43 protein-coding genes and 1 pseudogene (1 of these 44 running past the window's edge) are annotated in these 57,671 nt (G+C 36.7%); 17 read left to right on the top strand and 27 right to left on the bottom strand.

The genetic code is table 11. From position 1 onward, the window contains the following. The 3 genes from KQI76_RS04975 to KQI76_RS04965 all read left to right on the top strand — a co-directional run. Nucleotides 1-285: the 3' portion of an ABC transporter permease gene (locus KQI76_RS04975; protein WP_216399214.1), read on the top strand. Its footprint begins 1,209 nt before the window's first position; the window shows 285 of its 1,494 coding nt (coding positions 1,210-1,494); its start codon lies off the left edge, out of view; it ends in the stop codon at nucleotides 283-285. Nucleotides 286-306: 21 nt separating this feature from the next. Further along, nucleotides 307-2,097, top strand: coding sequence for an ABC transporter substrate-binding protein (locus KQI76_RS04970; RefSeq protein WP_216399213.1), 1,791 nt, complete (start codon nucleotides 307-309; stop codon nucleotides 2,095-2,097). Nucleotides 2,098-2,513: 416 nt separating this feature from the next. Further along, nucleotides 2,514-3,440, top strand: coding sequence for an alpha/beta hydrolase (locus KQI76_RS04965; RefSeq protein WP_216399212.1), 927 nt, complete (start codon nucleotides 2,514-2,516; stop codon nucleotides 3,438-3,440). A 47-nt stretch (nucleotides 3,441-3,487) separates the two neighbouring features. Here the strand turns inward: KQI76_RS04965 and KQI76_RS11730 are convergent. The 3 genes and pseudogenes from KQI76_RS11730 to KQI76_RS04955 all read right to left on the bottom strand — a co-directional run. After that, nucleotides 3,488-3,787 (bottom strand): annotated as a pseudogene (locus tag KQI76_RS11730) (IS5/IS1182 family transposase); the annotation flags it as partial. Nucleotides 3,788-4,188: 401 nt separating this feature from the next. Next, nucleotides 4,189-5,883 carry a methyl-accepting chemotaxis protein gene (locus KQI76_RS04960; protein WP_216399211.1) on the bottom strand — a complete coding sequence of 565 codons (1,695 nt, stop codon included), beginning with the start codon at nucleotides 5,881-5,883 and terminating at the stop codon, nucleotides 4,189-4,191. A gap of 391 nt (nucleotides 5,884-6,274) precedes the next feature. Further along, entirely contained in the window at nucleotides 6,275-7,180 is a 906-nt protein-coding gene (locus KQI76_RS04955; RefSeq protein WP_216399210.1) for a DUF2628 domain-containing protein, read from the bottom strand. Nucleotides 7,181-7,666: 486 nt separating this feature from the next. Here KQI76_RS04955 and KQI76_RS04950 point away from each other — a divergent pair, with 486 nt between their 5' ends. From KQI76_RS04950 to KQI76_RS04940, 3 genes are all read left to right on the top strand, one after another. Next, nucleotides 7,667-8,137, top strand: coding sequence for a competence protein ComK (locus tag KQI76_RS04950; RefSeq protein WP_216399209.1), 471 nt, complete (start codon nucleotides 7,667-7,669; stop codon nucleotides 8,135-8,137). Nucleotides 8,138-8,546: 409 nt separating this feature from the next. Beyond that, nucleotides 8,547-10,277: an ABC transporter ATP-binding protein gene (locus KQI76_RS04945; RefSeq protein ID WP_216399208.1), complete on the top strand. Its 1,731-nt coding sequence runs from the start codon at nucleotides 8,547-8,549 to the stop codon at nucleotides 10,275-10,277. Then, a complete protein-coding gene (locus KQI76_RS04940) occupies nucleotides 10,264-12,051 on the top strand; it encodes an ABC transporter ATP-binding protein (RefSeq protein ID WP_371817652.1) in 1,788 nt (595 codons plus the stop codon). Before KQI76_RS04945 ends, KQI76_RS04940 begins: the two co-directional genes overlap by 14 nt. Before the next feature lie 145 nt (nucleotides 12,052-12,196). Here the strand turns inward: KQI76_RS04940 and KQI76_RS04935 are convergent, their stop codons facing one another. Continuing rightward, nucleotides 12,197-13,117: a DUF1672 family protein gene (locus KQI76_RS04935; protein WP_216399206.1), complete on the bottom strand. Its 921-nt coding sequence runs from the start codon at nucleotides 13,115-13,117 to the stop codon at nucleotides 12,197-12,199. Between the two features lie 419 nt (nucleotides 13,118-13,536). On the opposite strand from KQI76_RS04935, the gene KQI76_RS04930 reads away from it, so the two are divergent. Then, complete coding sequence (locus KQI76_RS04930) at nucleotides 13,537-15,570, top strand: cellulase family glycosylhydrolase (RefSeq protein ID WP_216399205.1); 2,034 nt, start codon at nucleotides 13,537-13,539, stop codon at nucleotides 15,568-15,570. Nucleotides 15,571-15,683: 113 nt separating this feature from the next. On the opposite strand, the gene KQI76_RS04925 is transcribed toward KQI76_RS04930, so the two are convergent. Continuing rightward, entirely contained in the window at nucleotides 15,684-15,836 is a 153-nt protein-coding gene (locus KQI76_RS04925; protein ID WP_216399204.1) for a YjcZ family sporulation protein, read from the bottom strand. Between the two features lie 443 nt (nucleotides 15,837-16,279). Between KQI76_RS04925 and KQI76_RS04920 the strand changes: the two genes are divergently transcribed. Together KQI76_RS04920 and KQI76_RS04915 are read left to right on the top strand one after the other, a co-directional pair. Further along, entirely contained in the window at nucleotides 16,280-16,870 is a 591-nt protein-coding gene (locus KQI76_RS04920) for a nuclease-related domain-containing protein (protein WP_216399203.1), read from the top strand. A 140-nt stretch (nucleotides 16,871-17,010) separates the two neighbouring features. Then, complete coding sequence (locus tag KQI76_RS04915; RefSeq protein ID WP_216399202.1) at nucleotides 17,011-17,250, top strand: hypothetical protein; 240 nt, start codon at nucleotides 17,011-17,013, stop codon at nucleotides 17,248-17,250. Between the two features lie 36 nt (nucleotides 17,251-17,286). Here KQI76_RS04915 and KQI76_RS04910 read toward each other — a convergent pair whose 3' ends face one another. From KQI76_RS04910 to KQI76_RS04885, 6 genes are all read right to left on the bottom strand, one after another. Then, nucleotides 17,287-19,317 (bottom strand): DUF5050 domain-containing protein, encoded by a 2,031-nt coding sequence (locus KQI76_RS04910; protein WP_371817651.1) that lies wholly within the window; start codon nucleotides 19,315-19,317, stop codon nucleotides 17,287-17,289. After that, nucleotides 19,298-20,536 carry an ABC transporter permease gene (locus KQI76_RS04905; RefSeq protein ID WP_216399201.1) on the bottom strand — a complete coding sequence of 413 codons (1,239 nt, stop codon included), beginning with the start codon at nucleotides 20,534-20,536 and terminating at the stop codon, nucleotides 19,298-19,300. The genes KQI76_RS04910 and KQI76_RS04905 overlap by 20 nt, the downstream gene beginning before the upstream one ends. Beyond that, nucleotides 20,530-21,399 (bottom strand): ATP-binding cassette domain-containing protein, encoded by an 870-nt coding sequence (locus tag KQI76_RS04900; RefSeq protein ID WP_216399200.1) that lies wholly within the window; start codon nucleotides 21,397-21,399, stop codon nucleotides 20,530-20,532. The genes KQI76_RS04905 and KQI76_RS04900 overlap by 7 nt, the downstream gene beginning before the upstream one ends. Nucleotides 21,400-21,431: 32 nt before the next feature. After that, nucleotides 21,432-22,622: a WD40 repeat domain-containing protein gene (locus tag KQI76_RS04895; RefSeq protein WP_216399199.1), complete on the bottom strand. Its 1,191-nt coding sequence runs from the start codon at nucleotides 22,620-22,622 to the stop codon at nucleotides 21,432-21,434. Between the two features lie 14 nt (nucleotides 22,623-22,636). Beyond that, a complete protein-coding gene (locus KQI76_RS04890; RefSeq protein WP_216399198.1) occupies nucleotides 22,637-23,695 on the bottom strand; it encodes a beta-glucanase/beta-glucan synthetase in 1,059 nt (352 codons plus the stop codon). Nucleotides 23,696-24,515: 820 nt separating this feature from the next. Further along, nucleotides 24,516-24,905 (bottom strand): hypothetical protein, encoded by a 390-nt coding sequence (locus tag KQI76_RS04885; protein ID WP_216399197.1) that lies wholly within the window; start codon nucleotides 24,903-24,905, stop codon nucleotides 24,516-24,518. Nucleotides 24,906-25,184: 279 nt separating this feature from the next. Here KQI76_RS04885 and KQI76_RS04880 point away from each other — a divergent pair, with 279 nt between their 5' ends. From KQI76_RS04880 to KQI76_RS11725, 4 genes are all read left to right on the top strand, one after another. Continuing rightward, on the top strand, nucleotides 25,185-25,559 hold the full coding sequence (locus tag KQI76_RS04880; RefSeq protein ID WP_216399196.1) for a BlaI/MecI/CopY family transcriptional regulator: 375 nt from the start codon (nucleotides 25,185-25,187) through the stop codon (nucleotides 25,557-25,559). A gap of 8 nt (nucleotides 25,560-25,567) precedes the next feature. Beyond that, a complete protein-coding gene (locus tag KQI76_RS04875; protein ID WP_216399195.1) occupies nucleotides 25,568-26,761 on the top strand; it encodes a M56 family metallopeptidase in 1,194 nt (397 codons plus the stop codon). Between the two features lie 163 nt (nucleotides 26,762-26,924). Then, the gene (locus KQI76_RS04870; protein ID WP_371817650.1) at nucleotides 26,925-27,464 is read left to right on the top strand and encodes a cupin domain-containing protein; all 540 of its coding nucleotides are present in this window, start codon (nucleotides 26,925-26,927) and stop codon (nucleotides 27,462-27,464) included. 9 nt (nucleotides 27,465-27,473) lie between these two features. After that, nucleotides 27,474-27,650, top strand: a complete 177-nt coding sequence (locus KQI76_RS11725; protein WP_305853366.1) for a helix-turn-helix domain-containing protein — start codon at nucleotides 27,474-27,476, stop codon at nucleotides 27,648-27,650. An 18-nt stretch (nucleotides 27,651-27,668) separates the two neighbouring features. On the opposite strand, the gene KQI76_RS04865 is transcribed toward KQI76_RS11725, so the two are convergent. From KQI76_RS04865 to KQI76_RS04810, 12 genes are all read right to left on the bottom strand, one after another. Beyond that, entirely contained in the window at nucleotides 27,669-28,454 is a 786-nt protein-coding gene (locus tag KQI76_RS04865) for a PD-(D/E)XK nuclease family transposase (protein WP_216399194.1), read from the bottom strand. 492 nt (nucleotides 28,455-28,946) lie between these two features. Continuing rightward, nucleotides 28,947-29,870 (bottom strand): AEC family transporter, encoded by a 924-nt coding sequence (locus tag KQI76_RS04860; protein WP_216399193.1) that lies wholly within the window; start codon nucleotides 29,868-29,870, stop codon nucleotides 28,947-28,949. A gap of 1,540 nt (nucleotides 29,871-31,410) precedes the next feature. After that, nucleotides 31,411-33,090: an ABC1 kinase family protein gene (locus KQI76_RS04855; RefSeq protein WP_216399192.1), complete on the bottom strand. Its 1,680-nt coding sequence runs from the start codon at nucleotides 33,088-33,090 to the stop codon at nucleotides 31,411-31,413. Between the two features lie 28 nt (nucleotides 33,091-33,118). Next, on the bottom strand, nucleotides 33,119-33,388 hold the full coding sequence (locus tag KQI76_RS04850; protein WP_216399191.1) for a phasin-related domain-containing protein: 270 nt from the start codon (nucleotides 33,386-33,388) through the stop codon (nucleotides 33,119-33,121). Between the two features lie 253 nt (nucleotides 33,389-33,641). After that, nucleotides 33,642-34,322, bottom strand: a complete 681-nt coding sequence (locus tag KQI76_RS04845) for a uracil-DNA glycosylase (protein ID WP_216399190.1) — start codon at nucleotides 34,320-34,322, stop codon at nucleotides 33,642-33,644. Between the two features lie 120 nt (nucleotides 34,323-34,442). Next, complete coding sequence (locus KQI76_RS04840) at nucleotides 34,443-35,930, bottom strand: amidase (RefSeq protein WP_216399189.1); 1,488 nt, start codon at nucleotides 35,928-35,930, stop codon at nucleotides 34,443-34,445. A gap of 753 nt (nucleotides 35,931-36,683) precedes the next feature. Continuing rightward, nucleotides 36,684-38,171, bottom strand: a complete 1,488-nt coding sequence (locus KQI76_RS04835; RefSeq protein ID WP_216399188.1) for a UxaA family hydrolase — start codon at nucleotides 38,169-38,171, stop codon at nucleotides 36,684-36,686. Next, nucleotides 38,164-39,621, bottom strand: coding sequence for a tagaturonate reductase (locus tag KQI76_RS04830; RefSeq protein WP_216399187.1), 1,458 nt, complete (start codon nucleotides 39,619-39,621; stop codon nucleotides 38,164-38,166). Before KQI76_RS04830 ends, KQI76_RS04835 begins: the two co-directional genes overlap by 8 nt. 169 nt (nucleotides 39,622-39,790) lie before the next feature. Beyond that, nucleotides 39,791-40,321 carry an ECF transporter S component gene (locus tag KQI76_RS04825; RefSeq protein ID WP_216399186.1) on the bottom strand — a complete coding sequence of 177 codons (531 nt, stop codon included), beginning with the start codon at nucleotides 40,319-40,321 and terminating at the stop codon, nucleotides 39,791-39,793. A gap of 22 nt (nucleotides 40,322-40,343) precedes the next feature. Beyond that, on the bottom strand, nucleotides 40,344-40,958 hold the full coding sequence (locus KQI76_RS04820; protein WP_216399185.1) for a uridine kinase family protein: 615 nt from the start codon (nucleotides 40,956-40,958) through the stop codon (nucleotides 40,344-40,346). Between the two features lie 569 nt (nucleotides 40,959-41,527). Then, the gene (locus KQI76_RS04815; protein ID WP_216399184.1) at nucleotides 41,528-42,256 is read right to left on the bottom strand and encodes a nucleotidyltransferase family protein; all 729 of its coding nucleotides are present in this window, start codon (nucleotides 42,254-42,256) and stop codon (nucleotides 41,528-41,530) included. A 275-nt stretch (nucleotides 42,257-42,531) separates the two neighbouring features. After that, on the bottom strand, nucleotides 42,532-43,698 hold the full coding sequence (locus KQI76_RS04810; RefSeq protein ID WP_216399183.1) for a nucleotide sugar dehydrogenase: 1,167 nt from the start codon (nucleotides 43,696-43,698) through the stop codon (nucleotides 42,532-42,534). 326 nt (nucleotides 43,699-44,024) lie between these two features. Between KQI76_RS04810 and KQI76_RS04805 the strand changes: the two genes are divergently transcribed. From KQI76_RS04805 to KQI76_RS04790, 4 genes are all read left to right on the top strand, one after another. Next, nucleotides 44,025-45,014 carry an ATP-grasp domain-containing protein gene (locus tag KQI76_RS04805; protein ID WP_216399182.1) on the top strand — a complete coding sequence of 330 codons (990 nt, stop codon included), beginning with the start codon at nucleotides 44,025-44,027 and terminating at the stop codon, nucleotides 45,012-45,014. A gap of 366 nt (nucleotides 45,015-45,380) precedes the next feature. Then, a complete protein-coding gene (licT, locus tag KQI76_RS04800) occupies nucleotides 45,381-46,238 on the top strand; it encodes a BglG family transcription antiterminator LicT (protein WP_216399181.1) in 858 nt (285 codons plus the stop codon). Continuing rightward, nucleotides 46,231-48,123 (top strand): beta-glucoside-specific PTS transporter subunit IIABC, encoded by a 1,893-nt coding sequence (locus tag KQI76_RS04795; protein WP_216399180.1) that lies wholly within the window; start codon nucleotides 46,231-46,233, stop codon nucleotides 48,121-48,123. Before licT ends, KQI76_RS04795 begins: the two co-directional genes overlap by 8 nt. A 4-nt stretch (nucleotides 48,124-48,127) precedes the next feature. Continuing rightward, nucleotides 48,128-49,543 carry a glycoside hydrolase family 1 protein gene (locus KQI76_RS04790; RefSeq protein ID WP_216399179.1) on the top strand — a complete coding sequence of 472 codons (1,416 nt, stop codon included), beginning with the start codon at nucleotides 48,128-48,130 and terminating at the stop codon, nucleotides 49,541-49,543. Between the two features lie 183 nt (nucleotides 49,544-49,726). Here KQI76_RS04790 and KQI76_RS04785 read toward each other — a convergent pair whose 3' ends face one another. The 4 genes from KQI76_RS04785 to KQI76_RS04770 all read right to left on the bottom strand — a co-directional run bounded on the left by KQI76_RS04785 (nucleotide 49,727) and on the right by KQI76_RS04770 (nucleotide 57,274). Further along, the gene (locus tag KQI76_RS04785) at nucleotides 49,727-51,349 is read right to left on the bottom strand and encodes a glycoside hydrolase family 13 protein (protein ID WP_216399178.1); all 1,623 of its coding nucleotides are present in this window, start codon (nucleotides 51,347-51,349) and stop codon (nucleotides 49,727-49,729) included. 1,181 nt (nucleotides 51,350-52,530) lie between these two features. Then, nucleotides 52,531-53,355 (bottom strand): phosphoenolpyruvate hydrolase family protein, encoded by an 825-nt coding sequence (locus tag KQI76_RS04780; protein ID WP_216399177.1) that lies wholly within the window; start codon nucleotides 53,353-53,355, stop codon nucleotides 52,531-52,533. Continuing rightward, nucleotides 53,356-54,594, bottom strand: a complete 1,239-nt coding sequence (locus KQI76_RS04775; protein WP_216399176.1) for a Tm-1-like ATP-binding domain-containing protein — start codon at nucleotides 54,592-54,594, stop codon at nucleotides 53,356-53,358. It abuts the gene before it with no gap. A gap of 1,222 nt (nucleotides 54,595-55,816) precedes the next feature. Beyond that, on the bottom strand, nucleotides 55,817-57,274 hold the full coding sequence (locus KQI76_RS04770; RefSeq protein ID WP_216399175.1) for an APC family permease: 1,458 nt from the start codon (nucleotides 57,272-57,274) through the stop codon (nucleotides 55,817-55,819). Nucleotides 57,275-57,671: the final 397 nt, after the last annotated feature.

The raw sequence follows: 57,671 nt of genomic DNA, 5'->3' as shown, positions 1-57,671 counted from the left end.
ATTCTAATCAAACATGCAATTCCAAATGCCTTTGCACCTATGATTGTCCGAGCAACCTTGACAATCGGCAGTGCCGTCATCGCTACTGGTAGTCTTAGTTTTCTTGGATTGGGTGTCGAACCACATGTACCTGAGTGGGGAAATGTGTTAAGAATTGGAAGTAGTTATTTAGAAACAGAACCTTACCTAGCCATTTTTCCAGGGCTAGCCATTATCTTACTTGTCCTCGCCTTTAACTTTTTTGGTGATGGACTGCGAGATGCATTAGATCCAAAAGTAAATTAAACCATATGAGGGGGAAATTAAATGAGGAAATTAAGTTTTATTTTTTTAGCTGCAATTAGTTTATTTATTACAGGATGCGTCAGTACGGAATCAGATGTCCAGGGAGAGCCTTCAAACGATTCTGAGCAAACCGAAAAACCAACAATAGAAATACTTGGCATAAGCACAGGTGAAGATGATTTAAACATTCTTCGTGATCAATTAACAAGTAATGGATTTAATGTTGAATTAAATATTCAACCTGATTACGGTAGTTTTACAACACAAAAAGAAGCCGGAAATTATGATCTAGCTTTAAATAGCTGGACAACAGTAACTGGGAATCCAGATTATGCCGTTCGTTCACTCTTTACTTCCGATGGAGATAACAGTTTATTTGCTGATGAACAGGCAGATCAACTCATTGACTTAGCCAGTACACAATTACCTGAAGATTATCAACAAACCTATACTGACTTAGAACAGCATATTGTTTTTGATCAGGCTTATATTGTACCTTTATATATTTCATACAAGGCACAAGGTGTTAATCACGAAATTATTAATGAAGAAACAGTTCGCTTGCCAAAATCTCGAGCTGCAGTATGGGAAGCCGTTGACTTTAATGATCAAGATCTAAGAGAAAGTGAGCCTTTACTTGTTCATCAAAGCAATAATTCATTAACTTCTCTTGATCCGATTAAAGGAAACGATGGCTCAATTAACACACTTAATACTAATATGTATGTTCGGTTAGTCAATCTAACAGATGATGATCAAGTCGTCTCTGATGGATCCTTATCTTTAAATCATGTTATTGCAGAAGGAAGTCAAGATTACTATTTCATTTTACGTGATGATATTAATTTTGCCGCAGTTGAAGATGGAACAGCTGTTGACACTGGTGAACGAGTCGGAGCTGAAGATGTTAAATTTTCACTTGAACGTGCGAAAGATCCGAATTCAGTTCCCGATCATAGAACATACAGCTTACATGAAAGTATGGACACAATCGAAATCGTTGAAGATCTTAGCGAGTTAGATGTAGAAGCATCTGATGGTGGTACGGTTAGGGAAGCATTAGAAGCTGATTTAGCTGTCGCTATTTCCAACTTAACAAGCGATAAGACAGAAGTTGATAATGCAGCTGGGATTTATCAAGTGGTTAAAGTGACAACACATGAGCCCTTCCCACAAGTATTAAACTATCTTGCCCACCAATCTGCCGGTATTGTCTCAAAACAGCAAGTAGAGAGCATCAATACATTTGATGTCGAGGAATATGATGTTAATAAAGATATCGCTTATGGCGATCAACAAACCGTCACTAAAGATAGTGGGATCGAAAACACAATCTATGCCAGTGGACCTTATATACTAATAGAGAAAGATGACTATGAAGCACAGTTTATAAAAAATCCTGCCTATCTACCAAATACAGAATATGAACCTAAAATTAATGAAGTAATCGTTAAATTTATCCAAGACTCTGAAACTGCACTTTCAGCATTAAGAAATGATGAAATTCATATTTTAAATGGTGTTGCAGAAAATCGATACGATACCGTCGTTGATGATGACCGTTTAACCTTACAACAAAATGAAAGCAATGCTGTGACCTACTTAAACTTCAATATGAATGATCGGGAGGTATCTACCAATACAGCCCTTCGCCAAGCTATATTGTATTCAATTAATCAAGATGCATTTATTTCATTTTATCAAGGTAATAAAATGCCAGCGGTATCAACGGTTAGCCCGCTTGTAAAGACAGACTTAAAACTTGAAGCAAATCCAGATGAAGTCCAACGGTTACTCAGTGAAATAGAGTAAATCTAACCCTCATTGGGAAGTCATCCCCAATGGGGGCTAAATAAAGATATTAAATTTGTTATTGACCGTTACGCCCTACTGATCATCCACTCCGATCTTTTAAATAATCATTGTTGAGATCTATATTTACTTAATCGGCAAAAAGTAACCTTTAATTTGCTTCAACACATTGAATCAAACCCTAGGAAAATGAATTTTTTGATTTTCTTAGGGTTCTTTTTTATACACTGGAATACTTCTCAAAACATCCTTCAAGTTAATCAATCCACTAACTGTTTAATCCTATTCACCTAGAAGTGCTTATAGTTTATCTCATTTCTTATTTTAAATAGCTTCTCCAGTAATAAATTTGCTCGCGATAATGAGTTAAATCAGCTAAACTAATAATAAACGAAATTATAACGGAGTTGATCGAATTGATAGAAGAATTATGGTTAACACAATCAGATGGACAAGAGGTATATATTAAAAAATGGCTAGATCAGAAACAGCCACCAATAGCAGTTGTTCAAATTGCACATGGAATGGCAGAACATAGCGGACGCTATCATGAATTTGCTAATTTCCTTGTCTCACACGGCTTTGTTGTATATGCTAACGACCACCGTGGACATGGGAAAACGGGTGAAAAGATGGGAGTAATGGGCTACTATGCTGACGAAGATGGATTTGAACGTACTGTTGAAGATTTAAAAATGATTAATGACCAAATTCATCAGGCCTATCCAGAATTACCTGTCTTTATGCTAGGACATAGCATGGGCTCCTTTCTAGTTCGACGATTTATTCAGCGCTATTCAAAGGCAATTGATGGGGTTATCATCTCAGGGACAGGTGCTGGGAAAGGATTAGCTGGAAAAATTGGACGATTCATTGCTCGTTCAGAGATTAAGAGACATGGGGCCAAATCAGAAAGCCCGTTAATGGATAAATTAAGTTTTGGCCAGTTTAATAAAAAATTCAAAAATTCAGGTAGCTGGATTTCAAGCGACCCTAAAACCGTTCAGGCCTATCAAGAGGATCCTTACTGTGGCTTTATTTCAACAGCTGGATTTTACCATGATTTACTTGGAGGCATTGAATTAATTCATAAACAATCTGAGATCGCACGGATTGATCCGTCATTACCGATGCTTATTATCAGTGGTGAATCTGATCCAGTTGGTGACTTTGGCAAAGGGGTTAAACGTGTCGTTAAAGACTACCAAACAGCTGGCATTCAATCAATTAAACTGATCCTCTATCCAGAGGGCCGCCATGAAATGTTATTTGAAGTTAACAGGGATCAAGTGATGGAGGATATCCTAGCATGGTTAACTAAAACACTTTCACATATCAAGTGAACCTTTCCCAACTGATTACTGGTTGAAGTTTCACTTGATAAGGGAAATCAAAGGGCTGGGACAACTAGTCCCACTGAGTAAAAAATGGTTCTATTTACGGTTTGTTCGAAAATAGAACCATTTTCATTTTTGTAGTGGTTTGAATGCTTTGGAGTCTTAGAGTTATTAGCCGTGAATTTCCTTAAGTTCACAGCCAATAACGCAAATCCTAGTTCATTGTGTACTTTGGATTTACCTTTTAAAGATAAACAAGTGAAACCAAAATTAGCCTTAAAAAACCAAAAGAACGGCTCAACATCCATTTTACCTTGACCGTAAGTTCCGCCAGTCTTTTCTTCTAAAAGCTTTCTCTCATATCTTCTTTTTGTGTTTCTTCTTATGATCCATTATCAGGAGCGCCCAGCCAGTGATTGGAACAGCGGGTGGCGACTCCAGCGGGGAAAGTGCGAGTCCGAAAATCCTTATTGCGACACGGTAGTGGAGCAATAAGGAATGTTAGACTAAAACCGCCACGTCCTGTGGCAACGTCTAACTGACCCACATCCTGTACGCCCGAGGCCGTACCCGTGGAAAGCGTCCACCCAGAGTGTAAATCACGGAGTGACTCCACAAAAAATTTAAGAGGTGATGATTCTATTTAAATGATGATCATAAGAAAAAGGAACCCAGTATCAACTGAATTCCTTTTTCATTTTAGCTGAGTTTTGTCCCAGCCTCTAGATATGATGATAGATAATGCATTCATATCCTATAATTTAAACTGCCCAATTAATTGATTCAATTCACGAACTAGTTTCGTTAAGTCAGTAGAACTTGTTGAAATCTCTTCCATTGAGCTCGTTACTTCTTCAGCTGATGCAGATGTTTCCTCAACACCAGCAGCTGATTCTTCCGAAATTGAAGCAATCTCTTCAACTGATCCAGACAAGCTTTGACTAGTAGAAAGCATGTTTGTTAATTGATCCGTTATTTGCTGAATATCTGTTGTCATTTTACCAATTGCATTCTCAATATTGTGGAAGGTTTTACCTGTTTCCTCAATATGATTTGTTCCTTGTTGAACTTGTTGATAGCTATCTTCTAAAACGAGTTTTACAGATTCAGATTCAGATTGAATGCCAGAGGTAATCTTGGTAATATCCTGTACAGAGCTCGCAACCCCTTCAGCAAGTTTTCTAACTTCATCAGCAACTACAGCAAATCCTTTTCCTTGTTCACCTGCACGTGCCGCTTCAATTGAAGCATTCAAAGCAAGTAAGTTTGTTTGATCAGCTATATCCTGAATCACAGCAACAATATTTGATATTTCTTTAGATTGATCATTTAACCGAATGACCTTCTCAACTGATTCATGGACAATTGCATCAATTGTATGCATTTGACCAACAGAATCTTGCATTAAGCTTGCACCATTTATTGATAGATTACGTACTTCTTTAGATTCATCAGCAACAGATTTACCCAGCTCTTGGGCAACGGAAACGGTTGAAACAAATTCACTCATTCCAGTAGACAGATCCATCGCATGAGTTGCTTGTGTTTCAGATCCAGATGCTAATTCCTGCATTGTAACAGAAATTTGCTCAACACCTTCAGTTACTTCATTTGTTGTTTGTGACAATGAATCACTATGTCCATCGACCAAGTTAGAAACCTTTTGAATTTCTAATAACAATGCCCGCATATTGATCGCCATTTGATTGGCTACTTGGAAAAGTTGTCCTAATTCATCACGTCGATCAGTCTCCACCACCTCTGCTGTAAGGTCACCAGAGGCAATCGTCGACATCTGTTCAGTCAATCGTTTAACTGGTTTAGTGATCATACGTGTTGTAATAAAGGCAGCGACTATCCCTACAATAATAATTAATGTTGCAATATAGAAAGTTGCATCTAAAGTACTTTGACCCGCTTCGGTAATCTCCTCGCTTAATTGATTGATTTGTTCTCCTCGCATATCAGACAAGTCAGCAAATTCATTAATTAAAGCCATCCCGATTGGCATAATTTGATCCTCAAATAAGCTTAGGGCCTCATCTTCATTACCACTTGTATATAAATCAAAGAACTGATCTGTTAGCTGTCCCCAACGCACCTTCTGATCAATCGCCTCTTTCAATTGCTCAGAATTACTTTTTTCTAAGGCCAATTCTTCTAAAGCTATACTATCCTCAGTTTCGTCAATAAATGACTTTTGATATGTGGAATTACCCGTTAACGCAAAAGCTTGTAAATAAGTAGTGCGCTCAAGCATATTAATAGATAATTCCTCATTAATCATTAGCGTTTCCAAGCCTTCATTAATTAACTTATTTGTATTATTGTTAATTCGAGCAATGGAATTTACATTTTTCACACTCATACCAATGACCAAAATCATAATAATCCCGAAACCTAAAATTAATCGTGTACCTATTTTTTTGAAGTTAACCAGTTTACTCATTACTACACCCCTCATTTTACCCTATGACTTTTGTTCTACTCACTGATCATATCGGAAGTAGAAAGATTATTCAACAAAAGCTGACAAATATTTTTTATAAGTTTTCATTTTGGTTATTTTGACCTATGATTATAGTAACTATAGGTAAGAGGTTGTTTTGTTAATGACTAATTTATGATAGTAAAAAATACTCAGATCTTAGATAGCATAAATTGAAGTAAACACCAGTCAACCTCTATCTCTTTACGCCGATCAAACGCTTTTTTATATAGATAATTATTTCCATAAATAGAATCAATCAAGGAAGAGGTCATACCATAATAGATATGACCTCTTCCTTGATTTTCTTAACCCAAAATTTTTAAGATAGGTTTAAACAATATGCGGCTATTTAGTAAACCTCCCCCGTAACTTCAAAGTTACCCTCCCTCAATAAAACATCATCTCGATAAATCCTTACCAGATAAGTGCCAGAAATCAATTGATAGTCAATATCAGGATCATATAAATAGCTATAATAACCAGTCCATTCCGGATCAACCAGTTCCACAAACTCGGTATAAATCACTTCATTATCATCCTCAATGTAAAAGAGACGAACATCTACAGTCGTTGAGTCAATCGGTTCACCAAAATCAACCTCATAATAAATCACTTCTTCTGTAGAAAAAGTCTCCTTGATATCGGTAATACCTGATGGACCCTCATTAGTTCCAAAAACAATAGAACCACTTGAAAATAAAGTTGTTAGAATAGAGTAAATGGCCAGATAACCTACTAATATCCCCAAGACCGAAAAGATTCCTTTTTTACTCGCTCCCCCTAAATACTTGATCGTCTGCTCATCTGCTTGGGAATCTTCAAACATCACTATTTTTTCCCTTAAATGACGATAGTATAAGGAGTTTCCATATATACCTAAGCAAACGCTGATCCCCATCATTAAACCTTCATTAATCAAATCAGCCACATCATACAGTCCAGTAAAGATTGCAAAAATATCAATAGCTAAATAAATACCGAATATAATAAAAACCGGTTTATACATCTTGCGGTAGCCTAACCAAAAGATTCCGAATAAAAAGGCAGGCCAATTCCAACTCGTTGATTTCGCTGGATTATCTACACTCCCCCACTTATATTTATAAAAATCATAATTTTTCCCAACGAATTTTGACCAGATTTCTTCTTCGTCTTTCTCTGTTTCTTCGTTAGTCTCATGTATCAGCTGATGACCACATGAACTACAAAACCTTTCATTATTGACACTCTCTTCCCCACAATTTGGGCAAAACATTACGATCCCCACCCTCTCTCATATTTTAAAAAACATCCTTCATTTAAATGATTTATTTGAGTTTTCTTCCTTATTTAATCCTATATAAAGTGAAACTTCATTCAGTGAATAACTGATTCAAAACGAGGATAGATTGCCAATCTTCTGAATCTAACAAAGACATAGATCATTTAAGGGATATTATTCTTCTTGAACATTATTTTACATTAAATTACAAAATAGGATATCAAATATTCTTTACAATCATTATAACGAATTCCGTATTGGATAAAAAGGTTAAAGATACCCATTTAGGATAAGAGTAAGATTTAGTAATGGATCAGACAAAATTAATCAATGTTTCCATATATTTTAAAAAATTCTATCTAATTCTTTTGTTGTATGCTATAATACTTATTAAAGTGTCATATTTTACAATAAGGAGGGCGGAGGTCAGCATCGCAGATCTTAACTAGGTGGATATTGATAAATATCTAATACATTAAGATGGAGGCGGTTCAAATAGATCCTAGATCAGCTTATTATCGGATAAACGATCAAACATTGTATATTCGCTCTGCGAAAACTACTTATGCAGTATCTGAAATCGAGGAACTCGATGGAACACACTATACAATGCAGAAGGGCTATAAAATTATCGAGCATGCCTGTTTACGGAATGGCTCATCATATCAGGGGAGAGCACAAGCAATGAAAGAACTTTTTAATCTGAAGCAAAATCCCCCGATTCCTATTGACCCAAACCGTGATCTATATGTTTTTCCTACCCAGGCACCAAAAAACGAAGATTGCATTTGGGTCATAACAAAAAATATTAAAGAAATTGAGGAACGTGATCGCTCTTCAATTATCTATTATAAGAATGGCAAAGTATTACGTGTTCATCTTTCAAAATTTAGAATGGAAAAACTGTGTGCACATTTGTATAAATATCATCTATATTTTCGACAACCGTAACTTAAAATACTTTTAAGGATAAAGTGAGACTTCAATCATTGGGAGGGTTGGCCTACAAGTCCTAAGTCATGAAGATATTACCACAGAACCTTGTGGATTCAGGCTGACTTCCCACTATCTCCACTGACTGGGACTGGGACTGGGACTGCGGTTACTCGTCCCACCGAAGTGATTTGCGGTTACTCGTCCCAGCGAAAACATTTGATAGTCCCACAAGGGGATGATCTATAGCCCTTGAACTAATCGTGCCCATCCTGTCACTTGATCTCCCACTTACAATGCTTACCCTCCTTCAAATCCTCCAAGTGAGAGTCTTACAGACAGTTGCACTCGTTTAAAAACCCCCTTCAGTTCATTACACTTTAATTAAAAATTTAGTATAATGATAATGAAAGGGGTTTCTCAATTTATGAAAAAAGCTTTTTCCTATCTATCATCTTATAAACTACCTATGATCATTGCATTCACACTTATGCTCGTTGAATTAAGTGTTGAACTCAGCTCTCCCTTAATTATTGCACGAATTATTGATGATGGGATTCGGGTACATAATCTTCAGGAAATTTCCCATTGGGGTATTATATTAATTATTCTCGCAGCTATTAGTTTTGCTGCTGGGATCATGAATTCATTCTTAAGTGCTCACGTTAGCCAGAGCTTTGGTTATGATTTACGGCAGGCAACTTTCTCAAAGATACAAGCATTTTCCTTTAAAAATTTGAATCGTTTCCCAACATCTTCCCTGATTACCCGATTAACAAATGATGTCACACAACTCCAATCCATCGTGCACATGTCACTCCGGATTGGTAGCCGTGCCCCACTCCTTATTATTGGAAGTACTGTCCTAGCAATGTTGGTTGATTGGAAGTTATCTCTGATCTTACTTCTAACCATGCCGATACTAATCTTATTTATCGTATGGATAACTAGAAAAGGGGTCATTTTATTTCACCGTATCCAGCATCGGTTAGATCGAGTGAATAATGTCATGCGTGAGAATTTAACAGCTATGCGCTTAATTAAAGCTTTTCTGCGTAGCGATCATGAAGAAGATAACTTTGCTCAAGCAAGTATGTCATTAAGGGATTTAACGATTTATACCCTCCGGCTCATGCAAATTAGTGGACCTGTTATCATGGTTGTCATGAATTTAAGTATTTTAGTAATCCTTTGGCTGGGTCAAATTCAGATTGCTAATCAAGCAAGTAGTGTCGGTGAAGTCGTCGCAGTGATTAACTATGCAACCCGAACGATGCACTCAATTTCGATGATGTCCTTTATTTTGCTTGCTTTCTCACGTGCACAAGCATCCAAAGATCGGATTAATGATGTACTAACGGAGGAAATCGATCTGATTGAAGGTGATCAAACAATAGATCATATAAAACCGACTCAACATCAGTTGGTATTTGATCATGTTTCCTTTTCTTATCCAAATAAAGAAGCGTTGATTCTAAATAAAATTAATCTCCAAGTGAACCAAGGAGAAACAATAGCCGTTATCGGTGCGACTGGCTCTGGAAAAACAACCCTGTTTCAATTAATCCCAAGATTATATGATCCAACGGCGGGGGAAATTTTATTCAATGGGCAACCCTTACAGGCCTTAAAACTTAAAAACCTCCGTGAAAAAATTGGTTATGTCCCACAAGAAGCACGTCTTTTTTCTGGAACAGTAATGGAAAATATTCGTTGGGGAAAGCCTAAGGCAACTGATGAAGAGATTATCGAAGCGGCAAAAGCTGCCCAAATCCATGACACCATTATGAAGCAAGCAGAACAATATCAAACAATGATCGGACAACGTGGTGTTAACTTTTCAGGTGGACAAAAACAACGCCTCTCCATTGCTCGGGCACTGATTCGAAAACCAGAAATCTTGCTTTTGGACGATAGTACCAGTGCACTGGATTTGCAAACAGAGGCTAAAATCTTGGCAGCGATCAAGAGCTTGTCTTGTACAACCTTTATCATTACCCAAAAAATAACAAGCCTGCTTGAGGCTGACCAAATTATATTATTAGAAGATGGAGAAGTCTCGGCCCGTGGTGATCATCATACACTGCTAAAAACAAGTTCACTTTATCAACAGATTTATCAATCACAGTATGGCGAGGAGGTAAATGAAAATGCCTAGAGGACCTCGAATCCACCAAGCAGAACGAGCTGAACCCCAAGAACCTTTGCTAGCAATCAAGCGCATCTGGACCTATCTTTCCAGATCTAAATGGACAATTATCCTGACACTCTTCTTTGTCTCTATAGATGTCATTCTTAGACTTGTTGCACCCTTTTTACTCGGCTATGCTATCGATCATTTTTTAATTGAAACAGATCCAATTGGATTAATTCGATTAATTATTTTACTAGCCCTTGTTTATTTGGTAAATGCATTTGCATCTTGGTTTCAGTATTTTCTAATGGTTGGTATTACACAAAAAACAATCTACCGAATGCGTGAGGATCTTTTTGCAAAGCTTCATCGCCTCCCCATTCGTTTCTTTGATCAGGCACAGCACGGGGATCTGATGAGTCGCTTAACAAATGATTTGGAAACAGTCAGTCAAACGCTGAATGACTCTGTTATCCAACTATTCTCAAGTGTGCTTTCACTCATTGGCACATTAGTTTTCATGATTTATCTCAGTCCGATTTTAACGCTTGTCACCCTAACGATTGTACCTTTTTTATATTTTGGTATGAAGTGGATTACAAAAAGGACAAGAGCTTACTTTCGTAAACAACAGCAGCATTTAGGTGATTTAAATGGTTATATTGAAGAGATTATCGCAGGACAAAGTGTCGTTAAAATTTTTTCCAAAGAGGAGAGAGTGATAAGTGACTTCGAAGAAAAGAATGCCGACCTCAAAACATCGGGTTATTACGCACAAGCCTACTCTGGCTTTATTCCGAAATTGATGAATGGCTTAAACAACATTAGCTTTGCCCTAATTGCTTTTGTTGGTGGGGTTTTAGCATTAAATGATGTCGTAACAGTTGGAGTGATTGTCACCTTCACTCAGTATTCCCGTCAGTTCACCCGACCGCTCAACAATCTAGCCAACCAGTTTAATCATTTATTAGCAGCCATTGCTGGGGCAGAGCGCGTCTTCGAAATACTGGATATCCCCGATGAGAAAGAGATAGTCGATGGTGATCACTGGCAAAAGATAGATGGCGAAATTCATTTTGATCATGTTTCATTCGCTTATGATGAAGATGAAGATACAATTATTGACTTGTCCCTTTATGCAAACCCTGGTGAAACCATCGCAATAGTTGGGCCAACAGGTGCTGGAAAAACAACGATTATCAACTTGCTTTGTCGATTCTATGATCCTGACGAAGGGGTGATAACAATTGATGACTGTGATATTACGAATACAACACGCGAAACTTTGCGAAAACAAATTAGTTTCGTTCTTCAAGACCCCTTCCTCTTTAATGGAACGATTAAAGAGAACATTCGTTATGGTGATCTGAATGCGACCGATCAAGATATTGTGAATGCCGCTAAACTAGCAAACGCAGATCAATTTATTTCAAAACTACCAAATGGTTATGACACCATATTGTCACAAGAAGGAGGGGGAATTAGTCAAGGGCAAAAACAGTTGATTTCAATCGCCAGGGCTTTACTTGCAGATCCTAATATTTTAATTTTAGATGAAGCAACAAGTAGCATTGACACCGTAACAGAACTAAAAATACAAGATGCTCTAAGTACATTAATGAAAGGGCGCACAAGTGTTGTTATTGCCCATCGCCTCAACACAATTCAACAAGCAGACCGTATCTTTGTCATGAAAGATGGCCAAGTGGTTGAAAATGGTACACACCAATCTTTATTAGAAAAGAAAGGTTTTTATTATGAGCTATATAATGGACACTTTGAAGATAATGTTGGATAAAGTAACAGGTTGTTTAACCCTAAGGATTTAAGGTTAAACAACCATCCAGCTTTTCATTGCAAGATTTAATCTTCTGAACCAGATCTTGATCCGAGGTTACCCGTAACTGTACTTCCAACGTATTCATTACCATCTGATCACCTGTTTATTCTTTAATAATATAATCTGGATATGAATGACTTATAGAGTTTTCTTTATTTCCATCAGCTACACGTTTATTAATCCGATTGTCATGAAGATGAATGCCATAACTCCCATTCGGTATATCATCTGCTTCTTCGATCGCTTCAACAACAGCCTCCAACACCTCTTGACTTGGCTCAACATTTTCATCTGCCATGAATAAATGTAGGCCAAATCCAATTGCATCAGGATCAAATTCTAATACTTCAAACATCTCCCTCCAATCAGAGTGAGTCATGTCCGGCTCTTCTAAATAGGTTTTCCAAATTTCCTCTAATTGATATCTGCTGCCCGTAACAAAGTAATAAACCCTCTCGTAGCCAGCCGCACTTGTATTTTCAATCGCCTCAATCGTTTTACTCGTAAATCCATATGCTTCAGCCAAACCAGTCAATAGCTGATCCAAATTTGCAAATTCCTCCTGGTAAGCTAGCGCATATAACCCTGTTATAATCCCCCGCTCTACCTCTCCCTCGAGCGACCAAACCTGATCTGTCAATATCTTCTCATTTTGAACATCAATCGGGATAATCGCAGTGGAATAAAAGTTTGGTTCACCCACCGATTCAACAAAAACTGTTGCCCCATCGACATTGCCGACAATATTATGTACAATCACTTCGGTTTTATAGTTTTCTAAGAAGAAGTCTTTGATTGCTGCATCGACTATTTCTTTATTGTCATTTGCGATTCGGCCAGTTTTCTTTCCGTTTGGTAAGGTGTATTCTTCCCCAGTATAATCTTGAACCCTTGCGTAATACTCATCCTTTTTTGCTTCCGCCGTATCCATCCTTAAAGATTTCTCTTGTTCACCGTTCATTGAAAAGCACCCACCTAGGATCAATATCAAGCTGATAAGACCTAATCGATGAATTAGCTTCATCTCAATCCCCCTCTCTCAAACCGAGCTACATTCATCTTAGCTATTTGAAGAGGTTTTTTAAAGGTATTTTAACTAAATAATGTTAAATGATACAAAAGTAGGGGTGTATTTAATATAGTTCAGTATTACTTTGAGGATCATAAGGAAACTTCGATTCCCTCAATCTATTCTTCCTTTATTCCAAATAAACTAGTCTAGCTCTATTCTTGCATGTATATGATGTCTAATTAATACTGTTTTTTCTTAAAACAGTATTTGTTATTGTTATTATTGTAAGCGCTTACCGTTATTAGGGAGCTAAATTTACTTAATCTCATTAGAGACAGAGCTAACAAGTTAAACAGTACATTTTTTCTAAAAAAGGAGGGAAAGTGCTTCAGCTATTTTTCTTAATAAAAAATTCGAGAGGAAGATGACCATTGAAAACCAAATTCCCCGCTATTTTAATGATCACATTATTTTTCTTGATCCCAACTGTTGTGGTTTCAGCAGAAGAAAGCTATAACATTGAAGATTATGCTAAGGACATGCAGCCTGGATGGAATCTCGGGAATACCTTCGATGCTGTTGGTGAAGATGAAACGGCATGGGGAAACCCTTATGTTACTAAAGAATTGATTGAATCCATTGCCAATCAAGGCTACAAGAGTATTCGAATCCCAATTACATTTGATCAACGGATGGATGATGGTCCAAATTACCAAATTCATGAGGATTATCTCGAACGAGTTACCCAAGCTGTTGATTGGTCACTTGATGCGGGTATGAAAGTAATGATCAATATCCACCATGATTCCTGGTTATGGCTAGAGAGCGGCATGGAAAATAACCATGACGAAACAGTCGCTCGATTTGAAGCAATATGGGAACAATTAGCTGAACATTTTGAGGATTACCCGATAGATTTAATGTTTGAAAGTATCAACGAACCACGTTTTGAACCCTATGATAATGATAAAGATTTAGCCTATTTAAACGAAATAAACAGCTGTTTTTATGACATTATCCGTAATTCTGGCGGAAATAACCCTATTCGTCCAATCGTAATCCCTACCATGCATACTGGACAAGAACAAATTTATCTCGACACTTTAACAGATTGGATCAAAGAAAAAAATGATCCCTATATGATCGCAACCATTCATTATTATGGCTTCTGGCCGTTCAGTGTCAATATTGCTGGTTACACAAGATTTGATCAAGACACCGCCAATGATATTCATGAAATTTTTGATCGGGTTCATAACCAATTCACCCAAAATGGCATTCCAGTTGTAATTGGTGAGTTTGGTTTACTTGGTTTTGACCAGAATGTTTATACGATTCAACAAGGTGAAAAACTGAAATTCTTTGAATATATCATTCACTATGCTCAGGAAAAAGACTTTGTTCATATGCTTTGGGACAATGGACAACATTTTGACCGAAGCCATTATACTTGGTTTGATCAGGAATTTTTTGCTTTGATGAAAGCTAGTTTTTCTGGACGATCAGCTACGGCTGAAGCAGATTTTATTTACTTTAAGCAAGATGAAGAGATTACTGATCAACAATTAGACTTAAACTTAAATGGTCGCACATTAGTCGATGTTACTCACAATGGCCAAACTCTAATTCAAGGATCAGATTATACAATTAACGATAGCACCTTAATTTTAAAGGCAGATCTATTAAGTGATCTAATCAAGCTTGATCAAGTTGGTCTCAATACCTCTCTACAACTTGTTTTTGATCAAGGAGCAAGCTGGCGTGTTGATTTAATCACCTATCAGACACCAATCCTAAGTGAGAATGAAGACCATTACACAAAATTCAGCATTCCAACAAGATTTAATGGCGATCATTTAGCGACACTTGAAGCTGTCTATGCTGATGGCAGCCCAGCTGGTCCACAAGATTGGACTTCCTTTAAGGAATTTGCCTATGTATTTAGTCCAGATTACGATGAAGGTAAAGTCAATTTCACCTATGATGAATGGGAGAATTACAGTCGTCTCTTTGATGAAATTCGCTCAGATGAGCCAGTCACCATTCGCCTTCATTTTTGGAGTGGCACCATTCTTGATTATGAATTGGTTCGATCTGGTGACCAAGTCACTGGTTACCCCCTTGAAGCTGACCATGATGACACTGATGATGACGAAGTCGAAGATGATGAAAAAGATCAGGAAGATGATAAGGATGAAGAAGATGACCAGGTTACCGATGATGAAGATCCAAACGAAGAGGAACAACCCGCTATAGAGGAAGATGGCGATGAAGATGAAGATTCCCAGTCTCCGGAGCAAATAGAGGAGGAGAAGCCTGAAATACAAGCTAATGATGATGTTCATGATCGCACACAACTTCCAAAAACAGCGACAACCTTATTTAACATGCTAATCGCTGGATTGGGATTATTAATTATTGGTACAGCCATTTTCTTATATACCAAGAAGAAAAAAACGACTTAGGGAAGAATTCAATCTCCTTAATTAAAATGTAAAATCGCACCTCTTAAAATATTCAATCTTAAGAGGTGCTTCAACTTTTTGCATTTGATTAACTACACTTAAATCAGATCGATCTAAAATCCACACCCACCAAATGATGCACCGATGATAATTAACAAGATAAACAGAACAATCAATAGAGCAAAACCAGCGCCAAATCCTCCTGGTGCAGGAGCTGGAGCAGGAGCCGGTGTGCCACATCCTGCAGGAACACCTGTATTAGTCAAAGTTAAAACCTCCTTTTAGTCATTTCACCATTAGTATATGTCCCCCACTCATTGGTGGAAGGGACAATATCCTATTTTTAATCAGTCATTTAAAAAAATTAATACTTTTTCTTTAAAAACGATATCTGACTGATTCGTGCGTAGATCATTATGTGAACCTTGACTTAGGGAGGGAACTTTATCCCTATTGGGTATTAGCTGTGTGAATCTGGTCTTTTCAGATTATTGATCACACTTGATTCATCCGGCCCTTTCCCCTGTATGATTGAAGTGGAAGTCTTACTGACAGTTGCACTGTGGTAAAAATAACTCATAAATAAATTAACCTTGTCAAATACTTTTTATGATCTATCCTTTTTAGCTTCAAATGTTAGAATAGAGTCATACAGCGAATAAGAGATGACCAACTCGTTCATCAAATTAAACAATGTGGAGGTTTAGAAATGATAGGAAGTAAGGGAATTATATTAGGGACTAAACTATTCGGGCTTGAAGGTTTTTTAATTATCGCCCTAATTGTAGGTCTTAGTGGCTTATTTTCAATATTAAGAAAGAAAGTTAGCCGTTCTTATTTAGAAGGGCAACTAAACCAGCTGGACAAAAATATTTACCACCAAATTTCAAATGTTTCATTTGAACATCTTGATCAAAAAGTAGACCATCTTGTTCTTTCAATCTATGGTATCTTCGTCATTAAACGTGAGAATTATAATGGCCTTATTCATGGTTCTGAGAATGATGATGACTGGACTGTACAAACGAAAAAGCAAATCACTACTCTTAAGAATCCAATTAAAACAATGGAAACAACCACACAAGCAATTGCAAAGGAGCTAAAGGTAAAGGAGAAATCTGTCTACCCTATCATTGCCTTTTCTAATTCAGCCCAATTAGAAATTGATAATAAACTAATTAAAGGGCATCGTGTTAGCAATTATGACGAAATCAATCAAACGATTAAAAGTTACACAACACCACAGTTATCAAAAGATAAAATTACAGAACTGACAACATTACTGACTGATAAAGCCTAAACTTATCAATAAAAATTGGAATACTAGATTATTTCCACATCCTATTTGGACATACACCTCCTATTAAACTAGAAAAAAAGATGCATAATTCTACCTAGATATGATATGATTAAGCTATCTTTAAGAGGAGGTGTAATAGGTTGATTAAACAAAAATGCAACTTAATTGTCTTTGCTATTTACTTTGACGAAAATTATCAGGAAGAGGTTGCCTTACTCTATAGTCCTATTAGTTCTTATTATGTAATCATACCTACAAAACACATCCTAACATCAAAAAAACACAAAGGAACTACTTTTGTAACTGAATTAAAGAATGCATTCTTTATTCCAAGTGCTGATGTTGAACAAAAATTAAGAGAATGGCGTAATCGAGATTAATACGACTATTTTTCTGAAGAGGTATAACCTTATTCTTCATTCATCGATAAGTAGATTGCGATTGATTTGATATCTTTCGTTGTCTGCCCTACTTTCATAATAAATATAATCATCATCACAAATAATACTCCAGGCTGGTTTCCTTACCACTTTTTGAATGTTAGAATTGCTTAAGTCCATAGCATAAATATGATAATGATCCTGACGATTAATATAAAATAGTTGATGATCTGTTAGGAAAAACTGGGTCGTGATAATATCTGGAATTGTCACTTCCCTTTCTGTTTGAGTATCATATTTATTAATTTGATAAGCCTCATTTAGATAATAAATATATCTGCCATCATAGGCAATATTGCTAGAATATGATGCTTGAATAAGCTTATCTGTTTTTCCCGTTAGTCGATTAATTCTTCTTATTTGATTATCATCAACCACAAAATAAAGATTCTTATTATCGACAAAAAAAGAAGTGATGCCTGCAGAATCTGCCTTATCCCTTGTATGTAGACCTAAAAAGCTATCCCTAGCCATATTTGCATTCTGCTCATAGATTACTTTCTCATCAAAAGTTGTGGTATCCACTTCAATTAAGGAAAGCCGATTGGTTTGCTGATAAAAACCTGACTTATCATAATCCATTTTTATATAATAGACAAATGGACCATTCCCATATATAAAATTTTCTACGCTTGTTAAGGATGAAAAAGGACTTCTGATCAGATTTCTAATTTCTCCTGTTTCCCTATCTTCAAATACAGGTCGAATATTCTCCACATCTGTTTCATCTATATAAAAACGGTAGGAGTCATTTTCAAAGCTATGTCTAGAAATGGAATTAAAAACATCGTATTCCTTATCTACCTTATCGGGTGCATCACAAGCTGAAAGGCTGATCACAGTAATACAAAGCAATAACCTTGTCGTGAGCATTTGTAGCTGATGGCGTCTCCTTCTAGTATTCCACGCATTTGTATGATGATGAAGGATGAGTCTCCAAAAAATTATTCCGATCAAGAAATTAATAAACAGTAAGATAAACAAAGTCATCACAGGGACTTCTTTATAGATCAAGTCAAACTGATCCGTAATCGGATTGCGTTCATACTCACTTCCCCTAAAGTATCCCGTCGCAAGCATAAAACCAAGCGGTCCAGGTAATAAATATTTGCTAGAATCAAGAGTAAATAAATAATAGGGTAGCAATATGATAACCGTTGAAGAAAATAGGGTTAAAGCATATTTCTTTGTCCAAATTGAAAATAGCATAATGAACATTGCAAAAACCAAATGACCAACTATCTTTAAACCTGTCGACCATAAAAAAGTCGAGAATAATGACAAATCCTTTAGGGATGTCCCATAGTAAGAAAGGCTTTGAAGTGGATAGTCTTTATGATTTAAACCATATTTCATCTCATAAAATTGATATCTCATCATAATAGATAAAATAGAAATGATCACTACAACGACAAACACAAGCAACATTTTAACAAGAGCGTGTTCCCTTGTTCCTTTACGTAATGTCAAATGAAGAGCATACATATCAACCGTATACTCCGCACAAAAAACAGGAGCAACCAACAAGAGTAATAATAAGAGTAAACCAAAGTCTAACTGCTCTGTAGATAACAAACCGTCCCAACCATTTGTAGCTAAATAGTAGCGATTATCAGTATTTTCACGGACATACATATATTGATCAAAAATAACCTTGAATCCCTGTTCATGCGCTATGACTTTTTCTAATTCAGGAATGGAGTCATGTAATTCTTGCTCTGAAATATGCCCATCATAATAATCGTCATATACTTTTCTCAATGCTACTTGCGCATCTGAAATATGACTCGCTTCATTCTTTAATCGTTCTTCAGTTTCATCAGTATGTGGACCATTTATCAAATCTAAATAATAGTGATAATCGGAGGCGTTCAATTCTATCTCTGGATTCTTCGGTGTATCAAATAAGAAAAGGACTACCAAACTCGTCATAAAATATAAGCTAACCCATAGCCATCCTTTTTGATAAAAGAACATCTTTTTAAACTCATATCTCAAAATCGCCACTTTTGCTCACCCCAATTCGATAGACAGTATTTTTATTTTGAAAGAGGAAAATGGCCATCAGGCTAATTCCCCCATACACGAATGCAAGAAAGATAGCCGCTGTATAACTGAGCACGGGAAATCCAAAGATATTTACAAACTCCGTTCCCCTAAATAACTCACGATGAATAAGTAAATTAAATGGATTAACCACCTTCAAGATAATCCGCTCCGACCCCATAAACGCTTCTTGAAAATAAATGAATCCTAACATGAAAAATAAACAAATAATAAACGGGAGTAAAGCATTCCTAAAGAATAGAGAGATGAATAAACAGAAATATGAAACAACCAAAAAACCAATCGTCTTAACTATTAGTGATAGCAGTGCATATTCCCCTAAACTTAGATTAAGTGACGTATTTGCAAAATTTTCAATCGCATAAATCGGTAAAGATATCGCCTCTAAAGAACCAAAAAAATGAGCAAATGAAATAAAATCAATGCATCCAAACCAAAAGGATACAGCACAAACAAAGAGAGTAGTAGATAGTATTTTGACAAAAGTTGTCGCTTGTCCACCCGCTTGGGTAGTCACCAAAAGGATATCCATATCTGTTTCTTTCTCAATTATGAATACACTCATCAATGCATATAAGCAGATTAAAATAACTAAGAAGGCGGAAAAGTCATAATGAATATAATATTGGAACATTTCAGTATAGGCAAAAGAATCGATTCTCCTTCCTTGAAAACGATCCAATATTATTCTGTTTTTTTCATATTCATAATCATTCCCCATTGCCTCGAAGAAAGTTAAGTTCTCATTGGCCTTATGGACAACATCATTGGCATATTGCTTGTAGAGATAGGAATATTCCATTGGATCTACAAAATTCCACTTAAAAAATAAATGATCATTGTATAGATTACCAGTATATGTATTGGGATTATCACTATCTGTACTAGCAGTCTTATCCGCTGTTTTTTTCTCTAATGGTTGATAGATTGACATTAATGTTTCAATCTTCTGATCTGTCATAACCCCACTAAACTGTTCGTAGAAGTCGCCCCAATAAAGGTCATGCCATTTTAGATTCGTTTCCGGGGATAATAGTGATTTCTCATGATATTCACTTGAAATTTTTGCAACATTTAATAAACTAAAACAGACGATTGCAATAATAAGTGGTTTTTTCATGAAATGTTTTCGCAACTCAAACAGAAGTAGGCTCACCATTTCTCACCCTCACTAGAATAATACAGGAATACATCCTCTAAGTTAGGCTTCACATGAATTGCGCGGTCATCTGGTTTCTCGTCCGCAATCACTCTTAAATGTATGCCTTGCTCATCTCGCATCATGCGACTGATTTTTAGATCAAGCATTTCTTCTAAAGTATCATCAGTCACTGTGATAGACCACACTTTTCCTTTTATCTGATCCATAAGCTGTTGAGGGGATCCTTGCTTAATAAGTTCTCCGCTTTTAAGTAATATAACTTGATTAGCCACATGCTCAATATCTGACACAATATGTGTCGCTAACAAGACAATTCTGTTTTTTGAAAACTTCGTAATTAAATTGCGGAAACGAATTCTTTCTTGAGGGTCAAGTCCAGCTGTCGGTTCATCCAAAATTAAGATATCTGGATCATTAAGCATCGCTTGAGCAATACCAACTCGTTGACGCATCCCTCCAGATAGTGCACCAATCTTCATATCCATTGCTTCACTTAGATTCACCATTTCCAATAATTCCTTGGCTCTTTTTTCCCCCTTACCTTTAGGAATCCCTTTTAAAACAGACATATAGCGCAAAAATTCAATGACCTTAAAATCTTGATAAAATTGAGGGTACTGTGGCAAATAACCGATCTGAGATAAAAAACCAATACCAATTTTCTCAATATCACGACCATCAATTAGTATCCTACCTTGATCACTTTTTAAAATACCAACAAATATATTTATCAATGTCGTTTTCCCAGCACCATTTTCACCTAATAGACCATAAATGCCATCTTCTAAATGGGAAGAAAAATCTTTTAATGCCCACTTTTTCTTATATTTTTTTGAAACCCCTTCAAATGATATTTCCACTTATTAATGCCCCTTTTGTGAGAAAATTTAAATTAAAAGTGATCTATAATCATTTCTGTTTCTATCTCTTCTATTTTAGAACCTAATAATAAAATAACTGTCTTTGTATCATCTAAAATTTTGATTACAGGTATTTGGTAAAGGAGTGCTTCATCATCGACAGAACCTTGTAATTCTGCTACCCGCTTCCCAGTCTTTGTCTCATAGATACGGATAGTATAGTCATAATCAGTTGAACAAAAGCTTGCAAAATATGCCCCTTTATCCGATCCTGCAATTATGCCACTCTCTTTCGTTTCTGTTAATGAATGAATACTTACTTCATTCGTCCCTGATTCCATTATCATCAATCTCCCCGAAGCATTCGTTGGATCTTCAGCAAGTAAGAGCAAATCATTGTAAGGGATTAATTCCTTACAAGTATAATCTTCGAATGTTTGGTTAGATAGATTAGAGCCATCTATATTAACAATTCCAAAAGTATCATAAGAGGCCTGATCAAAATCTATTGGTAGGGTCTCTGCTTTAAAAGCAATCTGTGTCCCATCATTAGTAAAACCAATCTGTTCTAATGCGACAATATCGGAACGTTCTTCTGAATTTTCTGAGGATAGGTCAAGGACTTCCGTCTTTTTCTCCAATTCAAAATCATATAGATATAATCCTAAATCAGTTGTATAAGCCATGATTGTTCCATCATCATTAAAGGAAATTTGCTTTAATGACACTAAGAAATCATCGTCTTCCAACAATTGATTGAAATCGAAATTAGATACTGGCTCTAGCTCTTCATTATAGAAAATGCCTTGATAATTCAGATCCAATTCTGTCAAACCATCACTGGCACTTTCCACTCTTTGAATAAGGACAAAACCATTATCAATCATCCAAGCCTGTTCAATCTCCGCTGATTCATGTGAAGCTTCTGTTAGGATGCTTTCTGTTGCTAAATCATACAGATATAACTTTTTGGCAGAGATTAAAATCCTACCCTCTCCCGCATAATAGATATGGCGTATGTCCCCTTTTATTTCTTCTAAAGGCAAAGCACCTTCCATCTGTGTGCCAGGGAAAGTGAGATTTTCTTTTTTTCCTAAAGTCGTGCCAGTATCTTTATCAAAATTCCCCTCCGACTCTTGTTCTATATCAATTGTAGGGTTTGTACACCCTACAAAAACAATCATAATTAGAATCAAGATAGAAATGCCAATGCCTGATCTCACGGCTAATCCCCCCATCATTTGTATAATAAAACAGACGGTGTTTTTATAGGTGTAATCACATCTTCATAAAAATCATCAGGATTCACTGGTGTTGAAACAACATAAAAGGTACTGAAATCACCTAGTGTCTCAACATCTAGTTCGATATCAATTACAGCGACTTCGCCTTTAATCAATTTTGTTTCAAATGATCGCTTTCCATCCTGATCAGAGAGTGCTTGATGATTCAAATAAAAAGTGTTCTGATAGATTACGCCAGGATGACCGACTATCTTGAACTGTATATGTACATGACCCTGCTTATCTATTTGGAAGGTATCATCGTAATCTGATTTATCTTCAATCTCGACTATATTAAATACAGATGTCTCTAACATCTCTGAATCAATTGTGATTAATCCACCTAATCTCTTCAGCAAATCATCAGTCACAGCTTCTGTTGAAAAACGTACATCTTTCAAAAACTTATTTGTGGGAAGCTCCTCTAATTCTATTAATTTAGGATTCTCGTGAAATTCAATTGGACGCATTACTGACAAAGTATCATGATAACCACCATAAGAAGTTGCTTCTTTCATATCTGGAATAAACGAAGGATGATATACGCTAGTGATCGTTATATTAACGGTATCCCCTTTTTCTCCAGTAATCGGCGTGAAGATAAATTGAAACGGTGTATCAACATTTTCTTCTAAATCAATAATATGCATATATTGATAGTCTGAATCAGTCATATTAAGCTTATAGGGTTGTGCAATGCCATCGGTGTACACTAAAAAGCCAACATTGGTCGCTTTTCCTTCTGCTTGAACATAATAATCTAATACCACTTCATCCCCATCATAAGATAAAGGGATGACCTCATCATTATCATTTATCTCTATATTGCTGTAACCATGTGAGATAGAACCCATAATAACGGTATCTTCTTCATCTATTTCAAATGGATTTTCATTCACATCACTGATTGCTACCTGTTCTTTTTCCTCCACCCCATTATCTGCAGAGCATCCCGCGATGATGAGTAACATTAACATAAGCAAAAAACTGCTTCTAAAAAATAAACGCTTCATCAAAATATATTTCCCCTTTCCATCCCTTCTATTTGTAGAACCCTAAGCGGTATAAAGCGAAACTTCATTCAGTGGGGGGGAACCTTCAGAACCTAGATCATGTAGACCTTATCATAGGACCTGATGGATTTAGTCTGCCTTTCCCCCTCCCCAACTGATCGTTAGTACCACAAGGGTATGACCTAAAGGCCCTTGAACCAATCAGGCCGCTACCGTCAGTTGATCTCCCACTTGCAACTCTTACTCTCTTTTGATTTCTTCAAGTGGGAGACTTACTGACAGTTGCACTGCGATAAAGTGAAACTTCATTCAGTGGAGGCTTGGGCTTATAGGACCTAGGGCATATAAAACTTACCATAGGACCTGGTAGCCTTAGTTTGCCTTCCTCACGCCCACTGAATGGGACTGGGACTGCGGTTACTCGTCCCATCGAAATGATTTGCGATTACTCGTCCCACCGAAAACATTTGTTAGTACCACAAGGGTATGACCTAAAGGCCCTTGAACCAATCGGGCCGCTACTGTCAGTTGATCTCCCACTTGTAACCCTTACTCTCTTTTGATTTTTTCATGTGGGAGACTTACTGACAGTTGCACTGCGAAAAATCCAACCTTTTTCCCTTGCTAACATGAAAAATTAAGACAGCGCCACATCAGATATAAAAACTCAGCTAATACCTTTCTAAAAGTCGCCGCCTGCTGTTTTGATCATTTACTTGGCTAGTGTCAAATCTTATAATAGATCAACTTGATAACTAACCAATTGGATGATTTATATTTTTAGATTGATGTAGGTGAATCTTCTTTTATTCAGCAGATTTTATCGATGGGTGTAAGTATAAACAGCCGCCGCTCCATATTTATTTCCACCCTGTACTCCATGAGTCCCATAGATCACATAAACATTGGAGGAGATATTTGACCAATCACCGGAGAAACTTGTTTTCCCTCTGGAACTTTTAATTTGTTGTGTGCTTACAAGGGTCTTTCCATTTTTGTCTTGCATACTTCCTTTAATAATTAAGTAGGCTTTATCAGGATTCTTCGTTACACTTGTTGTATAATCTTTTCCATATAAAGTTCCCTTTAATGTTCCGTAGCCTGCAACAGATTTTTTACTTGTATCAGCAAGCACACTCCCAGTCATTAAAGATAGACAAAGCGAAAGTCCCACTATACTACTCACAAATGCCTTTTTAGTGAAGTTCATCTTAAATCCTCCCAATTATATATTTTGGTTAGAGCTTCTCGGAAAAAAATAAAAATCAGCTTGAAAAATAATCAGCTATTTCATGGAAATCACTCCCTCAAAAAAAGGTACTTTAACCATCCACTCCTTTTACTACATTAACCTAATTGGAATGGACGTTTGAGATATTATATGATACAGTTATCTATATTATTTAAACAAACTACACTCATGTAGTTTAAACATACTATACCAATGTAGTAGGTGTATTGCAAACAAATTTTTTAGGAGATGAGTAGATTGGCTAAATTTCAAAGTTTATCAGATACAGAAATGAAAGTGATGAAGGAAATTTGGAAAATGAACCGCCCGGTAAAATCCAATGAATTATTAACTATTTTTTATGAAAAAGAGGGGAAGGAATGGAAAGGCCAGACTATCGCAACTTTTTTATCTAGACTTGTTGATAAAGGCTTGTTATCTGTAAAACGAGAAGGAAGAGCAAATACGTACATTCCGCGTCTTACTTTAAAAGAATATAAGAAAAAAGAAGCACAAAGTATGTTGGATACAATGTATCAAGGTTCATTAAAGAACTTTATTTCGACTCTCTATGAAAATGAAATAACTTCTGATGAATTAGATGAACTTAAAAACTGGTTTGCAGATAAGTAGGTGAAAAAATGACAGATTTGCTTAGCATACTGATTACTTTATCCATTTCAGGTAGTTTATTATTAATTTTCTCCGGATTAATGGATTACCTCTTTAAAAGGAAGTTTACTGCAAATTGGCATTACTCAATTAAAAAAATTGTCCTCCTTGTCTACATTGCCCCTGCCTTTTTGCTTGTAGATTTCTTGTCTATGTTTAGACAAAAGCAGCAATCCAACTATTTATTTACTTATTTTTCAATCAAACAGAATCATCTATTTCTATCCACTAATAGCATTCGTGTTATTTTTACGATATGGCTATTAGGCGCTGTCATAACGGCCTTCCGCTTTATATACATATATAGGAACTTCATCAAAAGGTTAAGAGCAAATTGTTTATCTACATCAAAAGAAGCCATTGCACAATCCCTTTTAGAAAAAAATAGCAATGAAATGAATTTAACAAGAAAAATAAATTTAAGCTTTTGTCGGATAAATATAAGTCCAATTTTACTTGGTGTTTTTAAACCCATGATTGTATTACCAATGTTCGATATCCCAATCGATGAATTAGATATAATCATTAAACATGAATTAACGCATTTTAAGAAAAAAGATTTATGGGTAAAACAAGCAATGTCATTTGCTATGATTCTACATTGGTACAATCCATTCATTTATATTTTACAAAAAGAGATTAACAAGTGGAGTGAGTTTTCATGTGACGAGGATATTGTGATAAATATGTCTCATCTAGACAGAAAAAAATATGGAGAAACTATACTAAATATAATGGGTAGAGCAAATCAAACGACAGACGCTAATCTTTTAGGCACAACATTTTCAGCTAGACAGACAAATTTAAAAGACAGATTATTGAATATTTTAAATGCTAAACAAGGGAATAGAACAATCTCAACTGTTTCCTTTGTCATTATCGTTTTAATGACCTCTCTAGGAATCGGATCTTCTATGCTAATTAATGATGTCGTACCAATAACAGAAGAAGAGAATAATGTGCAAACTAGCAAATTATTAACAGAAATAACGGAATCTCAAAAAGGCCCCAAACAGAAGGAGACATCTAACTTAGATAAAATATCAGAGGATGTCCGGCTATTAGAGGGAAACCCTACACAAGAACCAACGAATGAAGAAGATCATGAAATTGAAGACGTTGAACAGGCAGAAATAGATGAAGTTATTTTAGTAGCAAAATAAAAGGAGATAAAGGGAAACCTTAATCAAGGGAGGGTTTTCCTTCATCCCCTTCTGAGTGAAGTTTCACTTTATCACTGATTACTTATAATAAAGATAACATTTCTATTCAAATTTTGTATAATTCAGGGACGATATTTGTGTTACGAAGGAGAAGATGATAAGGGTGTTTTTTGAGAGACACGGGATCGAGGAAGAAGATTTTTTTGATTGTATTGATTTATCAGATACTCATTTTCATCGGGCCTACGAAATTATTCTCGTCACAAAGGGGAATTTAAATGTGACGATTGATCAAACGAAATATCATTTGAAACAAAACCAACTTGCCTTTATTTTTACTAATCAAATTCACGAATTTAAAACGATTGATCATTCTGAAATTGTCATTATCCTCTTTTCCCCTGAATTGATTGGTGATTTTTTCACCCAATACAAGGGTCTATGTCCAAATCATCCGATATTAGAACTAGATGAGCAACCTAATTTAACAAATTTCAATTCTGTTTATCTACAGAAAAGTTTCATTTATCATATTTGTGGGCATTTAATTCAACAAACAGATTTTAAAAAAATCAAAAGGTCCACTAAAACAAAAGTCTTGCACAGCATTCTCTTGTATGTCGATGAACACTATCAAAATGATTGTAGGCTTAAAGATGTTGCTGAACATTTACGGTATGACTACCCTTATTTATCGAAATGATTTGTTCAAATGACGAACATGACCTTCACTGATTATTTAAACCACTATCAGATTTCACAAGCTTGTTATTTATTGAAAAATAGTGGCCAACCCATCGGTGAGATTGCCCATCAATGTGGTTACAATCAATTGCGTACTTTTCATCGCAATTTTAAAAAAATAACCAAGCAATCCCCAAAAGCTTAACGTGAACAGGGTTAATCTTTATAATAATTGTGCAGTAAGTGCTAAATCTTCTAATTGTTTTTTTGTTATATCAATTACCTTCAAAATTTCCTGATCTGAAAAACCAGCCTTGATCATATTCATTGCAATTTGCTCTTTCTCTTGCAACTGCCCATGCTCCCGCCATTCATCTAGATTAAACTGATCTTCTTTTATAACGATGGTGGAGCGTGTCCTTTGATACAGGTGATCAGCAAGTTTGATATAGGGGTCAATTTTTGTTAAGTGCTCATAAAAAAGATTAGGTGTTTTTCTTCCAACATGGTGAATAAAATAAAGCCATTTTTCTAAAGAAGACTTTGGTCGCTTGGTCTTGAATTTTAACAACTCTAAATAATGGATTTCTGTGTTTTGTTGTGGATTGGATCGTGGTGAATGAACGGTCTGATAACAATTGTGGTAATGTGCATACTCTTGTAGTAGATTAAAATTTAAAAGATGGATAAGAAAACGAGCGACTTTATCCTCATCTTCTCCTTTGTTGTTGATATGGTGAAAAGTTAAGCTATTTGACTGATTTTGAAAATAATCTTGCTGATGAACTTGAATACCAATCTGGACAATCTCTTTTGCCCTTGTTTGTGCTTTAATGTTCAGTCCTAACTGGAAATCCTTTAATAAATAACTTTTCTGATATTGTTGGCAAATAATCTGTTTAATTGGGCTCGACAGTGATTCTGTTAAAATCGCATTAATGAAATTTATCAGCACAACTTGACTTGCACGAGATTCACGAAAAAAAACACGTTCAAATACCTTATGCAACAGTATCTCCTCCTGCATTTTCATCTAACGCATCACTCCTTTTTTATCTAAATTAACATAATTTATTAAACTTGTAAAAAGGACCCTTCATATAAAATGAATTCATTGGGCCCCGCAAACTTCTAATTCTCGAGTGAATGATCTGAAAAAGACTGCTAAATTGGGACAATTTTTTTATCGCTAACAAATTTTAATTTTTTTTAGAATTATATTTAATTGCATCTAATCTTGAAGTTTCCATGCAATCTAACTATAGAACTAGATAATGAAAAAACATAGGAAAATTCAACAATTAGGTTAATTCAGATGGCCTGTTAGCTCATTACGTGACGAATCGGGTGAATTTTCACATTTACGGGTGATCTAATTTTTATAACAAAAAAGAAAGGCTGCGAATCAAATTCGATTCACAGTCTTTCGCCCAATACTTTTATGTTCAAAATTGTTTTCTTATTTTATATTGCGGAATGATGAAAGATTCCCGGGTACGATTTAAAATAAAATTCGTGCCAAATAAATCACAAAAGTGACAGTGATTGCACTGGCTAATGTTGAAAATAAAACGGTCTGTGTAGCAAATGTAGGATCATCACTATATTCTTGCGCTACTACAGAACTGTTCACTGAAGTTGGCATCGCAGAAGCAATAAAGAGCGCTTGGGCAGTGATCCCTTCAATACCAAAAGCAATAATCATTAGATAGGCAATCAAAGGTCCGCAAATTAGACGAATAAATAAACTTAAATAAACGAGGCGGAGTCCTTTGGTCAATTTAATCATGGCGACCTGTGCACCTAAAGTCAATAAAGCCATGGCAATCATGGTATCAGCAACATAACTTGCCGGGACAAGTACGAGATCTGGTAAAGAAACATTAAAGACATTTAGCAAAATCCCAGCGATTAGACCGTAAAAAACTGGCATACGGAAATAACCCAATAAGGCTTTCAAACTTCCCTTGCTAGAAGCCCTCAATGAAAAGACACCATATGAAAACAGAAAGGCATTTTGAAATGTCAGGGAAATAACTTGAATTGACATCGCTAAAGGATCACCTTGAAAGACAAGGGCATTGACTGGAACACCATAATTCCCAGAATTATAGAACATCGTACTATTAGTAAATAAAGTTTGACGATTAGAATCTAAATTAATAAATTTCCCAAGTATTTTTGTTAATAAATAAAGAATGAAAACAAACAGAACAAAAAATGAAAGGATACTAAAAAAGAATTTCCCCGAAAACTCCGCATGATACAATGTGTTAAAAATAAAACCTGGTGCCAAAAAATAAATATTAATTTTTGCAAGCGTTGCCAAATCTAACTTGAATTTAATTTGCATTATAAATCCGAGTATGATTAATACAAAGACCGGACCTATAATTTCTTTTAATATAAGTGATAACTCAGCCATCCACTTCCTCCATTTCTTTAAAAAAACTCCCCCAAACCACAAGGAGAGATCTATTAAAGTAAAACCTTCACTATATAAGTGTTAGATAAACGAATCGGGCTTTTACTTACTAACTGTTGCTCCCATTTATCATCCAATGGGGTCATCACTCGGATGATCGAAGTAGGAATTTTGCAATCAGTCAACCTGAGCCAACGATCAATTACATCTATCTATAAGTATAATGGAGTTTTCAATGTTTGTCATGGGTTAAGAACAATTTGCTTTGTCATATATCCCCTATTTAATAAAAACCAACCCTTCCATATTCTCAACAGGAGTCAAGAAAACAATAGAAAAGTCCCTTTCCCTAATTCATCGATAAAATAAAAACTTCGATCTGTGGGGATTGAGCCTTCGAGATCTAGTTCACACATTCCTTACCACAGGATCTGGTCGATTTAGTCTGAGTTCCCCATCACCTATTGACTGAGATTGGGGGTTGGGGTTGGGATTGAGACTGGGACTGCGGTTGGACCGCGGTTACCGGTTCTAGCGAAGTGACTTGTGATTACTCGTACTGGCGAAGTGAGCTGCGATTACCCGTCCCAGCGGAATGACTTGCAGTTAATCATTCTAGCGAAGTGACTTGCGGTTACCCGTCCCAGTGAAAGCATTTGTTACTACCACAAGGTTTTGATCTAAAGGATCTTGAACCAATTGGAACTTTACTGTCAGTTGATCCCCCATCTACAATTCTTTATTTTCTTCGAATGCTTGAAATGGAGGTCTTTCCGATAGTTGCACTGCGATAAATCTATTTCAACAAATTTACCAGGGACCATTTGTATTGCGATATCCGCCGCCTGCTCGGTAAGAACTTTAAATGAATTATATAAAACTTATTTGTGTAAGTTGAGAGCATTTTTCCAAAGTTCAGAGTATTTCACGAAACTTGAGAGCATTTTCGAAAAGTTAAGAGCATTTCGCGAAACTTGAGAGCATTTTCGGAAAGTTGAGAGCATTTTCGAAAAGTTGAGAGCATTTCACGAAACTTGAGAGTATTTCGCAAAACTTGAGAGCATTTCGCGAAACTTGAGAGCATTTTACGAAAGTTGAGAGCATTCCGCAAAACTTGAGAGCATTTCGCGAAACTTGAGAGCATTTTACGAAAGTTGAGAGCATTCCGCAAAACTTGAGAGCATTTTCGAAAAGTTAAGAGCATTTCGCCGAACTTGAGAGCATTTTTCCAAAGTTGAGAGCATTCCCCCAAACTTGAGAGCAAATCGCGAAACTTGAGAGCATTTCACGAAACTTGAGAGCATTTCACGAAACTTGAGAGCATTTTCGAAAAGTTGAGAGCATTTCACGAAACTTGAGAGCATTCCGCAAAACTTGAGAGCAAATCGCAAAACTTGAGAGTATTCCCCCAAACTTGAGAGCAAATCCCCAAACTCAAGAGCATTCCCGCAAACCCGAGAGCACCCTCCCAAACCCAACAAAAAAGGATGGTGAGCTACTGGAATCTCGCAGTAGTTCATCATCCTTGTTGCAAGCTCGTTCAAAAGCGGCCTGATTTAAAGATGGAATAGAGTAACCACATAAATAAAAATAGGGCAACAATTGAACCAATTTCAATTGCTGGTAATGACCATAAAAGTGAGGGTTGACCAGACATTGCTGAGCCAATAATTAAGCCAACCATAATAATGCTAAAGGCTAACAAAACAATTGCGAAAGATAACTGATTACTAATTCGATCCATTTTCTTTAACAAGGACTCTAGATCGGGGATGCCAACTTCTAATTGGATTTTATCTTTCTTAATTACATTTGATAAAATTTTCATTTGCTTCGGGAGAGCTGCGAATAGATCTACATATTCTGATAATTGGCCAAGTACCTGTTGAGCCATTTTCTTTGGTCGATATCTTTCCCGGAGCAGTCGTCTTCCGTAGGGTTTTGCAACTTCAATGATGCTAAGTTCGGGATCTAATTGTGCGATGGTCCCTTCCAATGTGAGTAGGGTTTTTCCTAAAATAGAATAATCAGAGGAAAGCTCAATTTGATGTTTATGTGCAATTTGAAAGAGCTCGCGAACCGCATCAGCGATACTAATGTCACTCAATGCCTTGCGATAATATTTATCCATTAAAACATCGACATCGGCTTTTAATCCTTGTTTATCAATCCCTACCGGTGCTATTCCCATCTCCAATAGGTGTTCGACGATTCCCTCTGTGTCCTCTTGCATCAAACTGATAAGCAATAAACCGAATTGTTCTTTCATCAAATCCGTTAAACGCCCAACCATACCGAAGTCTAACAAAACCAATTTATTTCCTGGTTGAATAAGAATATTTCCCGGATGGGGATCGGCATGGAAGAAACCATCAATTAACACTTGCTGAAAAGTGACACGAGCTAGATGATCAGCAATTTCCTTTTGATCAAATTCCGCTCCCTTTCCTTCCATAACATCACTTAACTTTACACCTTCTATGTACTCCATGACTAATACCTTGGCTGTCGAAAAATCAGTAAAAATTGTTGGGATATGAACCATTTCATCATCCGCTAATTGTTTAGCAATTCGTTTTGAATGGCGGGCTTCATTAATATAATCGAGCTCATCCCGAATCATATCAGCAAACTCATTGACCACATCACGAACACGATACCGAACAGCCCATTCCATTCTTAATTCCGCCAATGTTGCCATTTCACGCAAAATTTCAAAATCTGTTTCAATTTTCTCTTGGATATTCGGGCGTTGAACTTTTATTGCTACCCGTTCGCCTGTTTTTAATACACCAAGATGAACTTGTCCGATTGAAGCTGCTGCTAATGGCTCAGTATCAACACTTTGAAAAATCTCTTCGATCGGTTGCTTCAATTCAGTCTCAATAATTTCCTTTGCCTCAGCAAAAGAAAATGGGGGAACGCGGGCCTGGAGCTTTTCCAATTCACGAATAATCTCATCAGGAAAAAGGTCAGGTCGTGTACTTGCGATCTGACCAACTTTAATAAAGGTCGGGCCTAACTCTTCTAAAATTAACCGAATCCTTTCACCTAAAGTTTTCCCTTCCGAATTTGGATTTCGCTCTTTATACAGACGCTTTGGAATGACGTGAAGATCATTCAATCCTAACTGTTCAAGTAAGAATCCTAAGCCATTTCTTGAAAGAGCAACGATAATATCCTTATATCGCTGTAAATGCCGAAGTCTTTTATCAATCACGTCAAGTCCCCCCTTAAGCATCTAAGACTTACTCTTTAGGATTGATTTGTTCAGTTAGAGCATCAATTCGTGTTTCTAGTCTTTTGATATCATCTTGTGTAGCAAAATTCAAGTCAGTTAAAACACCTTTTTGTGTTTCTTTTCCTTTTTGGTAATACTCATTGAAGAATTCTTTTGATTCCTCTGTTGTCATCTCACCTTTTTTTACTAGCTCATCAATCACTTTTTCGGCCTGCTCCACTCCTGCCGCTGCCAAGCCTAATCCGAGTGCCACGCCTTTCTTGAACGTTTCCTTCATTTTGATCAGCTCCTTGAATAATTTAATACCTCTATCTTGATTATATTCCCTTTTAAATAAAATTTAAACAATGAGAGTCAAGTAAAAAGCAATAAATCTTCTATATTGGTTTTCGAATTCCAACGATAAGTCTCATATCGAACGGCACTTTCCCACTTAACAAAAACGCACCATTTATCATGGCTTTGTTCGTCTGATGGCCTCATACCGAACAGAACGTACTTACCCCACTTATAGAAACGCCTAATTATAGTTAAATCGATTCAATTCCCCAATCAATTGGCTCCCTACCTATTTCCTTTAAATAATTGTTTGCCCGTGAAAAAGGCTGACTTCCAAAAAAACCACGGTGAGCAGATAAGGGGCTCGGGTGCGGAGATTTAATGATGAAGTGTTTATCTGTATCAATTAGTTGCTCCTTCTTCTGTGCCGCAGCACCCCAAAGGAGATAAACAATGGATTCTTCTTTATCATTTAATAATTCAATCACTCGATCGGTGAATTTTTCCCAGCCGATCCCCTTATGTGAATGCGCTTGACCTTTGCGAACAGTCAAGACATTGTTCAAAAGCAATACCCCTTGCTTAGCCCACTTTGTTAAAGATCCATGGTTTGGTATCGGATAACCTAGATCTGCATGTAACTCTTTATACATATTTTTTAATGAAGGAGGTATCGCAACACCAGGTTGTACTGAAAAACTTAACCCATGCGCCTGATTCGGTCCATGATAAGGATCCTGCCCTAGAATAACTACTTTAACATTTTCATATGTCGTATAATGTAAAGCATTAAAAATATCATTCATATCGGGATAAACAACCTGGTTTTGGTATTCCTCAATTAAAAATTTGCGAATCTTTTGATAATAAGGTTTATTAAATTCAGCATCTAATAATGGTGCCCAATCATTGACTAAAATTTGTTTCGCCACTTAAACACATCCTTTATTCGTCAGGCTTATTTTAGTTAAAATCTAGCCACCTATTTACAGGTTGTAATCTCACGCTAAAAATAACTTTTCGCAACCCCTAATCCCTACATTTTATCATCTCTATTTGGGATCAACTACTCTTTGTTGCCATAATTCGGATTGTTCAATCTGGCTAGCTAATTCAATTAATTGATCCTCTCTGCCCTTACCAGCAACAAATTGAACCCCCATCGGTAAACCTTCCCGCGTGATAAAAGTTGGAACGCTCATAGCAGGTTGCCCTGTTAAATTAGCCAGTTGTGTAAAAGGCGTATAGGTTAAGCTTGGTAAAAACATTTCATAAACAACTTTCTGCTGTTCTTCCATTGATAAGTGATCGATTTTCAAAAAGTCTTTCTTCTTCTCTTCAGGGATTTCAAGTTCACCAATTTTCGGTGCAGGATGAGCATTTGTCGGTGTTAAATAGAGATCATACTCTTGATGAAATTCAGCCATTTGCGCCGCAGCTAAATCCCAGCCCGCTAAACTCTCACTATATGTAGCAGCAGTCACGTTTTTCCCTGCCTGATCCAAGACCCAAGTAATTATATCTATATCATCGATTGTTAAATTACGATTTAGTCCCCGTTTTAGCTGTGTGACCACTTGATTCATTTCGCCACTATTCATGAGGTAATAATTTTTCATTAATTGAACACCGTCAACAGGTGCTTCCGCTTCAACAACTTCATGTCCCTGTTCTTCTAACCATTTGACCATGTTTAATACTGAACTTTTTGCTTCATCACTTACTGTTGTTCTAACTGGTGAAGCAGTTGTATAAGCAATTTTGTATTTCTTTGAAGAATGATTCTTAGTTATATCAAAATAACTTCCATCGTATAGGGGGGTTTGATAAGCGGCTTCTGGTTGAACGACTTGGAGTACATCCAATAATGCTGCACTATCTCGTACTGAACGGCTAAGGACAAAGTCAATCGAAGCTCCCTGCCATTGACGTCCGACACCTGGTCCAATCGGGGTACGCCCACGCGTTGGCTTCAGACCAAATAATCCAGAGAAACCTGCTGGAATTCGAATCGAACCACCACCATCGCTAGCACCAGCAACAGGGACAACACCACTTGCAACAAGAGCCGCCGCACCACCACTTGAGCCACCAGGAGAATGTGCTAAATTCCAAGGGTTTCGAGCTGGTCCAAACACTTCAGGATCTGTGATGTTTTTTAAACCGAACTCCGGAGTCGTTGTATGACCGAGCATAAAAAAACCCGCTTCCTTTAACCGAGCAACGAAATTCGAATCTTGCTTAGCAATATTCTCTGTTAAAAGTTTCGATCCAGAGCTCAAAACTTCACCTGCTAGCGCTTGTGAAATATCTTTTAAAAACATCGGAACCCCATAGAAAGGTTGCCCCTGATCCTTCACCTGTTCTAACTCTTCATAAACACGCTTTTTACGCGTACGTGCAACCGCATTCAAATCAGGATTGACCTCTCCTAATCTTTCAAAAGCAAGATCTACCAATTCCCTCGGCGTCACCTGTTTTTGTTTGATGCATTCAGCTAAACCAACAGCATCCATAGATTGATAGGTTTGCATATCCATCATATCTGCCTCCTTGATTCATTATTAATAGTATATCAAAAATTGTACGATATAGGAAAATATAATTGCTATTATAGCCGATTATTACTGCAATAGACAACAGAAATGATTAAATAATAATTATCGACAAAAGCAGACATTTTTTTAAATAGACCCCTAATAAAACCTGGCGATACTTTAGTCTTATTAGGCAAAATGACAAAACACGGAAAAACTGCTACTTACCATGAGTAATTAACTACCCGCATGATTATTATTTATCATAAAACGCCTTGCTAGGCTTAAACTAACGGGACTTTCCTATAGATAAAGAAAAATTTCAATCAGTGGGTGTCATTCCAGCTAAAAAAGAGATTTACTCCTGAAAAGCGAACGATTTTCCAGTGAGAATCTATTAGAATAGATAATTAAATTTCTTACGCTTTCATATACACCATAAGACAGAAAAACCCTAGTCAGAATTAAAAACTAGATTCCCCGAAGAAAGCAAAAAACCATTTGCTCGATCAGAACAAATGGGATTATAACGAAGAAAGACCTTAACTCGTAGGCTAGCTTCCTATCATACTTATAAAATAAAACTAACACTCAGCAATCCCACTGAGTGTTAGATGAACGATTTACATTTTCCTAACTGTTGATCCCCCATATAATCCAATCGTACTCCCACGTATGATTGGAATAAGGGCTTTCCACAATCAATTGACCGGTGGACCAAATATAGTAAACCCCGCTATAAGTGGGTGAACAATATTATAAGGTAACACCCGTTTTAAAAATAGCTAGTTCCCGATAACCATTTAACTCATTTTTAGATTTCGTTCCGTTCGCAATATCAATGATATAATCAATAAACTGATCAAGTACATCTGTATTGTCTTTTTCTAAAAGCTGACCTGCATTAAAATCAATCCAGTGCGGCTTTTTCTCATAAATTTGGCTATTGGATGAGATTTTAATTGTCGGCACAAAGGTACCAAAAGGTGTCCCTCTCCCTGTCGTAAATAAGACGATATGGCAGCCAGAAGCAGCCAGGGCAGAAGCAGCAACTAAGTCATTTCCAGGTGCGCTTAATAAGTTTAAGCCTTTTTTCTTCAAGCGATCCCCGTACTTCAATACGTCCCGAACAATATCTGTTCCCGCTTTCTGTGTACAGCCCAAGGATTTATCTTCTAAAGTAGTGATCCCACCATCCTTGTTACCAGGCGATGGATTTTCATACACAGGCTGTTCATTTTTAATAAAATAAGCTTTAAAATCATTAATCATCTCTACTGTTTTATTAAAGACCTGTTCATTCTCAGCCCGCTCCATTAAAATGGTCTCTGCCCCAAACATTTCTGGTACTTCTGTTAAAACAGTTGTACCACCTTGGGCAACTAGATAATCCGAAAACTCACCTACCAGTGGATTAGCGGTTATCCCTGATAACCCATCAGAGCCACCACACTTCAATCCAATTCTTAATTCTGATAGCGGTAAACGCTCCCGATGATCATCTTTAGCAGCTTGATAAATCTCTTTTAGTTTCTGAACCCCTTCTTCAACTTCATCTGAAACAAGTTGACTAACAAGAAAACGAACACGGTCCTTATCATAGTCACCTAAATGTTGTTCAAATTCCTCCACGATATTATTTTCGCATCCTAGGCCTAGGACAAGCACACCACCGGCATTCGGATGATGAACAATATCAGACAGAATTTGTCTAGTATTCTCATGGTCATCCCCTAACTGGGAGCAACCATATTGATGTGAGAGTACCAAAGCCTGTTCAAAAGGTGCTATATCACCTAGTTCACGTTCAAATTCCTTTAAAATTTGTTCAGCAACCCCATTGACGCAACCAACAGTAGGGACAATCCATAACTCATTACGAATCCCGACCTCACCATTTTTTCTTTTATAACCGTAGAAATGCCGATCATCACGGTCAAAAGGATTTTCAACGGATTTTGGATTATATTGATAGTCTTCAATGCCTGATAAATTCGTCTTCATATTATGAGTATGGACCCATTGCCCGACCTTGATTTCAGCAATGGCATGACCAATCGGGTAACCATACTTAATGACATGATCTTCTTCCTTAATCGGTTGAATGGCAAGCTTGTGTCCTTGGGGTACATCTTCAATTAATTTAATTGATTGATCATTGACTTCCAATACTTCCCCCTGCTTCAAAGGCATAAGGGCAACAATAACATTATCTCGCTCGTGTAATTGTTTGAATTTACGCATGATTTTCAGCTCCTAATAATGAAGTTAATGCTGATTTCATTCCAACTTGATTAAATTGAATGAGCAGGTCAGCGATGCTTTCTTCAAGACCTTCTAGTTTTGTTAAATCTTCGCCATTCCACCATGATTCTTCTGATAAAACAGAGTGAACCAATGACAAGGCTGAATCTTTTGAACCGTCAAAATTCAACCATAGACTCTCAAACCGATCCAATATCTCACGATCATCTTTTAAGATCTTTTGCTCATTTCGGTAAAAATAGAGTAAGGCAGCAAAAGCAAAGACTAATTTATCTGGTAATTTTCCTTCTTTCTGATAAAACTCCAGTAAAACTGGTAGATTTCTTGTAGCAAACTTGGCGATAGAATTTAATGAAATACTTAATAGCTGATGTTTAATATAAGGATTTTCAAACCGCTCTAAGACAGAATTGGTGTAGGCTTGTAATTCATCAGCTTCCATTGGTAATGTTGTTAATACTTCATCATTGAGTAAGGCGGTCAAATAAGCATTGATCAGTGGATCATTAATTGCTTCTTCAACCGTTTCAAGCCCCATTAAATAACTGATTGGCGTCATCGCCGTATGTGTCCCATTTAAAATTTTTACTTTTCGACTTCGATATGGAGTTAAATCTTCTACAAATAGTGTATTCAAACCGATCTTCTCTACTGGTAATTGATCAGCTAAAGCTTGGTCCCCCTCGATGACCCAAAGATGATAGTGTTCAGCAACAACGATTAATTGATCCGCATAGCCAAGTTCAGCTTCAATTTCCTTAGCCTTGTCTTTTGGATACCCTGGAACAATTCGATCGACTAAACTATTACAAAATTGATTAGCTTGCTCGATCCAAGTGACAAATTCTTTAGGTAAATCCCATAAATCAGCATATTGTAAAATACATTTTTTCAACTGATCCGCATTATTCTCAATCAATTCACAGGGAATGATCGTCATTCCCTTAGTATCATCTCCGTTAAAGTGAATAAACCGCTGATAAAGAAAAGCAGTTAATTTACCAGGAAAAGTTTTAGGAAGTTCATCCGTTAAGAGATCCTCTTGGTCAAATACAATTCCTGCTTCAGTTGTATTCGAGAAGATAAATTCCAATTCTGGAGCTTGTGCTAAGGCAAAATAGTCATCTTTTTGTTGAAAGGGATTAATTACACGACTAACAGATTCGATGATTTGTTTCTCCCTAACAGCTTGCCCGTCTTTCATTCCTTCTAAGATTAAAGTATACAATCCATCTTGTTGATTAATTACATCACCTAGGCCCTGTTCTAATGGCTGTACAATCACAACACTCCCATTAAATAGCCCAGCTTTATTCAACTGATCAATTTGCCAATCGACAAAGGCACGCATAAAGTTACCTTCACCAAATTGCAAAACACGTTCTGGATAGTTCGTTTTCTTTACTTCTTTTGCTGATAATTGTTTCATTTTTTCTCCTCCAAAAAATTAATCGCTTAACGCTTTATTTAATTAAGTTAATAAAGTGAAACTTCTTTAGTATAGAGCTAACAGTCAGCCAACCTGCGAAAAAACAGTAAGACTTTTTCTTATCTCCCCTAGCCTTACAATAAATGAACAAGCAAGATCGAATGATCTCTTAATCTTCTATAATTAAGTTAGCCTGTCTTAAGGCATGAATAATCGGGGGAATCAATAGAATCTGAATGATGATACCTGGTAAGGCAGTGACAAATCCACCCGCAATAAAGGCCTCCATCCCAAATGGCATACCCGCCATTCCAAAGAAGATTGAGTTAAAGATCCCATAAACAACCCTACCACCAAGCATCGCACCAAGCAGTGACAGAATAATCTTGCCGTTTGTTAATTTATATAAGACCCCTGTTAATAAACCATAAGCGGCTAGTTCAAACATCATCGAAACACCGACAGGAAACAGTGGTGGCATACCTGTTAACAGAAAGGTAAGCGGGGGTAAAATAAGACCCGTTATCGCACCATAACGCCCTCCTGCTACATACCCACAAATAAGAACAGGTATATGCATCGGAAGTAGCACTGAACCTACGTTAGCAATCGGTAACATTCTAGCCAGTGGGGGTAAGATAAGCCCAATAGCAATACATAAAGAGACAAAAACCATTTTCTTCGTCCGTTGATTTGGCATCACATTTCTCCTCCAAATTTTTTTATAAATTTGATGTATCCATCACCAGATCAGCCACTTGCTCAATGTCTAATCTAGTAAAATAGTTTTCTTCTAAAGGAATCCAACGATCAATAAATTGTTTAAGTTTTGCTTCACCTTCCCTAGATAAAATTCGTGCCAATTGAACCTCACGCTCAACCTTTAGAAAGAGTGTCCAATCATAAAACGGTTGTAGCACAGGATGTAGTGCATAAACACCCTCGACGATATTAAGTTGTTTGGGGACAACCTCTATCGGATCATCGTAAGCCCATGTTCGACAATTATAGCGTTGATAAGCAATTGGCTTTCCTTCTTTTAATGGCTCCATGACTTCTGTCAAGAATCGCTCATAATGTACATTCCCTCCTGGTTCATTTAGGCGAGAATTCGTTTTCATTTCTAAAGGAAGAAAAAAATCATCCATATGAAAAACCTGACAATCATATTTACCAGACAATATATTTGCCAAAGAGCTCTTACCACTACCAGCTGTTCCATCAATAGCAACGATAATCGGGCGATCATGGCGCAGTAATGTTTCTATTCTTTCAAAAATAACTGAGTAAAATTCTGCTCCACTTCTACTCTGCTTGGTTTGCTTTGAGCTAGTCATCGTACTCACCCCCAAATCGCTTAATTCATTTGACAAACCACAGCCAACAGGAAAGACACTTCTCGATCCACTAAACAGAATAAGCAAGTTTTCAGCGCAATATTCCAAGTCTATGCAGATCGATTATGTAAAAAACTTAAATAAACTATATTGTTTGTTTACCAAACAAACTATTGTTCAACTCCTATGATAAACATAAATACGGATAATTTCAAGAAAAAAGTGAAATGTTTTTTTGCTTCGAATAAGATCTAATTGATAAAGTGAATCTCCTCCCAATCTAAGCCATCGAAAAAGTAAACGACCAAAAAATCAACTACCTACTCATCAACATTTTTAGGATTAAATTTGTTTTATCCCCCACTTTGACAATTAAAAACAAATAAATATCTTGTCAAAATTGAGCTTGCAATTTTTTAAAAAAACCGGACTTTTCGGTGCCCTCGATCAATGGATGTTTTTCCACACTCCCTACTTGGTGTGAGATGAGCAAATCAGGTCTTGACCTCAAATAAAAAAAGGGACTCATCGGTTATCCACCAATAAGCCCTAGCTTTATCATTTATATCTCAATATAACTCCTGTACTTTAAGATAACTCTCAATTGTACCGATATCATGTCTTAAACCTTCAAATCGATAAGCAAAGACGGATTTATGTTTAATTAACCAGGGAATCAAATGACCAGGCGCATCTGGATTATTACCTTCATTTAGATATTGCTTAATCAGTGGTAAGGTTTCCCGTTGATAAATATAAAAAGGTGGGCCAGCTAAATGGGTCTTCGGTACTTCTGGCTTTTCCTCGAAAGAAATTACCTGATGATTTCGATCGACTTCAACGACTCCCATATGTTGAAGTTCAGCTGGATCATTTAATTCATGAACAGTAATACAATCGGACTTGACCTTTTTGAAAAAGGCAACAAAATCTTTTAAACTAAAATCAAATAGATTATCACCAGCAAGAACGATAAGGTCATCTTCAATTTGCACCTTGTCAATCACATATTGGATATCAGCTATAGCTCCTAAGCGATTTGCATTTGTTGTCGTATGATCATTGATTACCGTTACTTTTTTGTCCCCTTGGTAGCCCTCTACCCATTCTGAAAAACTCAAAGCAAATTTCTCATTGGTCACGATAAAGACTTCATCGACTTCTACCACTTCCTCAAGTTTTTCCATGATATGATTCAGAATTGGCCTACCACCAACTTCTAATAAGGGCTTCGCTTTATCTTTTGTTAGTGGATAAAGTCGAGTTGCATAACCTGCCGCCAGTATAATTGCCTTCATTATTTTCACCTCGTTAAGACATCTTACGCCTATGATTAACCCATTCGATCGATTTTTTATGAACTTAGTAAATGACATCAAGCTTCACTCAATGGGCAGCTGGCCTAGAGGACCTAGGCCATGCAGATGTTACCACAGGACCTAGTGGATCTAGTCTGCCTTCCCTTGAAGCCCACTGACCGGGACTGGGACTGCGGTTACTCGTCCCATCGGAGACATTTACGGTTACTCGTCCCACCGAAAACATTTGCGGTTTCTCGTCCCAGCGATCACAATCAATCTCTACTAAATAAATCTCTTGTATAAACTTTATCCTTAACATCTGTAATCTCTTCTGTTAATCGATTGGCAACGATCACATCAGAAATCTGTTTGAATTCATCAAGGCTTTTAATCACACGTGAATGATAAAATGTTTCTTCTTCTAACACAGGCTCATAAACGACCACTTCTACTCCTTTTGCTTTTATCCGCTTCATAACACCTTGAATAGCAGATTGTCTAAAGTTATCAGAACCTGTTTTCATTGTTAGACGATAAATACCAACAATCTTTGGCTTTTTAGCTAAAATCTGATTAGCAATATGATCCTTACGGGTACGGTTGGCATCAACAATTCCTTGGATAATATTGTTAGGGACATTCTCATAATTAGCTAACAATTGCTTGGTATCCTTCGGTAAGCAGTAACCACCATAACCAAAAGATGGATTATTATAATGCCCTCCAATTCGCGGATCAAGTCCAACCCCTTCAATAATTTGTTTCGTATTTAGACCACGGACTTCTGCGTATGTATCAAGTTCATTAAAGTAGGCTACGCGAAGAGCTAAATAAGTATTGGCGAAGAGCTTGATAGCTTCCGCTTCTGTTGAGTCAGTAAATAATACATCAATATCTTCCTTCAATGCCCCTTCTACGAGCAAATCAGCAAATTGGCGGGCACGGTCTGATTGTTCACCAAGAACAATTCGTGACGGATAGAGATTGTCATAGAGTGCCTTCCCCTCCCGTAAAAACTCTGGTGAGAAGATAATGTTGTCTGTTTTGTATTTAGCCTTTATTTCTAATGTAAAACCAACAGGTACAGTTGATTTTATGATCATCGTTGCCTGAGGATTAATCGCCAACACATCCTCAATCACGCTTTCCACTGTACTTGTATCAAAATAATTCTTCTGTTCATCATAATTCGTTGGTGTCGAAATAACGACAAATTCCGCTCCTTCATAGGCCTCTTGCGGGCTTGTTGTTGCGGTCAAATCTAAATCCTTCGTCGCTAAAAACGTCTCGATCTCTTCGTCAACAATTGGAGACTTCTTCTGATTGATTAAATCCACTTTTTCCTGAATAACATCTAAAGCATAGACTTGGTGATTTTGAGCAAGAAGCACTGCATTAGATAAACCAACATATCCTGTACCTGCCACTGCAATTTTCATTATATCCACCTTCCTGTTCTTTTGATCTATATCCTCTCTTATTCTAACACTTTTTTAATCTTTACCTAAACAACATTTCTAATCTTTCTTTCCACTCCAACTTCGACAAATAAATCATCAACAACCCGTAAAAGTACAATTCGTTCATCTAACACACAGTAAATTAGAACCCCCCCACTTAGTAAGAGTTCACTTTATCTACACACAATCAACTATATTTTAGCATATATTAAGCCGCTCAACTAGCAAGTGTTTAACGTTGCTAACTATTCAAGAGGCATGATAACATATCTATAGTGAACAGCAAATAGAGAAAGGGGATCCAGATGAGCAGAAAATATTTTGACGTTGTCGGAAGAGAATTGACCAAAACTAATGAATTAATCGTACATGAAGCTATAAAACGCGGGGTGCAAATCGATATTCTACCCGAACAACAATTTAAAATGTCACATGAAAATAATAGTTACTTAGTTAAAGGGGGTACCGTGTTACTTGCTTATAATTCACCGTTTGCAACGATGACAATGGATATGAAAGAAGTAACAAGCAGACTCTTTAGACGACACGGATTTAATACCCCAGAAAATGCTGTGTTCTCAAATAAAGATATCGACAGGGCGTGGAATTGGGCCGAACCCATTTTACCCGTTGTTATCAAACCATATGACGGCATGATGGGCAACTTGGTATTCGTCAATATTGATAATATCGATGAATTCAAGAAATGCTTTAACAAAATTGCAGAATTACATGATGAAGTACTAATTGAGCAATTTGTCGAAGGCGATGAATATCGCTTTACTTTTGTCAATGATGAAATTGTTGGCATTGTCAACCGCATACCAGCAAATGTAGTCGGTGATGGCAAGCACACTGTCAAAGAACTCATCGAATTAAAAAACAAGGAAAGAATAAGTAGCGGAAATCCAATCCACAAACAATTACAAATGGATGAAGAAACTGAACGCGTGTTAGAAAAACACGGCTATACTTATGATGACATCCCAGCAAAAGATGAATTCATCTACTTAAGAGATAACTCCAATGTCTCAACCGGCGGAGATGCAGTAGAAGTAACAGATTTAATCAGTGATGATATTAAAGAATATATTAGACAAGCCATGATGTCAATTCCAGGCTTAACAGCTTGTGGAACAGATGTCCTAATCAACGGTGATGAAGTACAAATCATCGAAGTTAATACCTTCCCAATGATCACTCTTCACCACTATCCATGGAAAGGTGAACCAAGAGATGTGACAAGCAAAATTGTTGATGGGATGTTTCCAGGTACAGTAAAGGAATCAAAGTAAATATTGTAGGATAAACTAACTGAAAGAATGATTCAATTATCTAGGGTATGGTGTCAAGACTTTACCCGGTAACTTTTTCTATCTCCAGTTACCAAATCCAACACTTCCTAACGTTTCATTTCCTACAATTAAAAAAGTAAGCGACCTTCTATTATATCCTTAATAGTAAAACAGGTGGCTATATCACCTAAAAAAGTAATTATAAAAGCCTTGATTTTTCTATATTACTGTGATAGGATGATCTCAAATTCAATTATTAGGAATTGTAACTAGTCATGTAGGCAACACCCTAAATTTTGTCGCGCAGCATTTATTTGGTGCGTAACATTATTTTGGGTGTTTTTTGTATTTAAGGAGGGGGTTTTTATGCTGATAAAGAAGGTTTTTAATAATAACGCTTTATTAGCGGAAGATAATAAAGGTCATGAAGTTATTTTACTAGGTAAAGGGGTTGGTTTTTCAAAAAAGGCCGGTGATAAAGTCGATCAAACTAAAGTGCAAAAACGATATATCTTTGATAAAACAGAGATCAACAAGGAAGCTTCTGAACTATTCAAAGATATTCCGATAAAACATATTGATTTATCTCGTACAATCTTCAATATGGCTCAGGAACAAATGAAGGTAAAGTTAGATCACAATATTTTAGTTGGCTTAACGGATCATATTTCCTATGCGATTAAGCGCTATGAAGAGAATCAAAAAATTAATAACGTACTGCTTTGGGATATCAAGAAGTTTTACCCTTTTGAATTTAAATTAGGCATGATTGCTTTAGACATGATTTATTATTCTACGAATCTAAAGATGGATGAGGATGAAGCTGGTTTTATTGCCATGCACTTTGTCAACGCCCAATACAATACTGAGAGCATCGAACATACTGCAAGAATCGCAAAAATGGTCGAAGATATTTTGCAAATTGTTGAATTCCATTATCAGATAACATTAGATAAATCATCACTTCCTGTTTTAAGATTTGTCACTCACATTCGATTTTTTGGCCGCCGCCTTTACACGAAAGAAATCTATGCGACAAATGATCATCAATTATATAATCAATTACGCGATAAATACCCTCATGCCTATCGTTGTACAATCAAGGTTAAAAAATATTTAGCCACCAATTTTAATGTCACTATTACTAATGATGAATTTGTTTATTTCATGCTCCACATTAATAACGTATATCAAAGAGAAAGAGGCGAAAAGAACCATGAGTGATTATAAACAACTCGCAACAGAAATAATTGAACTTGTCGGTGGATCTTCTAATATTCATTCGGTTGTCCACTGTATGACAAGACTCAGATTTAAATTAAAAGATTTGAAAAAGGCAGATGCTGAGAAAATTAAAAATCTCGATGGCGTACAGCAAGTAATCATCCAGGGGGGTCAGTTCCAAGTCGTGATTGGCGCTGATGTTTCCAAAGTATTTACTGAAATTACAAAGATGGAGATTCAAGGTGCTGGCGAAAGTGCTGACGATGATAGTGATGGCGAAGAAGGCGGAGAAAAAGAATCTATATTAGATCGGGTGTTAGGAACCATTACAGATATCTTCCAGCCAATTATTCCTGTCATCTCAGGATCTGGTATGATCAAAGCCCTATTGGCCATCCTAACGGTATTTAATCTTGTGGATACAGAGGGATCCACCTATATTTTATTATCAACTTTTGCAGATGCAGCCTTCTACTTCTTGCCGATTCTATTAGCGGTCACAAGTGCAAAACGATTTAAAGCTAATCCCTTTATCGCTGCAGCCATTGTCTCAGTCTTAATTCACCCAAACTTTACTGGCTTAGTTGCAGGCGAAGAAGCGATTACTTTTATCGGTCTCCCTGTTCGTGCAATCGGGTATGGCGCTGCCGTAATTCCACCGATCTTAATTGTTTGGATGCAAGCCTATATTGAGAAGCTTGCTAATAAAATAACACCAAACACGGTAAAAGTTTTTATGTTTCCAATGATTACGATCCTATTAACCGCACCATTAGGATTAATCGTATTTGGACCTTTAGGTGCCATTATTGGTGACGGTTTGTATTATGTCTTTGAATTCTTTAATAATGAAGCAAGATGGGTCATCCCTGTTCTTATTGGGACATTTACCCCACTATTCGTTATGACAGGTATGCATTTAAGTTTTATGCCAATTCAACTGACTCAATATGCGACACTAGGCTATGGGACACTACTTGGACCTGGTATGCTTGCTAGTAATATTTCCCAAGCAGGTGCTTCATTTGCTGTCGCTCTTAGAACAAAAGACAAAAAAATGCGTGCATTAGCTACATCATCAGGAACCACAGCCTTATTTGGTGTTTCAGAGCCAGCCCTATATGGGGTAACGATGAAATTAAAACGACCATTACTCATGGTCATGATCAGTGGGGGAATTGCTGGCCTGTGGGGTGGTTTGACGAACATGCGAACTTATGCAAGTTCCGTTGCCGGTATAACTGCCCTACCCGTATACATTACCGATGACTTAAGCAATGTAATTAATGCTGTGATCTGTATCATTATCGCTTTCATCGCTTCATTTATTCTTACCTTTTTCTTTGGAATGCCTAAAGAAGGTAGCGAACAAACTTCAGAGTATGAGCCTAAAGCAAGTGAAACAAATATGACAAACGCTGAATCATATCAAGTAAATTCACCTTTAAGCGGTCAAATCACTGATATTACAACAATTAATGATGAAGTGTTTTCAAAAAATATTATGGGTAAAGGTGTCGCCATTCAACCTAATGATCCCACTGTATACGCCCCATTCAACGGCGAAGTAAAAGTTGTTTTTCCAACCAAACATGCAATTGGCTTACAAAGTGATGACGGGGTAGAACTAATGATCCATGTGGGAATCGACACCGTTGAACTTGAAGGAAAATACTTTGAATCATATGTAAAGGAAAATCAAAAAGTAGTGACTGGAGATAAACTCTTATCATTCGATCTTGATAAAATTACTGCCGAAGGATACGAAATTGTTACACCAATTATCATTACCAATAGTGACCAATATGCTGATATCATCTTTGAACCAGTTGGAAAAGTAGCGAATGGTCAACCCCTAGTAAAAATAATTAACAAGGAGGACTGATAACATGCAACGATTCCCAACTGACTTCTTATGGGGTGGAGCAACAGCCGCTAATCAAACAGAAGGCGCATGGAACACCGAAGGAAAAGGACCATCCATTCAAGATTATTTACCAGAAGGTGCAATAAAGGCACCTTCTGCAACCATAAACGAAAATAATCTAAAATTGAACGGAATTGATATGTATCATAGATACAAGGAAGATATTGAATTATTTGCTGAAATGGGATTTAAAGTGTATCGATTTTCAATCGCATGGAGTCGAATCTTCCCTAAAGGTGATGAAGAAATACCGAATGAACAAGGCTTAGAATTTTATGACAAGCTCATTAATGAATGTATTAAACATAATATCGAACCACTTGTGACCTTTTCACATTATGAAACACCTTATCATCTCTCTGTCACCTATGATGGTTGGAAAAGTAGGAAGTTAATCACCTTTTTCGAAAGATATGTCACCACCCTTTTCAAACGATACAAGGGAAAAGTGAAGTATTGGCTCACCTTTAATGAAATTAACAGCCTATGGCACTTCCCTTATATGGGGGCCGGTGTACAGACACCAAAAGAGAACTTAACAAATAATGACCTATTTCAAATCGCTCATAATGAATTGGTCGCTAGTGCCTTGGCTGTAAAAATCGGTCACGAAATTGACCCAGAAAATAAAATAGGCAGTATGGTATTAGGTTTAACCAACTATCCAAGAACTCCTCATCCAGATGATATGATCGCTACAATGGAAAACGGTCGAAAAAACATGATGTTAACGGATGTCCAAATGCGAGGATACTATCCAACCTATGCAATAAAAATGATGGAGAGAGAAAATATCATCTTGGATTCGAAACCGGAGGACTTTGACCTATTAAAAAACACATGCGATTTTCTTTCATTTAGTTATTATATGTCTAAATGCATCGCTAAAAACCCTGAAAGCTACGAAAAGGGAAAGGGGAACTTAACCACTGGTGTGAAAAATCCCTATCTAAAAGAATCCGAATGGGGATGGCAAATTGACCCTCAAGGCTTAAGATACACATTGAACATGTACTATGAAAGATACCAAAAACCATTATTCATCGTTGAAAATGGCTTAGGAGCAAAAGATCAGTTACAAGACCAACCAATTAATGGCTATTATGTTGAGGATCAATATAGAATTGATTATTTAAACAATCACTTAATAGAGGTTTCAAAAGCTATCCAGCTAGATGGCGTTGACGTTTTAGGCTTTACCTCTTGGGGTTGCATCGATTTAGTCAGTGCGTCAACTTCACAAATGAGTAAAAGATATGGATTCATCTATGTTGACCGAAATGACGACGGAACAGGGACTTTAAAACGATACAAGAAAAAATCCTTCTATTGGTATAAAAAAGTGATCGAAACAAATGGTGAGAGTTTAACGGAATGATCACAACTGGCTTCTCACTTATCCTAGATTAACAGGGAAAGGGTTCATTTATCCTTCATTAATGTGAAAAACACCGCCCCTATTTATTAGATATTTTACAAAAAGGGAACGGTGTTTTTCATATTGTTCACGGCAATGTCTCTAAATCGCTTAGTCTATCTCTAGTTAACTTTCACTATACGGTTATTTCACTTTGACAACAAATGCTTGCCATGGTCGTAAAGTGATCTCTCTTAAAGTCGTGATCTTTTCTTTATCATTTTGAATGATTACTTCTTCTATTTCATCTTCTGAGATAAAAGGCTGTTCTTCATTTGAGAAATTCGTAACGATTAACCAGCATTCCCCTTCATATTTTCGATAATAACTAAAGACCTGATCAACTGTATCGACTAATTCAAAGCTTCCCCAAACCATAATTGGATTGTCCTTACGCAATTGGATCAAGTTTTGATAAGTGTAGAAGATCGAATTAGTATCGTTCAAGGCTGCCTCTACATTAATTTCTTTATAATTCTCGTTCAAGGCAATCCACGGTGTGCCACTTGTAAATCCACCTTGTTTTTCCCCATTCCAAGCCATTGGACGTCGAGCATTATCACGGCCCTTTGCATTAATTGAATGAATAATTTCCTCTTTTGAATATCCCTTTTCCAGGCGCTCATTATACATATTGATCGTTTCAATATCTTCAGCCTCAGAAATATCACGGATCGGTGTATTGGTCATCCCAATTTCTTCTCCTTGATAAATATAAGGTGTACCTTTCATCATGTGCAATAAAATCGCCAACATCTTTGCACTTTCTACACGATAATCCTGATCATTCCCCCATCGAGAGACCATTCGTGGCAGATCATGGTTATTCCAAAACAGGGAGTTCCAACCTTCATTCCCTAACTCAGTTTGCCATTTCGTTAGAATCTCCTTTAATTGGGCAATATCAACTGGCTGCAAATCCCATTTTTCTTTTCCAGGTTGCTGATCTAAACCAATATGTTCAAATTGAAAGACCATCGACAATTCTTTCCGCTCTGGATTCGAATACAATTTAGCAATTTCCGGTGTTGCCCCCCAAGTTTCTCCCACAGTCAATAAATCGTGATTACCAAAAGTCGCCTGATTCATTTCTTGCAAAAATTCATGGAGACGCGGTCCGTTACCTGTGATTTCTTCTAATGGTTTTTTCCCTACTAAATCAATCACATCTAATCGAAAACCACCAATACCTTTCTCAATCCAGAAGTTCATCATCTCATATACTGCTTGTCTCATATCATCATTTTCCCAATTCAAATCCGGTTGCTTTTTGCTAAATAGATGTAGATAGTATTGCCCACTCTCTTCATCAAATTCCCAAGCCGAACCAGAAAAGGTTGAACGCAAATCATTAGGTACCCCACCATCTTCTGCCGGATCCGCCCAAACATAATAGTCACGATAAGGATTATCTTTACCTTTCTTCGCTTCAACAAACCATTGATGTTCATCAGAAGTATGATTGACCACCAAATCCATAATGATTTTGATGTTGCGTTTATTCGCTTCTCTTAAGAATTCATCCATATCTTCCATTGTCCCGAACTCATCCATAATCGCTTCATAATCAGAAATATCATAACCATTATCATCATTCGGTGACTGATAAACAGGGGATAACCAAATTGCGCCAACCCCCAACTTTTCCAAGTAATCTAATTCTTCAATCATTCCTCTAATATCTCCAATACCATCCCCATTACTATCCTTGAAACTACGCGGATAGATTTGATAAACAACGACTTCTTGCCACCAATTTTTCTTCATCAGATAATCCCCATTTCATTTGTTAAAACTTATTTTAATGTTAAAACATATTTTAATAGAATCGTCCGTTATGTAATGAATGTTTGAAAAAAATGTATCAATAGGACATGTAGATAGGCTATACTATTCATAACAATGCTAAGCGTATACCACAAGCCTTATGGATAATACTACCACAGATATAAGGCAAATAAAACTGCAAACAGATAACAAAACAAGACGATTAAAAATAGCTTAGGCAGGATATCTTTATATAAATGTAGAAGATAATTAATAGTAATAATTATGACCATATTCATATTAAAATTTAAATTAATGATTATCCCACAACCCAACTATATTAATAAATAGACATTAAACTACTCACCACTTAATCTCTAACAAAATTTGAAGTAGCATATGCCTGAAAACCAACTTAATAACTAAAATGTGCGAACCTGAAGTGCTCATGAATTCCCCTGTCGGTTCGCACAAAAAATTTTTATATTAATACAAGTATTCTTTGACTTTTAACTTGTTCTTTGAATAGCAAAAGTGATACGATACAATATATGGTATGTCAGAAATACTTTTCACAATATATCGCAGTCACTCCCGATACTAGGAGTGTGGATTGAAATGCCCAATTAAATATCAAAACAGTAACAATGATTTAGTCACTCCCTGTATTGTGAGTGTGGATTGAAATTGCAACGCTGTCATTTTTATTTTCCCCCTTCTTGTCACTCCCTGTATTGGGAGTGTGGATACCTTAAGTCCTCTAAACTAGCGCGTGAAAGGCACCCTACTTTATATTACATGTGAGGACTAAAACTCCACCCTTTCTCCTGCAGATTTACTACCAAAAAGCACAAGGTAATTGGATAGCTTTTCACTATTTAGTGATTATATATTTCTTTTGGCTACTAACCTTATAAACACTGTTTATATATAGAATAGTAGATTTAATCATTTTAATAATTAGAGGGCTTTTAATCTGAAACTTTGTTTAGAAAACAGAAAGGGTGAGGATCAATAGACTAATCCTTATGACTTTTTCTATTATTTGGTTTCCTTTTATTTTTTTAGTTATTCCATGATTTTTTTGCTTACACCTTTAAAGCTCCGTTCATTTTCATCTAATATCCTTATTATATCTTAAAAAAAGCAAGCATCCCTTGAGGACACTTGCCTATCTGTGTTTATTTCTTAATTTGCTTAAATGCCTCAGCCTGCTCACGAATTCCCTTTTCTGCTGCAAACCGTTCAATACTTGAAGCACCGAAAAATCCTACGATGCCATCGACACGTTGGATGACATAATCAGCATCTTCAGGTTCAGCGATCGGACCTCCATGACAAATCACCATAATCTTAGGATTAACAGATCGGCCTGCTTCGACAATTTTTTGTATGCGTTCGACACAGTCATCAAGTGTCAAGGCCGTCTGTGCACCAATGGTTCCTTTTGTCGTCAATCCCATATGGGCGACTAATATATCAGCACCTGCTTCGGCCATTGCTTTCGCTTGTTCTTCATCAAAAACATAAGGTGTCGTTAACAGATCCAATTCATGAGCCTTACGAATCATCTCTACTTCAAGCTCATAACCCATACCGGTTTCTTCTAAGTTTTGACGGAAGACACCATCGATCAAACCCACTGTTGGAAAGTTTTGAACACCAGCAAATCCTTGATCTTTCAATTGTTTTAAAAATACATCCATCACACGGAAGGGATCCGTACCATTGACACCTGCTAAAACAGGGGTATCTTTAACCACTGGAAGTACTTCACTCCCCATTTCAGTTACTATCTCATTAGCGTCGCCATATGAGAGCAAGCCCGCTAAAGACCCACGGCCTGCCATACGATAACGACCAGAATTATATATGATTAGCATGTCTGCTCCGCCTGCTTCACTACTTTTGGCCGTAATTCCTGTTCCAGCCCCAACACCTAAAAGAACATTTCCTTGAGCGACTTCTTCCTGGAATCTTTTTAAAATTTCTTGTCTCGATAACATTTACTTGTCCTCCTCATTTGAATCAATCATTTGAATCAGTATTTCCGCAGCTGCTTCAGCAAACTTCGGATCATTTACATCTGTCTCCATTTCTTTCACAGTTACACGTTCAGAATCAATATGTTGTTTGAGTGTGTCAAATAAAACTTGATCTTCTTCAGGTCCATAAAAGGCTTGTCCTTCCACATCTAACCCGGAGAGCCCTTTTAGCGGTAACATTAAAGTTGTTTGGCCTTTTGCCATATTTAACTTTTGGGCAATCATTTGACCAATTTGTTTATTCTCTTCTTTAGTCGTACGCATTAAAGTTACAGTTGGATTATGTTTGTAAAATTTACGTCCAGCAAATTTCTTCGGAACAGATTCATAAGGGCCAAAATTAGCCATATCCATTGCCCCAACTGATACCACTTGTGGCACATTTGCTTTAGCTGCAGCCTCTAGACGGTGGGGACCTGCATTCAGAACGCCACCAATCAGTTCATCGGCCCATTCCGTTGTTGTTATATCAAGCACACCTGCAAAAAAACCTTCCTCTATTAAATTTTCCATCGTTTGACCACCTATACCCGTTGCATGAAAGATCAACACTTCATAACCCCGAGCTTCCAAATAACTTTTAGCATGATTTATACAGGGCGTTGTTAAGCCAAACATCGATGCAGCAATAAGTGGTTTCTTATGATCAATCGATTCAACCAAAGCCTTATCTTGAAAATCCAACATCCCAGCAATCGCAAAGGCCGCCTGACGGAAAACCTTAGTAGAAATGATATTTAAGCCTGCCACATCAACTATCGAAGGAATCATCACCAAATCACTCGTTCCAATATAAGGCTGAGTGTTACCTGATGCAACCGTTGACACCATTACCTTTGGAACACCGATTGGCAAAGCCCGCATGCCTGGTGTGACAATCGAAGTCCCACCAGTACCTCCAAAAGAAAGAACCCCATCAAATTTACCTTGTTCATACAAGTCAGGCAGTAACCTTCTCATCCCTTCCGCTAAAATTCTTGTCGCCTCAGCACGATCCTTCTGCCTGGCCAGTTCTTCAATCTTCACACCTGCCGCCTCAGCAACTTGGGCATTCGAAACATCCGCCTTGATCTCTGACGGAAATACACCTGTATTGATTAAAAGTGTATCAAATCCCAGTGATTCTATGACCTCTTTAACATATGAGAACTCTTGTCCTTTTGAATCGAGAGTTCCAGCTAAAGCAATCGTCTTAGCCAAGTGAATCTCCCCTTTCAATATAATTTGTAATATTTTATCCTTAGGATGGTTATTTGTGATAAGGGCTATACATACTTATTTAAAAAAAGGGTAACGATTCTGATATATAAAAGGGATGTCATAGATGATTTTTGGAGGGTGATTTTAAATGACATAATTTCTTTTTAAATTTGAGGTTAATCAACTATGAGGTGATAGTTATAGGCTAAAACATTATCGCTCAATATTTGTTGATAAAACTGTTCAAAAATTAATGAGTGAAAAGGAGTATGCGGATAAAATCTTAGATCAAAAAGGATTAGGAGGAAGGCGGTGTATACTTATGAATAAAATCTTCTAACCATGAATCTGTCAATTCTTTCTCTAGTAGGATCTTTACTCCTTTAGTTTGGCTAATGTAATAATTTTTGTAAGCTTTTGCAGCGAATGATTTATCATCATTGCAATGCGTTGTTATGAAATACCGTCCGCTTCTAGCTTAAATATTTTTCGATATGGGTAGATAAAAAAACTCCTATATACTTGATGCCATGCAGCTTTTTATCGCAGTGCAACTGTCAGTAAGACTCCCACTACAAGAATTCGAAGGAAACTAAAAATTGTAAGGGGAGATCAACTGACAGTAACGGCCCGATTGGTTCAAAGGCATTTAGGTCATACCCTTGTGGTATTAACAAGTGTTTTCAGTGGGACGAGTAACCACAGTCCCAGTCCCAATCAGTGGGGGATAGGGGAAGGCAGACTAAACCAACCACGTCAACTGGTAACGTCTGCTTGACCTATGTTCTGTAGGTTCCCCCAGTGATTAAAGATTCACTTTATGGGCATGCACATTCAGTATAGGAAGTTTTTATTATTTTAGTACATTTCTGATACAATAATCATTTTTCAATTACACTTTTCCTCACCCATTAGCTTACAAGCTCGATTCCTTCGAAAATGAATCAAGTACTGTTGAAAGGGTAAGCCCATTTTCTCTTTTTAATAGAGTACTTAATTAAGTCCTTGATAGTTTCATAGTTTCTGCCAGCTTATTTAGAGTGACTTCCTCATTAGCCACGAACACATTAAAATCAGCTATCAAGGCAAAGCCCAATGCATCTTCTGATTCACAGCGATTGCAATTCACAATACACAGCAAAAGAATATCCCTACATTGCAACAGAAGCTGGAATGACTCGAAATATATCTCTTGTTGTTACTGTTCTGAATTATGATACTTCTACTTTCCGTTTATAAATTTCACGCCATCTTCACCTAGGATCAAATAATCCAACTCTTCTTTTGGAATCGTATTTAAATCTTTACGTTTAGTAATATATAAGATAATACCAATTATCACCCATACAATTAAAGCGACTCTAGATTCTACCCCGAGATAAGCTGGTGAACCAGGTATTAATAATAAACCAAGAAAAATAATACTAGAAAGTACTCCAAATCCTGCGAAAACCTTTTTTATTAAAAAGCTAGTTTTTCCAGACTCAATTTCATTTGATTGATTACCACGAAACATATAGTATGCCGTATAACATGTATAAAAATAAGCAATTGTTACACCTACAGAGGACATATCAACAATCCAGGTCAAAGCTTGTCTCCCCAACCAGGGAGCAATCATGGATACAACGACAGTAAAAATAATACTAGTATACGGTGTCTTATATTTAGGATGCAGGCTCGAAAACGCAGCTGGGATGAATTTTGCACGAGACATTGCAAATAATAAACGACTAGTGGAAACTATAAAACCATTTAGTCCAGTGAAAATTCCCATCGTGAGGGCAATCACCAAAATAACAAGACCTACTGTACCTAATAATCTCTGAATAGCTATTCCAGTTCCCCATAGATGACCTTCCCTGGCCAACTCTTCCCATGGACTAGCCATAGCTGTTGACAAAATCATCAAGCTATATAGTAATGCTGCAAATGCAAGAGCTATAATAATCAACCTAAATGCTTTCTTAGATGAAAAATCAAACTCTTCAGCAGCTTGTGGTATATTATCAAACCCTACATATGCCCATGGTGCAATAGCTACAATTGACAATATTGCACCTATTGTAGTCGTTTTGGAAGGAAATAAAGGCTGAATATTAGCTAATCCAGCTTCAGAATGAATGCCAGTCATCAGGGAAATAACAACAACCGCACCAACCATTACAACACAGAAAATAAATTGGATTCTACCTGAAAAGCTACTTCCCCTGATATTAAAATATCCAAAGATTATTAATGCAAGGGTGGCAATAATAATCTCTACAAGATAAACATCCCAACCTGCGATTTCGTACATAAAGAAGTTCTCCAAAATATTAGGGAAAACATATTTAAACATTAAAGCAAGTGCAGATGCGTTTAAAGCAACTATGCATGTGTAACCTAGAGTTAAAAACCAGCCACTAATGAATGCATGCGTACGTCCTAGGCTGTAGTATGTATATGCAAATTCTCCTCCAGAAACGGGAAACATATTTATTAAAAAGCCATAGCTTACAGCAATTATCATCATCAATAAAGCACCAATAATAAAGCCTATTATTGCACCCATTGGTCCAGATGTTGACATCCAGTTTAATGGTTGAACAAAGGCACCCCAACCGATTGAAGACCCAAGTGCAATTGCCCATACCCAATGTGGTTTTAATGTTTTTCCTAAAGTGGTCCTTTTTTTCAATTACTTCACCTTCTATTCTTTATTTAACAACAATTATTTTAAATCCAAATTTCTTTTCCACGATTACTAAAATAACACACATATATATTATTTTGGAGATATTTTTTAAAAAAAGTATTTTTTATTCAATTCCTAAGAACGGATAGTTTAGATTAGAAGGATAACTTTAGGATAATCAATCATTTAATTAAATCTGCATAAATCACTTATCCAATGTATATCTCTTCTAACTATTATCTATAAAATAATTCTTACAATTTTATAAAAAACCGAACTAATGTAACTGCTAAACTAAAATAGTCAGTTATTGCTCAATAAGATTGAACACTTTTCGATCAAATATACGACCATTCATAGTATGATAGATTCATTGAAATTTATCAGATTTGGATGGTGC

Origin of the sequence: Amphibacillus sp. MSJ-3 (genome assembly GCF_018919165.1) — a bacterium.
GTDB lineage: Bacteria > Bacillota > Bacilli > Bacillales > Amphibacillaceae > Amphibacillus.
This window is presented reverse-complemented; position numbering and strand designations above follow the sequence as displayed.

Coding starts and splice junctions, on each gene's coding strand:
- KQI76_RS04970 (WP_216399213.1), top strand. CDS start 307: ATGAGGAAATTAAGTTTTATTTTTTTAGCTGCAATTAGTTTATTTATT.
- KQI76_RS04960 (WP_216399211.1), bottom strand. CDS start 5,883: ATGAGTAAACTGGTTAACTTCAAAAAAATAGGTACACGATTAATTTTA.
- KQI76_RS04955 (WP_216399210.1), bottom strand. CDS start 7,180: ATGTTTTGCCCAAATTGTGGGGAAGAGAGTGTCAATAATGAAAGGTTT.
- KQI76_RS04950 (WP_216399209.1), top strand. CDS start 7,667: ATGGAGGCGGTTCAAATAGATCCTAGATCAGCTTATTATCGGATAAAC.
- KQI76_RS04945 (WP_216399208.1), top strand. CDS start 8,547: ATGAAAAAAGCTTTTTCCTATCTATCATCTTATAAACTACCTATGATC.
- KQI76_RS04940 (WP_371817652.1), top strand. CDS start 10,264: ATGAAAATGCCTAGAGGACCTCGAATCCACCAAGCAGAACGAGCTGAA.
- KQI76_RS04935 (WP_216399206.1), bottom strand. CDS start 13,117: ATGAAGCTAATTCATCGATTAGGTCTTATCAGCTTGATATTGATCCTA.
- KQI76_RS04920 (WP_216399203.1), top strand. CDS start 16,280: ATGATAGGAAGTAAGGGAATTATATTAGGGACTAAACTATTCGGGCTT.
- KQI76_RS04905 (WP_216399201.1), bottom strand. CDS start 20,536: ATGGTGAGCCTACTTCTGTTTGAGTTGCGAAAACATTTCATGAAAAAA.
- KQI76_RS04890 (WP_216399198.1), bottom strand. CDS start 23,695: ATGAAGCGTTTATTTTTTAGAAGCAGTTTTTTGCTTATGTTAATGTTA.
- KQI76_RS04885 (WP_216399197.1), bottom strand. CDS start 24,905: ATGAACTTCACTAAAAAGGCATTTGTGAGTAGTATAGTGGGACTTTCG.
- KQI76_RS04875 (WP_216399195.1), top strand. CDS start 25,568: ATGACAGATTTGCTTAGCATACTGATTACTTTATCCATTTCAGGTAGT.
- KQI76_RS11725 (WP_305853366.1), top strand. CDS start 27,474: ATGACGAACATGACCTTCACTGATTATTTAAACCACTATCAGATTTCA.
- KQI76_RS04860 (WP_216399193.1), bottom strand. CDS start 29,870: ATGGCTGAGTTATCACTTATATTAAAAGAAATTATAGGTCCGGTCTTT.
- KQI76_RS04850 (WP_216399191.1), bottom strand. CDS start 33,388: ATGAAGGAAACGTTCAAGAAAGGCGTGGCACTCGGATTAGGCTTGGCA.
- KQI76_RS04840 (WP_216399189.1), bottom strand. CDS start 35,930: ATGGATATGCAAACCTATCAATCTATGGATGCTGTTGGTTTAGCTGAA.
- KQI76_RS04835 (WP_216399188.1), bottom strand. CDS start 38,171: ATGCGTAAATTCAAACAATTACACGAGCGAGATAATGTTATTGTTGCC.
- KQI76_RS04830 (WP_216399187.1), bottom strand. CDS start 39,621: ATGAAACAATTATCAGCAAAAGAAGTAAAGAAAACGAACTATCCAGAA.
- KQI76_RS04825 (WP_216399186.1), bottom strand. CDS start 40,321: ATGCCAAATCAACGGACGAAGAAAATGGTTTTTGTCTCTTTATGTATT.
- KQI76_RS04820 (WP_216399185.1), bottom strand. CDS start 40,958: ATGACTAGCTCAAAGCAAACCAAGCAGAGTAGAAGTGGAGCAGAATTT.
- KQI76_RS04815 (WP_216399184.1), bottom strand. CDS start 42,256: ATGAAGGCAATTATACTGGCGGCAGGTTATGCAACTCGACTTTATCCA.
- KQI76_RS04810 (WP_216399183.1), bottom strand. CDS start 43,698: ATGAAAATTGCAGTGGCAGGTACAGGATATGTTGGTTTATCTAATGCA.
- KQI76_RS04805 (WP_216399182.1), top strand. CDS start 44,025: ATGAGCAGAAAATATTTTGACGTTGTCGGAAGAGAATTGACCAAAACT.
- licT (WP_216399181.1), top strand. CDS start 45,381: ATGCTGATAAAGAAGGTTTTTAATAATAACGCTTTATTAGCGGAAGAT.
- KQI76_RS04795 (WP_216399180.1), top strand. CDS start 46,231: ATGAGTGATTATAAACAACTCGCAACAGAAATAATTGAACTTGTCGGT.
- KQI76_RS04790 (WP_216399179.1), top strand. CDS start 48,128: ATGCAACGATTCCCAACTGACTTCTTATGGGGTGGAGCAACAGCCGCT.
- KQI76_RS04785 (WP_216399178.1), bottom strand. CDS start 51,349: ATGAAGAAAAATTGGTGGCAAGAAGTCGTTGTTTATCAAATCTATCCG.
- KQI76_RS04780 (WP_216399177.1), bottom strand. CDS start 53,355: ATGTTATCGAGACAAGAAATTTTAAAAAGATTCCAGGAAGAAGTCGCT.